At 55.0% G+C, this 57671-nt stretch carries 50 protein-coding genes and 1 pseudogene (1 of these 51 running past the window's edge); 36 read left to right on the top strand and 15 right to left on the bottom strand.

Going from position 1 to position 57671, the window contains the following annotated elements; genetic code table 11:
* Positions 1 to 216, top strand: partial view of a murein hydrolase activator EnvC family protein gene (locus KM934_RS03550; RefSeq protein ID WP_215759244.1) — the end only. 1626 nt of this gene lie to the left of the window's left edge; 216 of the gene's 1842 nt are visible here — the last part of the coding sequence; its start codon lies off the left edge, out of view; it ends in the stop codon at positions 214 to 216.
* A 353-nt stretch (positions 217 to 569) separates the two neighbouring features.
* Here the strand turns inward: KM934_RS03550 and KM934_RS03545 are convergent, their stop codons facing one another.
* Positions 570 to 1652 (bottom strand): M20 family metallo-hydrolase, encoded by a 1083-nt coding sequence (locus KM934_RS03545; RefSeq protein WP_215759243.1) that lies wholly within the window; start codon positions 1650 to 1652, stop codon positions 570 to 572.
* Positions 1653 to 1810: 158 nt separating this feature from the next.
* Here KM934_RS03545 and KM934_RS03540 point away from each other — a divergent pair, with 158 nt between their 5' ends.
* Genes KM934_RS03540 through KM934_RS03525 form a run of 4 tightly spaced genes read left to right on the top strand, consistent with a single transcriptional unit; the run spans position 1811 to position 5546 of the window.
* Positions 1811 to 3619: an AMP-dependent synthetase/ligase gene (locus KM934_RS03540; RefSeq protein WP_215759242.1), complete on the top strand. Its 1809-nt coding sequence runs from the start codon at positions 1811 to 1813 to the stop codon at positions 3617 to 3619.
* Positions 3620 to 3677: 58 nt separating this feature from the next.
* On the top strand, positions 3678 to 4802 hold the full coding sequence (gene prfB / locus KM934_RS03535) for a peptide chain release factor 2 (RefSeq protein ID WP_215759241.1): 1125 nt from the start codon (positions 3678 to 3680) through the stop codon (positions 4800 to 4802).
* Positions 4803 to 4845: 43 nt separating this feature from the next.
* The gene (locus tag KM934_RS03530; RefSeq protein WP_215759240.1) at positions 4846 to 5031 is read left to right on the top strand and encodes a hypothetical protein; all 186 of its coding nucleotides are present in this window, start codon (positions 4846 to 4848) and stop codon (positions 5029 to 5031) included.
* A 2-nt stretch (positions 5032 to 5033) separates the two neighbouring features.
* Positions 5034 to 5546, top strand: coding sequence for a CYTH domain-containing protein (locus tag KM934_RS03525; RefSeq protein ID WP_215759239.1), 513 nt, complete (start codon positions 5034 to 5036; stop codon positions 5544 to 5546).
* Here the strand turns inward: KM934_RS03525 and KM934_RS03520 are convergent.
* Entirely contained in the window at positions 5446 to 5802 is a 357-nt protein-coding gene (locus tag KM934_RS03520; RefSeq protein ID WP_252344874.1) for a VanZ family protein, read from the bottom strand. The genes KM934_RS03525 and KM934_RS03520 overlap by 101 nt on opposite strands.
* Positions 5803 to 5960: 158 nt before the next feature.
* Between KM934_RS03520 and KM934_RS03515 the strand changes: the two genes are divergently transcribed.
* From KM934_RS03515 to KM934_RS03445, 15 genes and pseudogenes are all read left to right on the top strand, one after another.
* Complete coding sequence (locus KM934_RS03515) at positions 5961 to 7319, top strand: sodium-dependent transporter (protein WP_215759237.1); 1359 nt, start codon at positions 5961 to 5963, stop codon at positions 7317 to 7319.
* 45 nt (positions 7320 to 7364) lie between these two features.
* Positions 7365 to 8708, top strand: a complete 1344-nt coding sequence (locus tag KM934_RS03510) for a sodium-dependent transporter (protein WP_215759236.1) — start codon at positions 7365 to 7367, stop codon at positions 8706 to 8708.
* Positions 8709 to 8746: 38 nt separating this feature from the next.
* Positions 8747 to 9661: a helix-hairpin-helix domain-containing protein gene (locus tag KM934_RS03505; RefSeq protein WP_215759235.1), complete on the top strand. Its 915-nt coding sequence runs from the start codon at positions 8747 to 8749 to the stop codon at positions 9659 to 9661.
* A gap of 921 nt (positions 9662 to 10582) precedes the next feature.
* Entirely contained in the window at positions 10583 to 11053 is a 471-nt protein-coding gene (gene argR / locus KM934_RS03500) for an arginine repressor (RefSeq protein ID WP_215759234.1), read from the top strand.
* A gap of 8 nt (positions 11054 to 11061) precedes the next feature.
* On the top strand, positions 11062 to 11697 hold the full coding sequence (locus KM934_RS03495; protein WP_215759233.1) for a GNAT family N-acetyltransferase: 636 nt from the start codon (positions 11062 to 11064) through the stop codon (positions 11695 to 11697).
* Positions 11698 to 11861: 164 nt separating this feature from the next.
* A complete protein-coding gene (locus tag KM934_RS03490) occupies positions 11862 to 13061 on the top strand; it encodes an argininosuccinate synthase (protein ID WP_215759232.1) in 1200 nt (399 codons plus the stop codon).
* A 21-nt stretch (positions 13062 to 13082) separates the two neighbouring features.
* Positions 13083 to 13277 carry a PspC domain-containing protein gene (locus KM934_RS03485; RefSeq protein ID WP_215759231.1) on the top strand — a complete coding sequence of 65 codons (195 nt, stop codon included), beginning with the start codon at positions 13083 to 13085 and terminating at the stop codon, positions 13275 to 13277.
* 15 nt (positions 13278 to 13292) lie between these two features.
* Positions 13293 to 14297 (top strand): N-acetyl-gamma-glutamyl-phosphate reductase, encoded by a 1005-nt coding sequence (argC, locus tag KM934_RS03480; RefSeq protein ID WP_215759230.1) that lies wholly within the window; start codon positions 13293 to 13295, stop codon positions 14295 to 14297.
* A 114-nt stretch (positions 14298 to 14411) separates the two neighbouring features.
* The gene (locus KM934_RS03475; protein ID WP_215759229.1) at positions 14412 to 15554 is read left to right on the top strand and encodes an aspartate aminotransferase family protein; all 1143 of its coding nucleotides are present in this window, start codon (positions 14412 to 14414) and stop codon (positions 15552 to 15554) included.
* Positions 15551 to 16327, top strand: a complete 777-nt coding sequence (locus tag KM934_RS03470) for a pyrroline-5-carboxylate reductase family protein (RefSeq protein ID WP_215759228.1) — start codon at positions 15551 to 15553, stop codon at positions 16325 to 16327. Before KM934_RS03475 ends, KM934_RS03470 begins: the two co-directional genes overlap by 4 nt.
* A gap of 53 nt (positions 16328 to 16380) precedes the next feature.
* Positions 16381 to 16938, top strand: coding sequence for a helix-turn-helix domain-containing protein (locus KM934_RS03465; RefSeq protein WP_215759227.1), 558 nt, complete (start codon positions 16381 to 16383; stop codon positions 16936 to 16938).
* A gap of 20 nt (positions 16939 to 16958) precedes the next feature.
* Positions 16959 to 18632, top strand: coding sequence for an AMP-binding protein (locus KM934_RS03460; RefSeq protein ID WP_215759226.1), 1674 nt, complete (start codon positions 16959 to 16961; stop codon positions 18630 to 18632).
* A 26-nt stretch (positions 18633 to 18658) separates the two neighbouring features.
* A pseudogene (proB, locus tag KM934_RS03455) lies at positions 18659 to 19432 on the top strand (glutamate 5-kinase); the annotation flags it as partial.
* Positions 19432 to 20679 carry a glutamate-5-semialdehyde dehydrogenase gene (locus tag KM934_RS03450; RefSeq protein ID WP_215759224.1) on the top strand — a complete coding sequence of 416 codons (1248 nt, stop codon included), beginning with the start codon at positions 19432 to 19434 and terminating at the stop codon, positions 20677 to 20679. The pseudogene proB and the gene KM934_RS03450, both read left to right, overlap by 1 nt.
* A gap of 345 nt (positions 20680 to 21024) precedes the next feature.
* Positions 21025 to 21987, top strand: a complete 963-nt coding sequence (locus KM934_RS03445) for a Rossmann-fold NAD(P)-binding domain-containing protein (RefSeq protein ID WP_215759223.1) — start codon at positions 21025 to 21027, stop codon at positions 21985 to 21987.
* 274 nt (positions 21988 to 22261) lie between these two features.
* Here KM934_RS03445 and KM934_RS03440 read toward each other — a convergent pair whose 3' ends face one another.
* Entirely contained in the window at positions 22262 to 23218 is a 957-nt protein-coding gene (locus KM934_RS03440; protein WP_215759222.1) for an NAD-dependent epimerase/dehydratase family protein, read from the bottom strand.
* Between the two features lie 182 nt (positions 23219 to 23400).
* On the opposite strand from KM934_RS03440, the gene kbl reads away from it, so the two are divergent.
* Positions 23401 to 24588, top strand: a complete 1188-nt coding sequence (kbl, locus tag KM934_RS03435; RefSeq protein WP_215759221.1) for a glycine C-acetyltransferase — start codon at positions 23401 to 23403, stop codon at positions 24586 to 24588.
* 101 nt (positions 24589 to 24689) lie between these two features.
* Here kbl and KM934_RS03430 read toward each other — a convergent pair whose 3' ends face one another.
* From KM934_RS03430 to KM934_RS03405, 6 genes are all read right to left on the bottom strand, one after another.
* On the bottom strand, positions 24690 to 25361 hold the full coding sequence (locus tag KM934_RS03430; RefSeq protein ID WP_252344873.1) for a NigD1/NigD2 family lipoprotein: 672 nt from the start codon (positions 25359 to 25361) through the stop codon (positions 24690 to 24692).
* Positions 25358 to 26509, bottom strand: coding sequence for a 1-acyl-sn-glycerol-3-phosphate acyltransferase (locus KM934_RS03425; protein WP_215759220.1), 1152 nt, complete (start codon positions 26507 to 26509; stop codon positions 25358 to 25360). The genes KM934_RS03430 and KM934_RS03425 overlap by 4 nt, the downstream gene beginning before the upstream one ends.
* Positions 26510 to 26545: 36 nt before the next feature.
* Positions 26546 to 27544, bottom strand: a complete 999-nt coding sequence (locus KM934_RS03420) for a D-alanine--D-alanine ligase (RefSeq protein WP_215759219.1) — start codon at positions 27542 to 27544, stop codon at positions 26546 to 26548.
* 49 nt (positions 27545 to 27593) lie between these two features.
* Positions 27594 to 28679 carry an RluA family pseudouridine synthase gene (locus KM934_RS03415; protein WP_215759218.1) on the bottom strand — a complete coding sequence of 362 codons (1086 nt, stop codon included), beginning with the start codon at positions 28677 to 28679 and terminating at the stop codon, positions 27594 to 27596.
* A 69-nt stretch (positions 28680 to 28748) separates the two neighbouring features.
* Positions 28749 to 29468: a PASTA domain-containing protein gene (locus tag KM934_RS03410; protein ID WP_215759217.1), complete on the bottom strand. Its 720-nt coding sequence runs from the start codon at positions 29466 to 29468 to the stop codon at positions 28749 to 28751.
* Between the two features lie 744 nt (positions 29469 to 30212).
* The gene (locus tag KM934_RS03405; protein ID WP_252344878.1) at positions 30213 to 32417 is read right to left on the bottom strand and encodes a metallophosphoesterase family protein; all 2205 of its coding nucleotides are present in this window, start codon (positions 32415 to 32417) and stop codon (positions 30213 to 30215) included.
* A 561-nt stretch (positions 32418 to 32978) separates the two neighbouring features.
* On the opposite strand from KM934_RS03405, the gene purL reads away from it, so the two are divergent.
* The 7 genes from purL (at position 32979) to KM934_RS03370 (ending at position 42894) form a co-directional block, all read left to right on the top strand.
* The gene (purL, locus tag KM934_RS03400) at positions 32979 to 36833 is read left to right on the top strand and encodes a phosphoribosylformylglycinamidine synthase (protein ID WP_215759215.1); all 3855 of its coding nucleotides are present in this window, start codon (positions 32979 to 32981) and stop codon (positions 36831 to 36833) included.
* A 161-nt stretch (positions 36834 to 36994) separates the two neighbouring features.
* Positions 36995 to 37594, top strand: a complete 600-nt coding sequence (locus KM934_RS03395; RefSeq protein ID WP_215759214.1) for a chromate transporter — start codon at positions 36995 to 36997, stop codon at positions 37592 to 37594.
* Positions 37595 to 37599: 5 nt separating this feature from the next.
* Entirely contained in the window at positions 37600 to 38172 is a 573-nt protein-coding gene (locus KM934_RS03390; protein WP_215759213.1) for a chromate transporter, read from the top strand.
* A gap of 79 nt (positions 38173 to 38251) precedes the next feature.
* Positions 38252 to 39145: a DMT family transporter gene (locus tag KM934_RS03385; RefSeq protein ID WP_215759212.1), complete on the top strand. Its 894-nt coding sequence runs from the start codon at positions 38252 to 38254 to the stop codon at positions 39143 to 39145.
* Positions 39135 to 40154 (top strand): family 43 glycosylhydrolase, encoded by a 1020-nt coding sequence (locus tag KM934_RS03380; protein WP_215759211.1) that lies wholly within the window; start codon positions 39135 to 39137, stop codon positions 40152 to 40154. Before KM934_RS03385 ends, KM934_RS03380 begins: the two co-directional genes overlap by 11 nt.
* 95 nt (positions 40155 to 40249) lie before the next feature.
* Positions 40250 to 41839: an alpha-galactosidase D gene (locus KM934_RS03375; RefSeq protein WP_215759210.1), complete on the top strand. Its 1590-nt coding sequence runs from the start codon at positions 40250 to 40252 to the stop codon at positions 41837 to 41839.
* Between the two features lie 206 nt (positions 41840 to 42045).
* Positions 42046 to 42894 carry an OmpA family protein gene (locus KM934_RS03370; RefSeq protein ID WP_215759209.1) on the top strand — a complete coding sequence of 283 codons (849 nt, stop codon included), beginning with the start codon at positions 42046 to 42048 and terminating at the stop codon, positions 42892 to 42894.
* 118 nt (positions 42895 to 43012) lie between these two features.
* Here KM934_RS03370 and KM934_RS03365 read toward each other — a convergent pair whose 3' ends face one another.
* The 4 genes from KM934_RS03365 to efp all read right to left on the bottom strand — a co-directional run bounded on the left by KM934_RS03365 (position 43013) and on the right by efp (position 46103).
* Positions 43013 to 43525 carry a phosphatase PAP2 family protein gene (locus KM934_RS03365; protein WP_252344872.1) on the bottom strand — a complete coding sequence of 171 codons (513 nt, stop codon included), beginning with the start codon at positions 43523 to 43525 and terminating at the stop codon, positions 43013 to 43015.
* A 79-nt stretch (positions 43526 to 43604) separates the two neighbouring features.
* Positions 43605 to 44306 (bottom strand): RadC family protein, encoded by a 702-nt coding sequence (radC, locus tag KM934_RS03360; protein WP_215759207.1) that lies wholly within the window; start codon positions 44304 to 44306, stop codon positions 43605 to 43607.
* A 19-nt stretch (positions 44307 to 44325) separates the two neighbouring features.
* Positions 44326 to 45384, bottom strand: coding sequence for a glycosyltransferase (locus tag KM934_RS03355; protein ID WP_215759206.1), 1059 nt, complete (start codon positions 45382 to 45384; stop codon positions 44326 to 44328).
* Between the two features lie 146 nt (positions 45385 to 45530).
* Entirely contained in the window at positions 45531 to 46103 is a 573-nt protein-coding gene (gene efp, locus KM934_RS03350; RefSeq protein WP_215759205.1) for an elongation factor P, read from the bottom strand.
* A gap of 205 nt (positions 46104 to 46308) precedes the next feature.
* Between efp and rpmH the strand changes: the two genes are divergently transcribed.
* Positions 46309 to 46464, top strand: coding sequence for a 50S ribosomal protein L34 (gene rpmH, locus KM934_RS03345; protein ID WP_004378018.1), 156 nt, complete (start codon positions 46309 to 46311; stop codon positions 46462 to 46464).
* A 120-nt stretch (positions 46465 to 46584) separates the two neighbouring features.
* Here the strand turns inward: rpmH and KM934_RS03340 are convergent, their stop codons facing one another.
* Positions 46585 to 47490, bottom strand: a complete 906-nt coding sequence (locus tag KM934_RS03340) for a glycoside hydrolase family 16 protein (protein WP_215759204.1) — start codon at positions 47488 to 47490, stop codon at positions 46585 to 46587.
* A gap of 194 nt (positions 47491 to 47684) precedes the next feature.
* Here KM934_RS03340 and KM934_RS03335 point away from each other — a divergent pair, with 194 nt between their 5' ends.
* The 7 genes from KM934_RS03335 (at position 47685) to KM934_RS03305 (ending at position 55085) form a co-directional block, all read left to right on the top strand.
* Positions 47685 to 48620, top strand: a complete 936-nt coding sequence (locus tag KM934_RS03335) for a thioredoxin-like domain-containing protein (RefSeq protein ID WP_215759203.1) — start codon at positions 47685 to 47687, stop codon at positions 48618 to 48620.
* Positions 48621 to 48635: 15 nt separating this feature from the next.
* Positions 48636 to 49355 carry an ABC transporter ATP-binding protein gene (locus KM934_RS03330; RefSeq protein ID WP_215759202.1) on the top strand — a complete coding sequence of 240 codons (720 nt, stop codon included), beginning with the start codon at positions 48636 to 48638 and terminating at the stop codon, positions 49353 to 49355.
* A gap of 42 nt (positions 49356 to 49397) precedes the next feature.
* Positions 49398 to 50657, top strand: a complete 1260-nt coding sequence (locus KM934_RS03325; RefSeq protein ID WP_215759201.1) for an ABC transporter permease — start codon at positions 49398 to 49400, stop codon at positions 50655 to 50657.
* A gap of 53 nt (positions 50658 to 50710) precedes the next feature.
* Positions 50711 to 51955, top strand: coding sequence for an ABC transporter permease (locus KM934_RS03320; RefSeq protein ID WP_215759200.1), 1245 nt, complete (start codon positions 50711 to 50713; stop codon positions 51953 to 51955).
* A 96-nt stretch (positions 51956 to 52051) separates the two neighbouring features.
* Positions 52052 to 53167 carry an efflux RND transporter periplasmic adaptor subunit gene (locus KM934_RS03315; protein WP_215759199.1) on the top strand — a complete coding sequence of 372 codons (1116 nt, stop codon included), beginning with the start codon at positions 52052 to 52054 and terminating at the stop codon, positions 53165 to 53167.
* A 13-nt stretch (positions 53168 to 53180) separates the two neighbouring features.
* Positions 53181 to 53957 carry a Cof-type HAD-IIB family hydrolase gene (locus KM934_RS03310; RefSeq protein ID WP_215759198.1) on the top strand — a complete coding sequence of 259 codons (777 nt, stop codon included), beginning with the start codon at positions 53181 to 53183 and terminating at the stop codon, positions 53955 to 53957.
* Positions 53958 to 54152: 195 nt separating this feature from the next.
* Positions 54153 to 55085: a YitT family protein gene (locus tag KM934_RS03305; RefSeq protein ID WP_215759197.1), complete on the top strand. Its 933-nt coding sequence runs from the start codon at positions 54153 to 54155 to the stop codon at positions 55083 to 55085.
* Between the two features lie 509 nt (positions 55086 to 55594).
* Here the strand turns inward: KM934_RS03305 and KM934_RS03300 are convergent.
* Positions 55595 to 57295, bottom strand: a complete 1701-nt coding sequence (locus KM934_RS03300) for a SulP family inorganic anion transporter (RefSeq protein ID WP_215759196.1) — start codon at positions 57293 to 57295, stop codon at positions 55595 to 55597.
* Positions 57296 to 57671 lie beyond the last annotated feature (376 nt).

Raw genomic sequence — 57671 nt, 5'->3', positions numbered from 1 at the left:
AGTGCGGTCATTGGCTATGGTGGCAACATGGTTGTCATGGTGCGTCATGGCGCATACATATCTGTCTATTGTAACTTGAAGTCGGTTAGCGTTAGCCGTGGCCAAAAGGTCAGTACCCGACAAATATTGGGTACTGTTGGTTCCGACCATATCCTCCAATTCCAGTTGCGTAAGGAACGCGCCAAGCTGAATCCTGAGTCTTGGCTTGGGCGCTAAAGGGCCAAACCGTATCAATAGGGAAAAGGCGCAAACCCTTCATTTTTGACGATTACATCGTTCTTTTCTGCGATAAAAGGATGTCCTTAAGGGGAATCGGAATCTAAAAACGCAAGGGGCGCTCATCGCATTTGTGATGAGCGCCCCTTGCGTTTCTTATGTTTCTTCCTTGCGTTTCTTATGTTTCCCACTTTCGCTTCTTGGGATTTGCCCTTGCGTGTCTTATATATCCTCCTCGCACTTCTTATGTTCCAAACAGACTTAGGTTGTTTGTGAGTCTTGCGCTGAGGATGGTGAATTATCGCTTTTGTGCCAAGTCGGCTGTGGAGAGGTTCTTGCTTTTGCGATGACGGCTATTCTTGGGAAGATGTGTGACGGATGTCGCGACCGTCGAGAAGGCTGGTATAGGTGTCGAAGGCATGCTCCATTTCGCTAATTTTCACGAATTCATCGGCGCTGTGACTGCGCGAAGACTCGCCCGGACCAAGCTTGAACGAAGGGAACGGCATGAGCGCTTGGTCGCTCAGAGTGGGCGAACCGTAGGGCGTCATGCCCATGTTGACACACGCTCTCACCAACGGATGGTCGGGGTCGATGTGCGAAGAGTGAAGGCGGAATGAGTGTGCTTGGACATCGCACTTCACGTTTTGCTGGATGATGTCGTACACTTCCTCGTTTGTGTAATACTCGTTGGTTCTCACATCCACCAACATTTGGCATGTGTCGGGTATGACATTGTGCTGCGTTCCCGCATGAACCACCGTCAGCGTCATCTTTGTTGGGCCGAGGAATGGGCTTACCTTGTCGAACTGATAGTCGCGAATCCATCGCATGTCGTCGAGCGATTCGTAGATGGCGTTGACACCTTCGTTGCGCGCAGCGTGCCCACTCTTGCCATGTCCGATGAGGTCGAGTACCATCAGCCCTTTCTCAGCGATGGCTGGTTGCATGCCTGTCGGCTCACCCACGATGGCCACATCCATGTGGGGCAATAATGGAAGTACGCGGCTGATGCCGTCTTTGCCTGATATTTCTTCCTCGGCCGATGCCAAGTAAATGAGGTTGTAGGGCTGCGGTCTAAGTGATAAGAATCGAAAAACCTGTAGGAGCGTGGTCAGTCCGCCCCCGCAATCGTTGCTTCCCAGGCCATAGATCCGGTCGTCCTCGACGCTTGCCCTGAATGGGTCGCGAGTCCATGAAATGGCCGGTTTCACCGTGTCGATATGAGCGTTGAGCAGTAAGGTCGGTTTCTGCTCGTCGTATCCATCGGCCATCAGCCACAGATTGTTGGCCTCGCGATGAGGTGCGAGACCGTAACTCTTCATCCGTTGCTCCATGAGGTCGGCCGCATCTTTCTCCTCTCGGCTAACGCTCGGTGTGTTAATCAAGGCGCACAGCAAATCGATGGCGTCTGTTACATAATCCTGATGTTTCATAACGCAGGCAAAATTAAGAAAAAACACCAAATTATTTCCTACTTTAAGGAATATTCTTTAACTTTGCATGAAATAAGAGTAGTGCGCTGATTGAAGACCGCGTGTCCTCGGCTCAGCGTCTGCTTGGACTTTGCGTAAAAATTAAAAGCCTATCCATCATGCAGAATTTAAGTCATCTCTCTGTGCTCATCCATGAGCAGGCTAAGAAGTATGGCTCGCGCCCCGTTCTGACTTTCCGTAGTTTTGGAAGTCTGAAATGGAAGACAGTTTCCTGGAATCAGTTTTCTTTGCGCGTGAAGCAAGTGAGCAATGCCTTGTTGAATCTTGGCATTAAGCCCCAGGAGAAGATAGCGGTGTTCTCGCAAAACTGCATCCAATATCTCTATACAGATTTTGGAGCGTACGGAATTAGGGTAGTGTCCATTCCTTTTTATGCAACCAGTTCCGAGAGCCAAATACAGTACATGATCAACGACGCCGAGGTAAAGTACCTGTTTGTTGGCGAGCAAGATCAGTACGATAAGGCTCATCGCATATTCCCTTTGTGCCCTTCGTTGGAGCGAATCATTATCTTTGATGAGAGCGTGCGCGTTAGTTCGCACGATCCCAACGCCATTTATTTCGAGGACTTCCTGAGGTTGGGCGAGGGCCTTCCGCGCCAGACGGAGGTCGAAAAGCGTTGGGCCGAGGCCAACGAGGACGACGTTTGCAACATCCTTTATACCAGTGGCACCACAGGAGCGAGCAAGGGCGTTATCCTGAACTATCGTCAATACAATGCCGCCATAATTGCCAACGGCAAGTGTGTGGGCGTCTCCGACAAGGACCGCGCTATCAATTTCTTGCCTTTCACACATGTGTTTGAGCGTGGATGGTCGTATTTGTGTCTTTCCGTGGGTGCCCAACTCATCATCAATACTTATCCAAAGGAAATCCAAGACTCCATGCGCGAGACCCATCCCACATGTATGTCGAGCGTGCCTCGCTTCTGGGAGAAGGTTTATCAGGCCGTGAAGGCCAAGATGGATGAGGCCAGTGGTGTGCAGCGCAAGCTCTTCAACCACGCCCTTAGTGTTGGTCGCCGCCACAACATCGAGTATCTTGCCAATGGCAAACGTCCGCCTTTGGCCTTGGCTCTCGAGTATAAGTTGGTTAACAACACGGTGCTCAGCATTGTCCGTAAGCAACTGGGCCTGGAGCATCCCAATATCTTCCCAACCGCTGGAGCTTACGTCTCGCCCGAAGTGGAGCAATTTGTCCATTCCATCGGCATAACGATGATCGTAGGCTATGGCCTCACAGAGAGTTTGGCCACCGTTTCGTGCGACCGCCCCAAGCAAAAATACACCATTGGTTCTGTGGGAAGACTCATTGATGGCATTGAGCTGAAGATTGGCGAGAACGATGAGATCCTGCTCAAGGGTCCCACCATCACTCCCGGCTATTACCACCGCGACGAAGCCAATGCGCAATCATTCGACAAGGATGGCTTCTTCCATACTGGCGACGCCGGCTACATGAAGGATGGTGAGCTCTTCCTTCGCGAGCGCATTAAGGACCTCTTCAAGACCAGCAACGGTAAGTATGTGGCACCTCAGATGGTCGAGTCGATGCTGTTGGTCGACAAGTATGTTGATCAGGTGGCCGTCATTGCCGACCAGCGTAAGTTTGTTTCGGCGCTCATTGTACCCGAGTTCCATCTTATCGAAGAGTGGGCACGCGAGCATGGCATCGCCTTTGAGAACAACGAAGAGCTATGCGCCAACCCGAAGGTTCACGACATGATGATGGAGCGCATTGCCACGTTGCAGCAGTCGTTGGCGGGCTATGAGCAGATCAAACGTTTCACCTTGTTGCCCCATCATTTCTCGATGGAATCGGGCGAATTGACCAATACGCTGAAGATGCGTCGCCCCATTATCTATAAGAACTACAAGGACGTAATCGATAAGATGTACGAGGAATAGGCCGATGGTGCCCAAGCCACACCCCGCCCATTGTCTCATTATGCAAGAATAACAAACGATGATAACAGCAGATCAATTGAAAGATGTGATGGACCGCGCTGAAAAGCTCCATCATTATCTTAATATCGACCAAAAGAAAGTGGAGTTTGAGGAGGAACAGTTGCGCACCCAGGCTCCCGATTTCTGGGACGACCCCAAGCGGGCACAGGTCCAGATGAAGAAAGTCAAGGACATTGAGAAATGGATTAAAGGCTACCAGAGCGTTCGTCAGAGCGCCGATGAGTTGCAGTTGGCTTTCGATTTCTATAAGGAGGAAATGGTTACCGAGGAAGAGGTCGACGCCGATTACGCCAAGGCCATCCATGCCATCGAGGAGCTTGAGCTGAAGAACATGCTCCGCCAGGAGGAAGATTCGATGGACGCCGTGATGAAAATCAACTCTGGCGCGGGTGGCACTGAGGCACAAGACTGGGCCCAGATGCTCATGCGCATGTATATGCGTTGGTGCGAGGCCAATGGCTACAAGGTTACCATCACTGACCTTCAGCCCGGTGAAGAGGTCGGCGTGAAGAGCATGACCATGACCATCGAGGGTGGCGAGTATGCCTACGGCTTCCTGAAGAGCGAGAATGGTGTGCACCGTTTGGTGCGCGTGTCGCCCTATAACGCCCAAGGCAAGCGCATGACCAGCTTCGCCAGCGTCTTCGTCACACCGCTTGTCGACGACACCATCGAGGTGTATGTCGATCCCGCCAAGGTCAGTTGGGACACCTTCCGCAGTTCCGGCGCCGGTGGACAGAACGTGAATAAGGTGGAGTCGGGTGTCCGATTGCGCTATCAATACGAAGACCCCGACACGGGTGAGAAGGAGGAAATCCTCATTGAGAACACCGAGACGCGCGACCAGCCCAAGAACCGCGCCAAGGCCATGCAGCTCTTGAAGAGCCAGTTGTACGACCGTGCGCTGAAGAAGAAGCAAGAGGCCCAGGCCAAGATCGAGGCAGGCAAGAAGAAGATCGAGTGGGGAAGCCAAATCCGCAGCTATGTCTTCGACGACCGTCGCGTGAAGGACCATCGCACCGGCTATCAGACCTCCGACGTCGATGGCGTGATGGACGGCAAGATCGATGGCTTCATCAAGGCCTACCTCATGGAGTTCCCCACCGAGGAGGAGGCTCAGTAGGCCCTATGGTTTGCATCACTAAAAACCTTAAAATATTGAAGATATGAGTAAAAAGAAAGTAGACAAGCATCCCGTAGTGCACGAGGTGAACCAGACGGCTCGTCCTCGCAAGCGTCAGAATCATGAGCAAAAGCAGAAGGATAAGGGTGAGGTCGTTGTCAAGTGGATATTTGGCGTCCTTTTCGCACTTTCCATCCTTTATATTATTTGGTCAATGTATATTGCATAAAAATGAGTGGACTTGAGATAGAACGCAAGTTTCTCGTTAAGAAAGGCGACGCTTACAAAGGCGCCGCCTTTTCTTGTAGCCACATCCAGCAAGGCTACATCCCCGCTGAAGGGGCCACGGTTCGCATCCGCATCCGCGACGAGAAAGGCTACCTGACCATAAAGAGTCATAGCACCAATGGCGGCCTGAGCCGTTATGAGTTTGAGAAAGAGATCAGCCTTGATGAGGCCACGCACCTGATGGCCTTATGCCGAGGAGGCGTGGTCGACAAGCATCGCTGGCTGGTGAAGAGCGGTTCCCACACGTTCGAGGTCGACGAGTTTCATGGCGCCAACGCCGGTTTGGTGGTGGCCGAGGTGGAACTTGGCAGTGAGGACGAATCCTTCGAGAAGCCCGATTTCATCGGTCCCGAGGTCACGGGCGACGTTCATTTCCGCAACTCGCACCTTCTTTCCGACCCTTTCTGCAACTGGCGACAGCTCGTGCCAGAAGCATACCAAGGCCCTGACCAATAAGCACGCCGATGCCGTCGGCCAACCAGTCGACGACATCGCCACTTCGTTGTCCTCCCGTGCAAGTGGCCTGCACCACCTCGATGAGTCCACCCATGAGCAGGGGGATGATGAAAGCCCAAGTGCGCAGAAACCGCTTGTTGATGGTGTGACGATTGAAGGCGTGCTCAGTCCACACCACCGCACACAGGCCGCCATACATCACGAAGTGGGTCCACTTGTCGATCATGCTGATGCCGTCGAGTGGCGTTTCGGGCATGGGTATGAGGCAAAGCACCCAAATAACGGTTACGCATATCCAAGAGAATGGGTAACATCTTAAAATATCATACGGATTTTTCATTTTTACTTTCACTTTAATGCAAAAGTAGATAATATTTTGTAATTTTGCAAGCGTTTAATGATGAAAAGGTTAGTATGTTAGAAGAAAGAGCAAGCTTTGGAAGTAAGTTGGGAATGATCCTTGCCACCGCTGGCGGGGCGGTTGGCCTGGGCAACGTTTGGCGTTTTCCTTACATGGCCGGACAGAACGGAGGTGCCGCCTTTATCCTTATATATATAGGTTGCGTGTTGCTGTTGGGCATTCCCTGCATGGTGTCTGAGTTTATCATAGGTCGTCATGGCGCTTCCAACACCTATCGCGCTTATTCGAAGATGTCGCACGGCAACGCCTGGAAGTTTGTGGGATTGCTGGGCGTTCTCACCGGTTACCTCATCACTGGCTATTACGCCGTGGTGTCGGGCTGGTGCCTCCAGTACATCTACGCGTCGGTTGCCGGACAGTTGCATGGCGACCCCTCGTTTGTGAAAAGCTATTTCCAATCGTTCTCCACCGACCCCATCCGTCCCATCATTTGGCTTGTAGCCATTTTGCTCATCACCCATTTCGTCATCATCCATGGCGTTCGCGGAGGCATTGAGAGGGCCTCCAAGTTGCTCATGCCCACCCTGTTCGTCCTGCTGTTGGTCATCGTTGTGGCCTCGTGCATGCTTCCCGGCGCCGACAAAGGCATCGATTTCCTGTTCAAGCCCGACTTTGGCAAGGTTGACCGCGGCTTGTTCCTTGGCGCCCTGGGCCAGTCGTTCTATTCGTTGAGCATCGCCATGGGTTGCATCTGCACCTACGCCTCTTATTATACCCGCCAAACCAACCTGCTGCAATCGGCCGTGCAGATCTCGGTCATCGACTCGTTGGTGGCCATCCTCGCCGGCCTGATGATTTTCCCCGCCGCCTTCTCGGTGGGCGTCAACCCCGACAGCGGTCCGTCGCTCATCTTCATCACCCTTCCCAACGTGTTCAACCAAGCCTTCGCCAGCATGCCCATCCTGGGATGGGTCATCTCGTTGTTGTTCTATGCGTTGCTATCGTTGGCCGCCCTCACCTCGCTCATGTCGCTCCACGAAGTGAGCACCGCGTTCTTCTATGAGGAGCTCCACATCACCCGCGATAAGGGCGCCGTCATCGTCACCGTTACCACCATCATCATTGGAGCGTTCTGCTCGCTCTCCTTAGGGCAGTTTGATGGTCTGCGCATAGGCGACAAGTCGCTCTTCGACGTGTTCGACTTTGTTACAGGCCAAATCTTCCTTCCTCTTGGCGGATTTCTCACCTGCCTGTTCCTGGGCTGGTTTGTTCCCAAGCGCTTGGTGAAAGACGAGTTTACCAACTGGGGCACCGTTAGCGGCCGCTTCTTTGGCGTCTTCCTTTTCTTGGTACGCTTCGTGTGCCCGTTGGCCATTCTCAGCATATTCCTCCATCAGTTCAACGTAATATAACCGGCGCCTTCCTCCCACGGCGCTACCATACCCCCACACATCAACATGACAGAACGTGGTAATTTTGGAACCAAGATAGGCGTGGTGCTCGCTACGGCAGGCTCCGCCGTTGGCTTAGGCAACATTTGGCGTTTTCCCTATATGACCGGCCAGGATGGTGGCGCCGCCTTCATCCTGGTTTATGCCGTGTGCATCCTTTTGTTGGGCATTCCCGGCATGGTGGCCGAGTTTGTTGTGGGTCGCCATGGCGCATCCAACGCCGTTCGCGCCTATTATAAGATGGGCGGACGATGGTGGTCGGCCATTGGATACATGGGCACCGTCACCTCCATGATTATCCTCGGCTTCTACGCCGTTATTGCCGGATGGTGCCTGCAATACCTTGTGGCCTCGTTTATGGGCAACCTTCATGGCGACGCCAACTATGTAGCCACCTATTTCAAGACCTTCTCGTCAGCCCCCTGGCAGCCCCTTCTGTGGACCATAGTGTTCATAGTCATCACCCACCTGGTGGTGATCCGTGGCGTTCGAAAAGGCATCGAGAAGTTCAGCAATGCCCTCATGCCCATCCTCTTCGTGCTGTTGCTGGTCATCGTGGTGGCCTCCTGCCTCCTGTCCAATGCCGGCAAGGGCGTTGAGTTCCTGTTCAAGCCCGATTTCTCACGCATGTCGCAAAGTGTGTTGCTCGACGCCCTTGGCCAAGCCTTCTTCTCCCTCTCGCTCGGCACGTCGTGCCTCTGCACCTACGCCTCCTACTTCAGTAGGCAAACCAACCTGCTGAAGACCGCCGGACAGATCGCTTGCGTCGACACCCTCATCGCCATCCTCGCCGGCCTGATGATCTTCCCCGCCGCCTTCTCCGTGGGCATCCGCCCCGACAGCGGCCCGTCGCTTATCTTCATCACCCTTCCCAACGTGTTCCAGCAAGCGTTCAGCCCCACCTTGGGCTATGTGGTGGCCATCCTCTTCTATGCGCTCCTGGCGCTGGCCGCCCTCACGTCCACCATCTCCATGCACGAGATAGGCACCTCCTTCTTCTATGAGGAGCTCCACATCTCGCGCAGGCGAGGCGCCATCATCGAGACGGTGGTTTGCTGCGCCATCGGTGTGCTCTGCTCCCTGTCGTGTGGCGCCGTCGACATCAGCTTGTTCGGCAAGTCGTTCCTCGACTGCTGCGACTTCCTCACCTCCAACATTCTCTTGCCCCTTGGTTCCTTCTTCACCTGCATCCTCGTGGGATGGGTGGTGCCCCGACGGGTGGTCAAGGACGAGGTGTCCAACTGGGGCACGCTGCGCGTGTCGGTCTATGCCGTGTGGCTCTTCATCATCCGCTTCATCTCGCCCGCGTGCATCTTGCTGGTGTTCCTCCATCAGATGGGCTTCGTCTAATACGCCATCCATCCTACTAACCTAACCTATCCATCGACGTGAAACTCAAAGATTTTCTCTATTTCAACCGTTCCGACCGCAATATCGTCATCTTTTTCCTGACGTTGCTGGTGGTTGCCGGCACCCTCGTTTCTTACTTGGGGTGCGAAACCGATACACCCTTGGCCCTGGCTCCAGATAGTCTCCCCACGGCCGACAGCGCACGCCCGTCGAACCGTCGCGCCGCCACCTATTATTCCGACCAAGGTGGTTATTACCGCCAAGACGACGTAAGGCGGCCCGAACGTTTCGCGTTCGATCCCAACACCGCCGACAGCAGCCAGTTGCTTCGCTTAGGATTGCGCCCGTGGCAGGTGCGTAGCATCTATCGTTACCGTGCCAAGGGCGGCATCTATCGTCAGCCGTCCGACTTCGCCCGGCTCTATGGGCTTACACAAAAGGAGTATCGCGAGCTGGAGCCCTATATCCGCATCGGTGCCGATTACCAACCCGCCGCCGACCGCTATGCCACCCACCATGAGGCTCGCCGCGACAGTTTGAAGCCCACTTACCCCGCGAAGCTCCAACTCTCACAAACCATCGATCTCAACACCGCCGACACCGCATTGCTGAAGCGTGTGCCCGGCATAGGCTCTTACTTTGCGCGCGAGATAGCCCATTACCGCCAACGGCTGGGCGGTTTTTACAGTGCCGACCAACTGCTCGAGATCGACGATTTTCCCGAGAAGGCCCTCTCGTATTTTGTGATCCACGACAAGCCCGCCAAGATTGCCGTGAACCGTCTGACGCTCAACCAGCTCAAGCGCCATCCCTACATCAACTATTACCAAGCCAAGGCCATCACCGATTACCGCCGCTTGCGTGGACCGCTGAAGAGCCTCGCCGATTTGCGCTTGCTCAAAGACTTCACCCCCGAGGACATGGAACGCCTGAGCCACTACGTGGAGTTCTGATTCGAGGTTGCCAGTGGTCCCACCCATGGGTCGACCACAGGCCGCGCCTCGTGCCACCCGTCCTGATTTTTTGCTAAAAAGTTGTGCGCCGATTTGGGTTGAAATAGCGCACGAAAAAGTTGTTTTTGCGTGTTTGGAACGCAAAATCGGCGCTTCGCTTTTGCCTTTAGGCATCTTTCGAGTTGCGAAACATGCCCGATCGAGACGCCGCTTGGCATGTTTCCCACTGCGAAAGGCCATGTATTGAGCCTCGGTTAGGCATGTTTTGTGGTGTGGAATGTGAAATGTTGAGTGTGGAATGAAGTCTTTGGATGGTAAGTGGCTGAGTGTTAGGATGATGCGTAAAAACGCTGAGAATCGCGTATTTCGGCCAAATATTTCCGTCGTGGAAAACAAACGTGTAGTTTTCTGTATAGATTGTTATAATAATTCGTTGTGCTTGCCACAACTGCTGTTGCACCTCTTGCGCTGCCGCGAGGCGCCCAAGGAGCGAACCTACCCACCCGCCAGTAGGCGCAATGCCGATGTGTGAACCGGCCACGCCGCATCGCCCCGTTTACCCGCGCTTGGCGCAGCCATTTGCAAAATGTATGCTTATACCCTTTTTCTGCATATAGGCGCACGGTCCTTCCTCAGTCGGGAAATTGCCTAACACGACTTATGAAGTGTGGATATACACCTTATTTTCTTCCCTATTATATAATGTATCCCTCTGTTCCGATATCTATTTGCCTCACGTTCCTAAGGAGAGCCGTTTGCTTACATTATGTATTTTATTCACCTTGAGCGCATATTTATAACGGTTGATTATGCTTTAAATGTAAGAAATATGTTTGAAATATAAGAAAAATGCAGATTTGTTTGCATGTTTGCATGATAAATAGTAACTTTGCGAACGGATAAGGAATAAAAATACATAGCATGAAGACAAAAGACCGCCGGCTTGAAGCCATCAAGATGATTATTTCAGGTAAAGAAGTAGGTAGTCAGGAAGAAGTGCTCAACGAGTTGCGCAAGGAAGGGTTCACGCTCACCCAAGCTACGCTGAGCCGCGACCTGAAGCAGCTGAAGGTTGCCAAAGCGGCCTCGATGAATGGCAAGTATGTTTATGTTTTGCCCAACGAGACCATGTATCGACGATCGCACAAGCCCCTATCGGCCGGTGAGATGTTGAGCAATCCCGGTTTCCTATCCATCAATTTCTCGGGCAACCTCGGAGTTATCAAGACTCGCCCAGGTTACGCCAGTTCCATTGCTTACAACATCGACAACAGTAACGTGCCCGAAATATTGGGTACCATCGCCGGCGACGACACCATTATTATCGTGCTTCGCGAGGGTGTCGACCATAACGCTCTTATAGACGGCATTAACGACATAGTAGATTTTTAACAACATCCATGAAAGACATTCAGGTAATGGTGGCCGATGAGAGCCATGTGAAATACGTCGACACCATTCTTCAGACCATTGCAGACGCCGCCAAGGTGCGCGGCACCGGCATCGCCAAGCGCTCACCCGAGTATGTGGCAACCAAGATGCGTGAGGCCAAGGCCGTCATAGCGCTTGAGGGCGAGCGCTTCGCAGGATTCAGTTATATTGAGACATGGGGTAACAAGCATTATGTAACCACCTCCGGACTGATCGTCCATCCCGACTACCGTGGCCTCGGACTCGCCAAGCGTATTAAGAACCTCACCTTCACGTTAGCCCGCGTGCGTTGGCCCCACGCCAAGATCTTCTCGCTCACGTCGGGATCGGCCGTGATGACGATGAACACCCAGCTGGGCTACCATCCCGTGACCTTCAACGACCTCACCGACGACGAGGCCTTTTGGCGAGGCTGCCAGGGATGCATCAACCACGACGTGCTGGAGCGTACCGGACGAAAGTTCTGCATCTGCACCGCCATGCTCTTCGACCCCGACGAGCACCTGCCCGCCAAGATTTCCCCAGAGGTCATGGAGCGCATACGCCGCATCGACGGGCTGAAAAGCACGGCCACGATGACCTCCGACGACTTTGGGGAGTCGTAGCCCGGTAGCTCGGAGCGGAGCAAATCGCAAGGAACAGAAACACCTATTATAATATAACAACAACAAAAACACCAAAATACATCCGTTCTTGTCCATGCGTCGGCCGTGAGCCGCAAGGCCATTGGGGCCAGCATGGGCCGGACGGGAAAAACAGGAGCATCATTATGAAAAAGAAAGTAGTGGTAGCCTTCAGTGGAGGCCTTGATACATCATACACCGTTATGAAACTCGCCCAGGAGGGCTGGGATGTCTATGCAGCATGCGCCAATACCGGTGGATTCAGCGCCGAGCAGTTGAAGACCAACGAAGAGAATGCCATCAAGTTGGGCGCCGTGAAGTATGTAACCCTCGATGTGACGCAGGAGTACTACGCCAAGTCGCTGAAATACATGATCTTCGGCAACGTGCTGCGCAACAACTGCTATCCCATCTCCGTGTCGTCGGAGCGCATTTTCCAGGCCATCGCCATTGCCCGCTACGCCAAGGAGATTGGCGCCGACGCCATTGCCCACGGATCGACGGGTGCCGGCAACGACCAGATACGCTTCGACATGACGTTCCTCGTCATGGCCCCTGGAGTGGAGATCATCACCCTGACGCGCGACAAGGAGCTCTCGCGCAAGGAGGAGGTCGACTACCTGAACGAGCACGGCTTCTTCGCCGACTTCACCAAGTTGAAGTATAGCTACAACGTAGGCATTTGGGGCACCAGCATCTGCGGTGGCGAACTGCTCGACCCCACCCAGGGACTGCCCGAGGAGGCCTACCTGAAGCACGTCACCGCCGAGGAGCCCGAGGCCGAGCTGCGCATCACTTTCGAGAAAGGCGAGATAGCCGCCGTCAACGGCGAGCCGTTCGACGATAAGGTCAAGGCCATCCAGAAGATCGAGGAGATAGGCGCCAGCTACGCCATCGGTCGCGACTGCAATGTGGGCGACACCATCATTGGCATCAAGGGCCGTGTGGGATTTGAGGCCGCAGCGCCCATGCTCATCATCGAGGCCCACCGCCTGCTGGAGAAGTCGACCCTCTCCAAGTGGCAGCAATATTGGAAAGACCAGGTGGCCAACTGGTACGGCATGTTCCTCCACGAGAGCCAATACCTGGAGCCCGTCATGCCCGACATGGAGGCGTTCCTCAGCAGTTCGCAGCGCCACGTCAATGGTACCGCCATCCTGAAGTTGCGCCCCTATGGTTTCCAGACCGTTGGCGTCGACTCGCCCGACGACCTCACGAAGTCGAAGCTCGGCGAGTATGGCGAGATGAACCACGGTTGGACCGCCGACGACGCCAAGGGCTTCATCAAGATCAGCTCTACGCCGCTGCGTGTGTTCTACGGCATGCACCCCGACGAGCAGCGTTAATAACCCCTAAACCCTCATGTCATGACTACAAACAAACGCCTTCTCCGCTCCTCATCCGACCGTTGGGTAGCAGGAGTGTGCGGCGGCATCGCCGAGTATTTTGGTTGGGATCCCGCCATCGTGCGCCTGGCCTACGTGCTGCTCTCCGTGTTCAGCGCCGCCTTCCCCGGCCTCTTGGTCTATATCATCCTTTGGCTCATCATGCCACAATACTAATCATCGACACCCATTATGATACGAATAGGAATACTGGGCGGCGCCGGATATACCGCCGGCGAACTCATCCGCCTGCTGCTCCATCACCCTGAGGCACAGCTGGTGTTTGTCAATAGCGAGAGCAACGCCGGCAACCTGCTGACCGATGTCCACGAGGGACTCTATGGCGACACCGATATGCGCTTCACCTCAGAGATGCCCTTCGACGCGGTCGACGTGGTGTTCTTCTGCTTCGGCCACGGAAAGAGTGAGGCGTTCTTGCGCGAGCATCATATCCCCGCGACGGTGAAGATCATCGACCTGGCCCAAGATTTCCGCTTGGCCGCCAGTAAGCCTTACGACTCCACGCAGCCCTATACGCCCGACAACCACGACTTCGTGTATGGTCTGCCCGAGATCAATAGGCAGCGCATAGCCGCCGCCCGCCACGTGGCCAACCCCGGTTGTTTCGCCACCTGCATACAGTTGGGATTGCTGCCCGCAGCCCACATGCAACTCATCGACAACGATGTCATGGTGAACGCCATCACGGGATCCACCGGAGCTGGCGTGAAGCCCGGTGCCACCACCCACTTCTCGTGGCGCACCGACAACCTCAGCGTGTACAAGGCCTTCCGCCACCAGCACGTGCCCGAGATACGGCAGAGCCTCAAGCAGGAGCAGGCCTCGTTCTCCGCGGCCATCGATTTCATACCTTACCGTGGCAATTTTGCGCGTGGCATCTTCGCCACCGAGGTGCTCCGCACCCAGGCCCAGGCCGATGCCATCGTGGAAGGCTACAAGGCGTTCTACGCCCATGAGCCGTTTACCCATTACGTCGACAAGCCGCTCGACATGAAGCAGGTGGTCAACACCAACAAGGCGCTGGTCCATTGCGACGTCATCGACGGCAAGTTGCTCGTCACGGCGTGTATCGACAACCTGCTCAAAGGTGCCGTAGGACAGGCCGTGCAGAACATGAACCTCATGTTTGGCATCAGCGAAACGACAGGCTTGGGCCTCAAGCCATCGGCCTTCTAACAAAGGGTGTGGGTGCCAAGGCGTCCACATCCACCCAACGTCCCTCCATCCGATGGAGGGCTTATGTGTAACAACCGGCCCGCATGCGCAGGGCCCCGAGACGACTAATGTAAGATGAAATTATTCGATGTATATTCCCTCTTCGCCATCAACATCGTGAAGGGAAAAGGAACGAGAGTTTGGGACGACAACGATCAGGAGTACCTCGACCTTTATGGTGGCCATGCCGTCATCAGCATAGGCCATTGCCACCCCCATTATGTGAAGGTGCTGGAGCGCCAGCTCTGCAACCTGGGCTTCTATTCCAACAGTGTCATCAATGGCCTGCAGGAGAAGGTCGCCGACCGGTTGGGCCGCGTGTCGGGCTACGACGACTACCAGCTCTTCCTCGTCAACAGTGGCGCTGAGGCCAACGAGAACGCCCTCAAGTTGGCCAGTTTCCACACAGGACGCACCCGTGTGCTGGCCGCTGGCCATGCGTTCCACGGCCGTACGTCGCTGGCGGTGGAAGCCACCGACAACCCGAAGATTGTGGCGCCCATCAACAACAATGGCCACACCACCTTCCTGCCGCTCAACGACCTGCCGGCCTGGGAGCGCGAACTGGCCAAGGGCGATGTGTGCGCCGTCATCATCGAGGCCATCCAGGGCGTGGGAGGCATCCGTCTGGCCACACCCGAGTTTGCGCAAGGACTGGCTGAGGCTTGCCGGAAGCATGGAACGGTGCTCATCTGCGACGAGATACAATGTGGCTATGGCCGTAGCGGTAAGTTCTTTGCCCACCAGTGGCTCGGCATCAAGCCCGACCTCATCACGGTGGCCAAGGGCATCGGCAACGGATTCCCCATGGGAGGCGTGCTCATCTCACCCCGCTTCGTTCCTGTCAAGGGACAGCTCGGAACTACCTTCGGCGGCAACCATTTGGCTTGCGCCGCAGCCCTCGCCGTGCTCGATGTGTTCAACAAGGAGCACCTCGTCGACAATGCCCATGAGGTGGGCGAGTATCTCATTGGCAAACTCAAGGAACTGCAGGAGACCGAGCCCCATATCCTTGAGGTGCGTGGTCGCGGCCTGATGATAGGTGTCGACCTCGACGTTCCCCACAAGGACGTGCGTGTGCCGCTCATCCATCAGGAGCATTGTTTCACCGGATGCGCCGGAACCAACGTGCTGCGCCTGCTGCCACCGCTCTGCCTCACCAAGGCCGACGCCGACCTTTTCGTCAGCAAATTCAAACACATACTCGATACATTATGAAGATAGCCATGATTGGAGTGGGCGCCATGGGAGGTGCCACCGTGCAGGGGCTGCTTCAGGTGCCGTCTGTCTGCCCAAGCGATATTATCGTGTCGAACCCCACGACGGCGAAGACCGACAGGTTCAAGGCCGTGGGGGCGCATGCCACAACCGATAACAAGGAGGCGGCAGCCAAAGCCGATGTGGTGTGCATCTGTGTCAAGCCGTGGCTCGTGGAGACGGTCTTCGACGAGATACGCGATGTGTTGCGACCCAAGGAGCAACTGCTCGTCATCATGGCGGCAGGTATCAGTCCTGACCAGGTGAAGCTGTGGTTGCCCGACACACCGCCCTTCTTCTTGGTTATCCCCAATATCGCCATTGCCCAGAAACAGTCGATGACGTTCGTCGTTCCCGTGGACGCCACGCCTGAGCAGACGGCGCTGGTGAAGGGCCTTTTCGATGAGATGGGTACGGCGTTGCTGACCGATTATCAACACCTCGCAGCCGGAACCACGCTGGCTTCGTGTGGTATCGCCTACGCCATGCGCTACATCCGTGCGGCGTCGGAGGGCGGTGTGGAGCTTGGTTTCAAGGCCGATGTGTCGAAGGAAATCGTGATGCAGACGCTGGAGGGAGCCGTCCAACTGCTCAGGGCCACGGGTATGCATCCGGAGCAAGCCATCGACCAGGTGACCACTCCGGGCGGACTGACCATCAAGGGGCTCAACGAGATGGAGCACGCGGGCTTTACGTCGGCCGTCATTCGTGGCCTGAAAGCCAGCACGAAATAGGCTTTGGGCCGTGCTTTTCACATTACACAAATATTTCTTAATAAGCAACCAATATGGATGAACAACTAAAACAAATTGGAGAACGACTCAAGGGGTTGCGCGATGCGCTCGATCTGACGGCCCAGGAGGTGGCCGACGCTTGCGGTCTTAATGTCGAAAAATACGAGAAGGTAGAGCAGGGTGAGGAAGATATCACCATCTCCAAGCTGATGAAGATTGCCCATAAGTATGGCGTGTCGGCAGAGGAGCTGATGTTTGCCGAGGCACCTCGCATGAAGTCTTATTTCGTGGTGCGCAAAGGTCAGGGCATGAGCGTGGAGCGTACCAAGGCGTATAAGTACCAAAGCCTGGTGAGCGGCTATGTCAATCACAAGGCCGACGTGTTCATTGTGACCGTTGAGCCCAAGCCCGAGGCCCACACCGTTTATAAGAATAACCACGCCGGACAAGAGTTTAACCTCGTGCTCGAGGGCGCCATGGATATTTATCTCGACGGAAAGACCATCCGCCTGAACGAGGGCGACAGCATCTATTTCGATTCCAGCAAGCCCCATGGCATGCTGGCCGTAGGCGATAAGGCGGTGAGGTTCTTAGCCGCAGCAATTGGATAATCATCAGGATACAAAACACAATGATAGAGAGATTTTTAAAGCAGACCCACTTCGAGTCGGTAGAGGACTATAATAAACATCTGGAATTTATCGTTCCGGAGAATTTCAATTTCGCCTACGACGTCATGGACGTGTGGGCTGAAGAGGCGCCCAACAAGCTTGCCATCCTTTGGACCAACGACCAAGGCGACGAGATCAGAACCACCTATGCAGAGCTCAAGGAGCAGTCGGACCAGGCGGCTTCGTACCTGCTCTCGTTGGGAATTGGCAAGAACGATCCCGTCATGCTCATCCTCAAGCGTAGGTATGAGTGGTGGGTCGTCATGTTGGCGCTCCATAAGATCGGTGCCATCGTGATTCCCGCCACACACATGCTCACCAAGCACGACATTGTGTACCGCAACACGCGAGCCAGCGTGAAGGCCATCATCTGTGTCGACGACGCCTATGTGACCGAGCAAGTCAAGCAGGCCATGCCCGAGAGTCCTTCGGTGAAGACCCTCATTGCCGTGACCGACCATGGCAAACCCATCCCCGAGGGCTTCCGCGATTGGCAGGCCGAGTGGCGCAAGGCTCCTAAGTTTGTTAAGCCGAAGTTTGTAAACACCAACGAGGACACCATGCTGATGTACTTCACCAGTGGTACCAGCGGTGAGCCGAAGATGGTGGCACACGATTACCTTTATGCCTTGGGCCACCTTACGACGGGTGTGTTCTGGCATAATTTGCACGAGAACTCGCTCCACCTCACAGTGGCCGACACGGGTTGGGGAAAAGCTGTTTGGGGCAAGTTCTACGGCCAGTGGTTTGCCGGAGCTACCGTTTTCGTGTTCGACCACGAGAAGTTCAACGCCGACACCCTGCTCAGGCAGATAGAGAAATACCACGTCACATCGTTCTGTGCGCCTCCTACCATCTACCGATTCATGATTCGCGAGGATCTGTCGAAGTACGACCTCTCATCGCTGGAGTATTGCACCACGGCCGGTGAGGCCCTAAACCCCGCTGTGTTCGATAAGTTCAAGGAACTGACGGGCATACAGATGATGGAGGGATTCGGCCAGACCGAGACCACCATGACGCTCGGAACCATGCCTTGGATGAAGCCCAAGCCGGGATCGATGGGTATGCCCAACGCCCAGTACGACATAGACCTGGTGAAGCCCGACGGCACTCCTTGTGAGGACGGTGAGAAGGGCGAGATAGTGGTTCGCGTAGGCGACCGCAAGCCCATCGGCCTGTTCAAGGAGTATTATCGCGACCCGGAGCTGACCAAGGAGGCTTGGCACGATGGTCTGTACCACACGGGCGACATGGCCTGGCGCGACGAGGACGGCTACTATTGGTTTGAGGGACGCATCGACGACGTCATCAAGTCGAGTGGCTACCGTATCGGCCCGTTCGAGGTGGAGTCGGCTTTGATGACCCATCCGGCTGTTGTGGAGTGTGCCATCACGGGTGTTCCCGACGACATCCGTGGCATGGTGGTCAAGGCTACGGTGGTGCTCGGCAAGGAGTGGAAAGACAAAGCGGGCGATGCGCTGGTTAAGGAGCTGCAGCAACATGTGAAGAAAGAGACTGCGCCTTACAAGTATCCGCGCATCGTGGAGTTTGTCGACGAGTTGCCAAAGACCATCAGCGGCAAGATCCGTCGTGTGGAAATCCGTAAGAAGGACAGCGAGAAACAAGACTGATAGGCACCATTCTAACTCACGATACCATGGATGAGAAGAAGAAAAGAATGGTGGTGAAGGTGGGCAGTAATGTGCTGACCCGCCGCGATGGCAAGCTCGACGTGACGCGGGTGTCGACCCTCGTCGACCAGATAGCGTGGCTCAGGCAGCACGGGCACGAGGTCATCCTCGTGTCGTCGGGCGCCATGGCCAGCGGAAGGGGTGAGCTACGCGTGGACCACCGATTGGATTCGGTGGAGCAGCGACAGCTCTTCTCCGCCGTCGGACAAGTGAAACTGGTGGGGCTCTACTACGATTTGTTCCGCGAGTTTGGCATTCCCATAGGTCAGGTGCTTACCATGAAGGAGAACTTTGAGCCCGGTGAGCAGTACCTAAACCAACGGGCCTGCATGGAGGTGATGCTTGAGAATGGCGTCTTGCCTATCGTCAACGAGAACGATACGGTGTGTGTCACCGAGCTGATGTTCACCGATAACGATGAGTTGTCGGGCCTTATCGCCAAGATGATGCGTGCGGAGACATTGGTGTTGCTGTCGAACATCGATGGCATTTATACCTCTCATCCCGACGATCCCAATGCGGAGCTCATCCGGGAGGTGGCACCCGACCGCGACCTCAGCGAGTATATCCTTCCCGAGAAGAGCGCTTTCGGACGCGGTGGCATGCACTCCAAGTACACCACGGCTAAGAAAGTGTCGCAGGCTGGCATACGTGTCATCATCGCTAACGGTGAGCGCGACAATGTGTTGGTGGATTTAGAGACCCGCAAAAACCATGTTCCACATACTGAATTCATACCATGCAACTGACCCATCTGTTCCAACAGGCCAAGCAAGCCAGCCGTTCGGTGGCTTCCATGACCGATGAGGCGCGCAACGCCGTGCTCTTGGCGGTGGCCGAGGAGATACGAACGCAGAGCGCGTCGCTCCTTCAGGCCAACCGGAAAGACCTGGCGGCCATGCACAAGAGCAACCCGTTGTACGACCGGTTGATGCTGACCGATGAGCGCCTTTGTGCCATATCGCACGACATGGAGAACGTAACCCGGTTGCCATCGCCCTTGGGCCGCGTCAGCCATGAGCGCACACTCGACAATGGTTTGCGCCTTCATCGGGTGAGTGTGCCCTTCGGTGTCATCGGCGTTGTTTATGAGGCGCGCCCCAATGTGACCTTCGACGTGTTTGCGCTCTGTTTCAAGAGTGGCAACGTTTGTGTGCTCAAGGGCGGTCGCGACGCTGAGGCTTCCAATCAGGCGGCGGTTGATCTCATTCACGGTGTGCTCCGGCGCATGGGCGTTGACGAGCAGGCGGTGGTGCTGTTGCCGGCCACTCATGAGGCCACGGCTGAGATGCTGAATGCCGTGGGCTACATAGACCTTTGTATTCCGAGGGGCGGACGAAAGCTTATCGACTTAGTGAGAGACACGGCCCGCATACCTGTCATAGAGACGGGAGCGGGCGTTGTCAACACCTATTTTGACGAAACGGGCGATCTGGAGAAAGGAAAGGCCATCGTGCTCAACGCCAAGACGCGTAGGGTTTCGGTGTGCAACGCCTTGGATTGCTTGTTGGTGCATGTGGCACGGCTGGCCGATCTGCCTGCGTTGTTGGAGCCTTTGGCGGGCAAGAACGTGGTGCTTTATGCCGATTCTGCCGCTTATGGCCAACTGGAAGGGCATTATCCGTCCAACCTACTGTGTGAGGCCGACGCCGAATCGTTTGGCCGCGAATACATGGATTACAAGATGTCGGTGCGCGTGGTGCGCGATATCGATGAGGCCGTCGACCACATCGCCCGTTACGGATCGGGCCATAGTGAGGCCATCATCACCGAGGACGAGCAGGCTGCCCGCCGCTTTCAGGCACAGGTTGATGCCGCTTGCGTTTATTGGAACGCCCCAACGTCGTTCACCGATGGCGCCCAGTTTGGCCTGGGAGCAGAGATTGGCATCAGCACTCAGAAGCTTGGGCCGCGTGGTCCTATGGGGTTAGACGAGATCTGTACCTACAAATGGATTGTGGAAGGCAACGGTCAGACACGCCCATAAAGCGTTTCCAATGCTCTCGTAAACTACATACGGAGCCTTCTTAGGGCGTTCCTAATGCTCTCGTAAACTACATGCGGAGTCTTCTTCGGACGTTCCTAATGCTTTCGTAAACCGCTTAAGGTGTATTCTTTGAGCGCCGCTAATGCTATCTTGGAATGCTTATGGGGTTTCGATAAGTCGCTTATGGGGTTGGCTCGTCTCAGAGCAGGCAATGCCTTTAGGTGCTTATGGTTTAGGCTCGTCTCAGAGCAGGCTGTGCCTTTAGGTGCTTATGGTGTTGGCTATGCTTATCCCTGACAAGACAACGATTATTTAATCATACAACGATCAACAAAAAGAGTAACGATGAAGAGTTTTTTTAATGTGCAAGATATCGGCCCGCTCGACAAGGCGTTGGCCGAGGCTTTGGAGGTGAAACGCGACCGTTTCCAATATCAGCAGTTAGGAAAGAACAAAACCCTGCTGATGATTTTCTTCAATAATTCGCTGCGTACGCGCCTCTCCACCCAAAAGGCGGCAATGAACTTGGGCATGAATGTCATAGTGCTCGACGTGAATGCTGGCGCTTGGAAGTTGGAAACCGAACGCGGAGTCATCATGGATGGCGACAAGAGTGAGCACCTCTTGGAGGCCATTCCCGTCATGGGTTCCTATTGCGACGTTATTGCCGTGCGCTCGTTTGCAGGTCTTTCCGACCGCGAGTTCGACTATGCCGAGACCATCGTTAACCAGTTTGTGAAATACTCTGGGCGCCCTGTGGTGGCCATGGAGACCGCTACGGTGCATCCGTTGCAGGCTTTTGCCGACCTCATCACCATTGAGGAGCACAAAAAGACGGCACGTCCGAAGGTGGTTCTGACTTGGGCTCCCCATTGCCGTGCGTTGCCACAGGCCGTCCCCAACTCGTTTGCCGAGTGGATGACAGCGGCCGATGTCGACTTCGTCATTACCCACCCCGAGGGCTATGAGCTCGATCCGAGGTTCACGAAGGGCGCCACAGTTGAGTATGATCAGCGCAAGGCGTTGGCCGGAGCCGACTTTGTGTATGCCAAGAACTGGAGCTGTCCGGGTGTGACACGCCCCGAGGACTATGGTAAAATCCTATCCAGCGATTCCTCATGGACCATCGATAGCGAGCACATGCGTTGGACAAACGATGGCTATTTCATGCATTGCCTGCCTGTTCGACGCGGCTTGATTGTCACCGACGACGTCATTGAGAGTGACCATAGCCTCGTTATTCCCGAGGCTGCAAACCGTGAGATAAGCGCCGAAGTGGTGCTCAAGCGCGTGTTGGAGAGCCTGTAAGTCGTGCCAGACATGCCCGATGGAACTGCCCAAGGGCCCAAACCACAGAGGCGTCGAATAGTAAACCTGCCATTCGACGCCTCTGTCGGTTTTGTGAATTCATATAAAGCCACCTTTGAATTCATATAAAGCCGCCTTTGAATGATTGGGAATCTTCCTTTGGATGATTGATAATTTTCTTTTGGATGATTGGATAACTTCTTTTGAACCCATAAAAAAAGGAGGACGATAAGGTCCTCCTCTTCATGCGATGGTATGTTAGAAATGTTGTGTCTTATCCGTTGAGCTTCTTCGAGAGCTTATCGAGCATATCCACAGTCATGCTTGAAAGGTCGTACTGAGGCTTCCAATCCCACTCCTGGCGGGCGCAGCTGTCATCGAGCTTGTCGGGCCAACTTTCTGCGATAGCCTTCTTCAGGGGGTCTACTTCGTAAACCATCTCGAAGTTGGGCTTGTGCTTCTTGATCTCGGCATAGATGGTTTCGGGAGCGAAGCTCATAGCTGTCACATTGAAACCGTTGTGGTGTACGAGGCGGGCGGGGTCGGCTTCCATCAGGCTGATGGCGGCGTGCAATGCGTCGGGCATGTACATCATGTCCATCAATGTGCCTTCGGGGATGGGGCAAACAAACTTCTCACCGCGTACGGCAGAGTAGAAGATGTCGACAGCATAGTCGGTTGTGCCACCTCCAGGAAGCGCTACGTAAGAGATCAGTCCGGGGAAGCGAACCGAGCGTGTGTCGGTGCCGTACTTCTGGTTGAACCAATCGCTGAGCAGCTCCGTTGTCACCTTGCTCACGCCATAGATAGTCTTTGGGCGCTGGATGGTGTCCTGCGGAGTCATCCAATGGGGTGTCGACTCACCGAATGAGCCGATAGAGCTGGGTGTGAACACTTGGCAATGGTGCTCGCGAGCCACCTCCAGGATGTTCCAGAGACCGTCGATTCCAATCTTCCAAGCCAAGTTAGGTTTGTTCTCAGCCACCACAGACAGCAGCGCTGCCAGGTTATAGATGGCGTCGATGTGGTACTTCTTTACCACGGTAGCGATCATTTCAGCCTTAGTGACGTCAGCCTCCTCAGCGGGGCCAGCCTCCAACAACTCGCCAGTGGGCTCTGCACCTTTGATGTATCCAGCAACTACATGGTCGTTGCCGTAGCGCTTACGGAGCTCGCGCGTTAATTCAGAGCCAATTTGTCCAGTTGAGCCAATTACAAGTATGTTCTTCATTTTTAGGTATGATAGAATTATTGAAAATATGTCGCAAAGTAAATGCTTTTTTGTTGAACTACGGAAATGGCTTTGTTAAATTAGATTAAAACTTTCAATTCTATACCTTTTTCGCTGCGATAGGCCCCATTTTCTCAAGAAAAAGCAGTTACTTTGTACCACTGACTTTAATTAAAACTACTATGTACGGAAAAGTGAAACAACATCTTCAAGAGACTCTCGCAGGCTTGAAGACTGCAGGCCTTTACAAAGAAGAGCGTATCATTGAGAGCCCCCAGGGTGCATCCATCCAGGTAAAGGGCAAGGAAGTACTCAATTTTTGTGCTAACAACTACCTCGGCTTGGCCAACGACCCTCGCCTGATTCAGGCTGCCAAGGACGTGATGGACCGTCGCGGTTATGGTATGGCATCCGTTCGCTTCATCTGTGGTACCATGGATATTCACAAGCAACTGGAGGCTGCCATCAGCGATTACTTCAAGACAGAGGACACTATCCTTTATGCCGCTTGCTTCGATGCCAACGGAGGCTTGTTTGGTTCGTTCCTTACCGACCAGGACGCCATCATCTCTGATGCCCTGAACCATGCCAGCATCATCGACGGCGTGCGCCTTTGCAAGGCCCAGCGCTATCGTTATAAGAATGCCGACATGGAGGATTTGGAGCGTTGCCTGAAGGAGGCCCAAGCCCAGCGTTTCCGCATTATCTGCACCGACGGCGTGTTCTCGATGGACGGTAATGTGGCTCCGATGGATAAGATTTGCGACTTGGCAGAGAAGTACGACGCACTCGTCATGGTGGACGAGAGCCACTCAGCCGGCGTTGTTGGTCCCACTGGCCACGGCGTTAGCGAGCTCAACGACACCTATGGCCGCGTTGACATTTACACCGGAACCCTCGGAAAGGCCTTTGGTGGCGCCCTCGGCGGCTTCACAACAGGTCGTAAGGAGATCATCGACATGCTGCGCCAGAGCAGCCGTCCCTATCTCTTCTCCAACTCTTTGGCCCCTGGCATCATTGGCGCCAGCCTGAAGTTGTTTGAGATTCTGAAGACAGACAACTCTCTCCACGACAAGTTGGTTGAGAACGTTAATTACTTCCGCGACAAGATGATTGCCGCAGGCTTCGACATTAAGCCCACGCAGAGCGCCATCTGCGCTGTGATGCTTTACGACGCTCCGTTGGCCGTTCGCTTTGCCAACTGCATGCTTGAGGAAGGCATCTACGTCACAGGCTTCTGCTATCCCGTTGTTCCGAAGGGCGAGGCACGCATCCGCGTTCAGCTGAGCGCTGCCCACACCACCGAGCAGTTGGATCGTTGCATCGCCGCGTTCATCAAGGTTGGTAAGGAACTGGGTGTGTTGAAATAATACCATTCCATAATAAATAGGTAAAGGCCGTTTCCCAAACCATGTGGTTGAGGAAACGGCCTTTATTGTGTTGGGACGTTTGTTTGGCAATGCGGTTGTGGCTATTCGGCCATCAGCCGTTGTTCACCGCGGTAGGTGTTGGCCACGATCGTCATTTTTGCGCTGCGCCATGCGGCGGGAAGAGGCATGCTGAGGTAGCTCCTTACCGTGTAATATTGCGGCACATTGTTCTGCGCGTGCAACAAGCGAAGGGTCACGGCGCGTGTGGCCTCGCCCTCGGTCTCGATGGAGTCGACCATGATTCCTATGGCCTGTGAGGCGTCCACTTGGTCGGAGGAGCCCGTTTTCACGGCAAACCCGATGTTGAGGAACCCTCCGCCCATCCACGCGCTTTCGAGCGTCAGCGGATCGGTGGCCACGCTGTCGAGACTCATCTTGACCAACGGGCGCGCCACCAGCACCTGCGATAGGCTAAACAATTTCCTTGCCGCCTTGTCGTAGTAGGCCAGCGCACGCCACAACGTGTCTTTCGCCGGGGCCCAGCCCACCGTGGCCGGCGTAGCCAAGTGCACCGAGTCGCCTCCGTCGGTCAGGATGTAATCGACCGTCTTGGCGGTCGTTACATGCGCCTTACAGAAGTCGGCCTGTAGGTAACTGTAGCGCCCGTCGCCCGTTTCGTAGCCGTCGCTTGAGCAGCTGGCCACGCCCGTTATGAGCAGCAGGGCCGCGAAGGCACCCATGAGTCGAAACTTAGTCCTGTGGGTTCGTGTCATTTGGTGGCATTCATGTAGTTGATTGCCGGGTTGGCATACATCGTCAGGATGCTCTTGCGTAGGAACGCCTCGTCCTTGTTGGGCATGTTGATCTTCGCCATCTGTCCGGCCAGGTAACGGTCGAAGAACGCCTTGTCGTCGGCCGAGTAGTGGTCTTTGTAATCCTCCGTACCCTGCAGTTCATCGAGCGCCACATAGTTGGATGGGTACAACATGTAATGGCTATGGATCTCATGGTCGATGTGCTCGGCAATGATGCGGTGAATTTCACCCTTGGGCGTATCGGCCGGCAGGTTGTCGAGATACTCGTCGATGCACGGTGCGCAGTGGTAGTGCACATGCCCCTTGAATCCCATGATGCCTGTCTGCATGGAGATGATGTCGTCGTTGGGACCTTTTTTCCATTCGGGGTTGTCGCGTTTCTGCTGCAGCTCCACCGCCTTCAAGTAGTCGCATGGGTCGTATTCGTAAGAGATGGTCAGCGGCACGATGTGCAACTCCTTCAGTCTCTCGGGCACCGTACCCGTTCCACCCATGGTCATCATCTTCAAGACGCCCTCGGATGTGCGGTCGTTCGAGTCTTTGGCTCGTCCCGAGCGCTGAGCCACCCACACGTTCTCGTGCTTCTCCTGAATGGCGAAATGCATGTATTCGGAGAGCGTCTTGCCCGCCATCAGCATTTCGCGCATGGGCAATCCGCGCTTCACTATGAAGCTCTTGTTCAACCTCACGAGGTCTTTCACCCATGGCAGCGCCAGCAGGTTGTCGCCGATGGCTATCTCGCATGTGGTGGTGAAGCCCGCGTCGATGAGCAGCATATCGAGTATGGCCGAGTCGAGCACAATGTCGCGGTGGTTGCTCACGAACGTGTAGTGCTTGGTGTTGTTGATCGCCTTGCAGTTCATCTCATAGCCTCGGCTCGCCTTTTTCATCAGGTTGTCGATAAACTTGTAGCAGAACTGCATTTGGAAGTCGAGCGACGTCTTGCACGTCTTCATCTTCGCGGCGAGCATGTCGAACGGCACATCAGGGTAGAGATACCTCACGACGGCTTGAAACTGCGGGTTGGCCAGCAACCTATCGTAGACCTCAGGGAGCTCCTCGGGCTCGAAAGGCCTTATATCATTGAATTTCTCGGGTATAATCATAAGGCGAAATGATGATTGCGTAGGATGGGAAACGTGTTAGAACTGGTTCTCCACGATATCGGTCAGCACCTGCTTGATGTCGAGCCCGGCCGCCCTTACCTGCTGCGGTATGAAGCTTGTGGCCGTCATTCCCGGTGTGGTGTTGATCTCGAGCATGTTGATCTGATCGTTGCCCTCAGCATCTTTCGAGATGATATAGTCTATTCGGATGATGCCGTTGCAATGCAGGATGTTGTAGATCTTGGCTGTTTCGTCGGCCACGCGCTTGGCTGTTTCGTCGGCGATGCGTGCCGGTGTGATTTCCTGCACCTGGCCGTTGTACTTGGCGTCGTAGTCGAAAAACTCGTTGCTGGTCACCACCTCGGTAGCTGGGAACACCACCATCTTATCGCGTGTCTTGTAGCATCCGATTGAGATCTCTGTGCCCTTCATGTAGCCTTCGATCATCACTTCGTCGCTCTCCATGAAGGCCACGCGCAGGGCGGGAGCCAACTGGTCGGCGTTTTTCACCTTCGACACGCCGAAGCTGCTTCCGTCGGCTGCCGGCTTCACGAAGACAGGCATGCCCAAGCGCTTCTCAATCTCCTTCTCATCATACTCGTCGCCCAGACGCAGCAAGATGCTGTCGGCCACGCGTACGCCAAAGGCGCGCAGGTAGTTGTTGAGCACATACTTGTTGAATGTCATGGCTTCCACCAACACACCGCTGGTGGAGTAGGGCAGATGGATGAGGTCGAAGTAGCCCTGCATCAGTCCGTTCTCGCCCGGGGTGCCGTGAATGGTGATGTAAGCATAGTCGAAGACCACAGCCTTGCCATCCTTGCCGATGAACGAGAAGTCGTTCTTGTCGATGGTGGCCACGTCGCCGTCTTCGTATTCCACGTGCCAGTTGATGCCTTTCACGTCGACGATGTAAATGTTGTAACGTTCTTTGTCGAAGAATGAATAAAGTCCCTGTGCCGAGCGCATAGACACGTCGTGCTCAGAGGAGTCACCGCCGCAGACGATGGCAATGTTTCTCTTTAAATCTTTCATCTTGTTGATATTATAGATGTTCTTGTATGTTCTTATTTGTAAGGAAGTGTTAGTCGTCGCGCCTCGTTCCGTTGATAAACTTACGCCAGTGGTCGATGAGCGCCGTGAGATCGGTGGGCCACTCCGAGTCGAAGTCCATCTGCTGTCCTGTGCGTGGGTGTACGAATCCGAGCGTCTTGGCGTGCAGCGCCTGTCGTGGGCAGAGGTCGAAGCAGTTGCGTATGAAGGCGCGGTAGCTTGAGCTGCGCTGTCCGCGCAGGATCTCGGTTCCTCCGTAGCGCTCGTCGGCAAACAGCGGGTGTCCGATGTGCTTCATGTGGGCCCTGATCTGGTGGGTTCGTCCCGTCTCCAGCTTACATTCCACGAGCGTGGTGTAGCCGAATCGCTCGAGCACTCTCCAGTGGGTGACGGCCGGTTTTCCGATGCCCGATTCGGGATCGAACACCTTCATGCGCAAGCGGTCTTTGGGGTCGCGTCCAATGTTGCCCTCGATGCGCCCCTCGTCCTCGACGAAGTTGCCCCACACCAATGCGTTATAGCTGCGGTGTGTGGTTTTGTTGAAAAACTGCTTTCCCAGCGCCGTCTTCGCCTCGGGTGTCTTGGCCACCACGATGAGGCCGCTGGTGTCCTTGTCGATGCGGTGAACCAGTCCCACCTCGGGATCGTTGGCGTCGAACGAGGGCACGTCGCGCATGTGCCATGCCACGGCGTTGATGAGCGTTCCGCTGAAGTTGCCGGCACCTGGGTGCACCACCATGCCCACGGGCTTGTTGACCACCATCAGGTCGCTGTCCTCGTAGACGATGTCCAAGGGAATCTCCTCGGGCCGTATGGTGGTGTCGTGCTTGGGTCGGTCGAGCCTCAGGGTGATGATGTCGCCCGGCCGCACCTTGTAGTTGCTCTTCACAGGTCGGTCGCCCACAAAGATGCAACCCTGCTCGGCCGCCGTCTGTATGCGGTTGCGGCTCGAGTGCTGCATGTGCTCAGCCAGAAACTTATCGATGCGCACGGTGGCCTGTCCGGGGTCTACCTCCATCTTCCAATGCTCATAGAGCTGTGCGTCGTCGGTCGAAGGCTCAACGGCAGTCAGCTCGTCGTCCTCCATGAGTTCTATATCGTCGGTATAATCTGTCATTCGTTGTTGGTCTTGTTTTCTTAAATGGGAACGCAGCCCGTGATGGTTCTCACCCCTTTCTCCTCCTGCTCATTCCGTGCGCTGCGCGGGATCCCTCTTGGCGGGTTCGGGCGTGGGCGCAGGCTCCGCGGGTTGCTCCTTCACCTCCTCGAACGGGTCTTCCTCGGTGGGCTCCTCCGTTTCGAAGTTGTCGGCCGGCTCCGTGTCCACATAGTTCACCGCGTCGTTATCGTCGAGCTGTCCGTTGCCCGCCTGTATGGTGACGGCGGCGTCTACGGGAATCTTGTCGCCGTAGACCACGTGCTGCCCCTTCACCACCACGCCGTAGACCCAGTCTTTCTCACCCGGCACAAACTGGGGCGGGGTCAACTTAAAGCCCATGGCCGACAGTTTGGCCATGGCCTCTCGCAGCGAGCTGTTGTCGATGATGTCGGGCAGCGTCAGCGTGGGCGTGTGGCTGGCGTTGATGGTGACATAGATGACATGCCCCGACTTCACATGCTCTCCCGGCTCCGGGTTTTGTTCGAGAATGCATCCAGGGGGCAGCGTCTTCACGTAGCCCGTGTCGCTCACCTCGATGCGCAAGCCCAGTTGGTCGAGCACGTGTGTGGCGTTGTCGAATTTCTTATGCACTATGTTGGGAATGGCAATCGATTCGCCGTGATGGGTGTAAATGCCTAAGCCGAACTTGGCACCCACAATCAGCGCTCCTACGACGAGCGCCATGGCCGCCAGGTTGCCCCATAGGTATTTGCTTTTAAACTTTCCAATGAATTCTGTTCCCGTCATCGGTTATGGTATTTTTCCACAAAGATAATGTAATTCGCCCGAATGCCCAAGAAGCCACCTGCTTTTTTCGCATATTTTTTCGCATTTTGTGCCATCTGGGCGTTGGGCGGGAGCGTGAAAAAGGGCGCTGTGAGCGTGGAAAAGACCTGCCAACTTGGGAGACAAACAGACCGTTGGGCCGTCGGACAATGGGGTGGGGTGGAATGAAATGTAATGATAGTTCTGAAAAATCCGCATCACCGGGAGCGCCCCAAATAGCGAGCGAGATGGCCGTTTTTGAGCGGTCGAGGAGAGATGTTTGAGCCCTCGACGCCCCTGCTCTCAGCCGAGCCGTTGCCGTTAGGCATCTTTCGGGTTGCGATACATGCCTTGTCGCAACTCGAAAGACCATGTATTGTGCTGTGTTTAGGCATGTTCCGCACCACGAAACATGCCTAACCGCAAGGCGGATTGTTGAATATGGAGTGCAGGATGTTGCGTTGAAAACGTAAGCCTCTGACTGTTAGGTGATTAGAAAAATGCGTTGAGAATCGCGTATTTGCGACCCATCCTGCCTTCGCTGGGAAACAAACGTTAAAAACGGGGTATGACTGTCGCCTTTTTTCCATCCTTATCCATGCCCCACCGTTGGTGGGCAAATCGTGGCGGGGTTGACGGATGTGAGAAAAAACAAGGTGCCCGGCAAACCGATTAGGAACCGCTCCTACCGTTTTGCCGAGCACCTATGAGTTGGTTTTTAGGGGTTTAGAGCACCACCTTGCGGCCGTTCATGACGTAAACGCCGTGTGTGGGGCGCGTTACCTGACGGCCCGTCAGGTCGTACACACGACCGTCGGCCTTGCCCATCTTGTTCTCGGTGGTGACGCCCTTGATGGCGGTCAACGCGCCGTTGGCGTTGCGCACCTCACGATAAACGGTGTAGGCGGCGAGGTCCTTGTTGATGGTGATGTTGCCGAAGGTGCCGCTCTCGCCATAGTTCTTCATCTTCAGCGTGATGCGGTCGGGGTAGATGTAAACCATCAGGGCTTGCACAATCTTGGAGTTGCTGACGCTTACGTCGCCCTCGATGGAGTTGTTGTAGTATCTCATCGAACCCATGAAACTTGAGAAGAACGACGGATCGCCCGGCTCTCTCTCCTTGAGTGTCCAGATAAGGTTGTCGTCGGTAAAGCTGACGGTGTTGCCGTTGACGGTAACCTCCTGGCCCTCCAGGCGCTGGTCGTCGCCCTCGCCGGCTTTGTACACCTTGTTGGTGAGCAGGTAAGTCTTGCCCGACTTCTCGGCCGCGATGGCGTAGGGCACACCCGTCTTGGGGTATTTCACCAATGTTCCCACATACGAACCATGCTCCACGGTTGGGGCTACCACCTCAAAGAACTTCAGGGCGGTGGCGTCGCCGCGAGAGAATCGTCCGCCCGAGCCGATGTGCAGATGGCGGTTGTTGTTGGGCATCTTTACGTAAACCTTGCCGTTCTCCTCATAGATGTTGCAGGTGAGCGCCTCGTCTACGGTGTTGAGGTTGCTCGAATCCTCACCGATATATTTGCCCGTGGCTGTGTTCTGGATGCACGCGTCGATGGGCAATCCCGTCTCCTCCACCTCACGCTGATTCAGTTGCCAAACGATGTTGTCGCCCTCAACGCTGATCTCGTCGCCCGGATCGCTGGCTGCCACCAGTTGGGCCTTCATGCGGTTGTCGGAGCTGAGGCTCGTCTTGGTGTTCTCGGGGAGCAGGGCGTAGTATTTCTTGTCTTTCGAAGCCTTGTAGACCAGCACCACCTTGGCGCCGTCGGCGAGTTCGTTGGTAGCGGTGACGCGCGTGGCCTTGTTGTCGTCGACCTTGTAGATGAACGCCTTGGAATAGTCGGTCAGCTTGGCGTTTCCGCTGAATGTGGCCGTCGATCCGCAGTAAACGTAGTTGCCGCCAAGTTTCACGGAGAAATGGTTGTCGGAGTTGGCCACCTTGTCGATGGTGGCGTTCATGGCATCATCCTGCACGGCAAGGTTGGTCGACGAGCCGTAGGTGAGGTATTTGCCCGTAGCCACCGACTTGATGCTCATCGTTACCGAGGTGGGCTCTTCAGGAGTGTCGGGAGGCAATACGGGGTCGTCCACATGCGTGTCGTCGAACGAAGAGATGACCATGCCGCCTACGTCGTAACGCGTAACACGCTGTGAGGTGCGTTTGCGGATGAAGGCCGAGTCGGTTCCGTGGTCGTGACCGTAGATCATGACGAGGTTGGGATATTTGGCAAGCGTGGCCTTCAGCAGGCGTGTCGACTCGCCACTCTTCATGCCCTTGTTGGCGGCCGAGATGCTATTGGAGTCGGAGAACGGAACATGGAGAAGGAAGAAAACCGTCTTGTTGGGGTCGGAGGCGTAGAGCTCAGCCAGTTTGTCGGCCACCCATTGCACAGAGCCCAACGAGTAGGTGTAGTCCCATGCGTTCTTGAAGAAATAGAGACCGCAGTTGAGCATCACAAAGTCGAAACCCTTAATCTGGTAATGATAGGCCCCCAGCAACTTCTGCTTGCCCAGCGAACCGTTGTCGGCCTCCTCATAGTAGGCGTTGTGGGCTGTTAGAGGACCAATGTCCTCCTCCATGATGTCTTGGTAATAGCCGGCGTTGAAGCCCTTGGGAATCTTGTCGAAGTTGGCCACCTCATAGTCGTGGTTGCCCGTGACGTAAATCACCGGGCGTTGGGTCCGCCCGTCGCGGAAGGCCGAGCGGCTCGTTTCGCGCATCAGTTGCTTCACGCGCTCCCAGTTTTCCTTGCTAACGGTAACGTCGCTCGTGTAGTCGCCACCCAGGCAGATGAGGTCCACGTCCTCTTCCTCATGCATGCGCTTGATGGTGTTGCCAAACGTGCCGCGCAGTTTTACGGTCGACAGTTCGCCACTGATGAGCCCCAGCTCGTTGTGTAAATCACTTAGGCAACCGATCGTCATCACCGGTTTGTCCTCGTTGTTTTCTGTGGTCTACGCATAACTGGCTATGGCACAGACACATAATAACAGAAGAAGGGTAAACACTTTCTTCATTAAAAAAAGGGTGCAACACTATTAGGTTGATAGATAGTTAGATAGAACATCCAGGAGTACCAAGAATGCCCGGATAGTGTCATGCCAAAGAATTCGCTAACCATAGTGTTGCGTTATTGATAGAGAGCAAACCCCAGCATGCGGTGGCGAATTTACGAATAAATTCCGAATGATTCCTCATTTTTGTGGCGTTTTTTCAACGAAGGTGCATATTTTTTCAACCTAAGGGTAGATGAGGGTGTATGGAGCCTGCCGTTCGGCCGCTGAGGAGCTGTCGTTTTGGGGTGAATTCCAGTCCCATTCCATCCGTCGGATTCCATTTCTTGTGTGAGACACATTCATCCGTGAACCTTTTTTCGCTCTATTGTTCCATTTCGATTAAAAAAGATAGGTTGCGCTTGCCCGTATTCAGGAAAAAACCGTTAATTTTGCAGGCGTATAATCACGCACCATTAATTTATACAGATCATGATACTATTCTTCAAGACTCCTAAGGAGAACATCATTGCCACTGAGATGGACCACCAGCCCAGCGAGCAAGAGAAACAAGCCCTCTGCTGGCTTTATGGCAACGCCACACTTGTGGACGCCACCACCCTTACAGGCTTCTTTGTCGGCCCACGCCGAGAGATGATAACCCCATGGAGCACCAATGCCGTTGAGATCACGCAAAACATGAGTCTCACCGGCATTTCGCGTATAGAGGAATTCTTCCCCGTGGACAGTGAGAACGCCAGTCACGACCGCATGCTGCAGCGCATGTACAACGGTCTCGACCAGCAGGTGTTCACCGTCAACCATCAGCCTGAGCCCATCAAGCGAGTGGACAACATCGAGCAGTATAATGAGGAAGAAGGACTGGCCCTGAGTCCTGAAGAGATAGAGTATCTCCATAAGATTGAGAAGGAGAATGGTCGTCCGCTCACCGACTCGGAGATCTTCGGTTTCGCCCAGATCAACTCGGAGCACTGCCGACACAAGATCTTCGGCGGCTCATTCATCATCGACGGTGAGGAGCGCCCCTCGTCGCTCTTCGCGCTCATCAAGAAAACCACAAAGGAGCATCCGGGCAAGATTCTCTCTGCCTATAAGGACAATGTGGCGTTCGCACAGGGTCCCACCATCGAGCAGTTCGCACCGGTCGACCAGACCACAGCCGACTTCTTTGAGGTGAAGCCCATCGAGAGCGTGGTGTCGCTGAAGGCCGAGACCCACAACTTCCCCACCACTGTGGAGCCGTTCAACGGAGCCGCCACGGGAACCGGTGGTGAGATTCGCGACCGTATGGGTGGCGGCGTCGGTTCATGGCCCATCGCCGGAACCGCCGTGTATATGACCTCTTACCCGCGCTTGGACGCCCAGCAGCAGGACGGCTCGGCCGAGGGACGCGCATGGGAGGCAGGCATCGCCGCCCGTAAGTGGCTCTACCAAACGCCGCGCCAAATCCTCACCAAGGCATCGAATGGCGCTTCCGACTTCGGTAACAAGTTTGGCCAGCCCCTCATCGCAGGTTCGGTGCTCACCTTCGAGTATCAGACCTCGTCGGCCGACACCGCCACACTGCCCGACGGCTCAGCCGCACAGCAGAACGTGGGCAACGCCGAGTCGGCAACAGGCAACGCCGTGTATGCTTACGACAAGGTGATCATGCTGGCCGGTGGCGTGGGCTACGGCAAGAAGCGCGACTGCCTGAAGAAGGAGCCCAAGGTGGGCGAGGATATCGTAGTGGTGGGTGGCGACAACTACCGCATTGGACTGGGCGGTGGCTCGGTGTCGTCGGTCGACACAGGCCGCTATGGAACAGCCGTGGAGCTCAACGCCGTGCAGCGTGCCAACCCCGAGATGCAGAAACGCGCCTACAACCTGGTGCGCGCCCTGGTGGAGGACGACACCAACCCCGTAACATCCATTCACGACCACGGATCGGCCGGACACCTCAACTGTCTCTCAGAGCTCGTTGAGGAGTGTGGTGGCGAGATCGACATGACCAAGTTGCCCATCGGCGACAAGACCCTCTCGGCCAAGGAAATCATTGCCAACGAGAGCCAGGAGCGCATGGGACTGCTCATCGAGGACGACCAGCTCGACAAGGTGGAGAAGATCGCCGCACGCGAGCGCGCACCGTTCTATGTGGTGGGACGCACCACAGGCGACGCCCACTTCTCGTTCAAGCAGGGCGATGGCGTGAAGCCTTTCGACCTTGATGTGGCCCAGATGTTCGGACATTCGCCCAAGACCGTGATGCGCGACGAGACCGTCGTTCACCATTATGAGGACGCAACCTACACCGTCGACAACATCGACGAGTACCTCAATAACGTGCTGCAGCTTGAGGCTGTGGCTTGTAAGGACTGGCTCACTAACAAGGTCGACCGTTCGGTGACGGGTAAGATTGCCCGCCAGCAGACACAGGGACAGGTGCAACTGCCTCTGAGCGACTGTGGTGTGGTGGCCCTCGACTTCCGCGGACACGCCGGTATAGCCACCGCCCTCGGCCATGCGCCTCAGGCTGGTATGGCCAATCCCGCTGCGGGTAGTGTGCTCAGCGTGGCTGAGAGCCTCACCAACATCGTGTGGGCACCCATCGCCACCGACCGCGAGCACCCGTCGGCCGTGCAGAACCTCAACCTCTCAGCCAACTGGATGTGGCCGTGCCGCTCACAGCAGGGTGAGGACGCACGCCTCTACGACGCCGTGCAGGCCCTCTCCGACTTCTGTTGCAGCCTTGGCCTGAACGTTCCCACGGGCAAGGATTCGCTCTCGCTCTCACAGCAATACCCCGATGGCTCGAAGGTCATCGCCCCGGGTACCGTCATCGTCAGCGCTGGCGCTGAGGTGAGCGACGTGCGCAAGACCGTGTCGCCCGTGATGGTGAACGACAAGAATTCATCATTGTATTACATCGACTTCTCGTTCGACGCACAGCGCCTCGGTGGCTCGGCCTTCGCCCAGACCCTGGGTAAGATTGGCTCGGATGTGCCGACCGTGAAGAACCCCGAATATTTCGCCGACTGCTTCAACGCCGTGCAGCACCTCATTAAGAAGGGCTGGATCATGGCTGGCCACGACGTGTCGGCCGGTGGTATCATCACCACCTTGCTGGAGATGATGTTTGCCAACCAGGAGGGCGGCATGCATGTCAACCTCCACGACGTAGCCCCCGAGTCGGTCGACGTGGTGAAGATTCTCTTCGCCGAGAACCCGGGTGTGGTCATCCAGGTAAGCGACACCCACAAGCGCGAGCTGAAGGAGTATTTGGAGGATGAGGGAATCGGCTACGCCAAGATTGCCTACCCCACACCGGGCAACAGACAGCTGGTGGTGGTGAAGGACGAGTGGAAGCACGAGTTCGACATCGACGCCCTGCGCGACACATGGTATCGCACATCGGCCCTGCTCGATGAGCATCAGAGCATGAACGGCATGGCCGCCAAGCGCTATGCCAACTATAAGAACCAACCGCTGCAAATCAAGTTGCACGACACATTCAAGGGCTCGTTCGAGTCGCTTGGCATCAACCCCGACCGTTGGAAGGACGCCAAGAAGAACGGCAAGCAGGCCGGTAAGGCACCCGTGGCAGCCATCATCCGTGAGAAGGGAACCAATGGCGATCGTGAGATGGCCTACTCGCTGTGGTTGGCAGGCTTCGAGGTGAAGGACGTGATGATGACCGACCTCATCAGCGGTCGCGAGACACTCGACGAGGTGAACATGATCGTCTTCTGCGGTGGATTCTCAAACAGCGACGTGCTCGGCTCGGCCAAGGGATGGGCTGGAGCGTTCCTCTACAACCCCAAGGCCAAGGAGGCGCTCGACCGTTTCTATGCCCGCGAGGATACGCTGTCGCTCGGTATCTGCAATGGTTGCCAGCTCATGGTGGAGCTCAACCTCATCAATCCAGAGCACGAGCACCGTGCCCATCTGTTGCACAACGTGTCGCATAAGTTTGAGAGCTCATTCCTCGGACTCGCCATTCCTCAGAACAACAGCGTGATGCTGGGATCGCTCAGCGGCGACAAGCTCGGCATCTGGGTGGCTCACGGAGAGGGCCGTTTCGAGCTTCCCGAGAGCGAGGACCACTACAACGTTGTGGCGAAGTACAACTACGAGGAGTATCCGGGCAACCCCAACGGCTCAGATTACAACGTGGCCGGTATCTGCTCGGCCGACGGTCGCCACCTCGCCATGATGCCCCACCCGGAGCGTGCCATCTTCCCCTGGCAGAACGCTTGGTACCCAGCCGACCGCAAGGCCGACGACGTTACGCCGTGGATGGAAGCCTTCGTCAATGCGAGGAAGTGGATTGAGAAGAAGATCAACTAAGATTTTCAATAGACCTCTTATATAAATCCCCTCTCCTCGGAGAGGGGTATTTTAATATTTCACAAGGCCATCTCACCGATATAATAAAGGTAAGATGGCCTCTGTGGGAATAAAACGACACGTGAGACGAACCCACCTCACGTAGCATCGCCCACCAAACAATGGATAATAACACAACAAACACCCCCCTCGACGAGCGTCGGCCTGCCATCGCAAAGACGGTAGGACTCAAGGAAGCGTTGCCGCTCTTCACCACCTTCTTCAAGATTGGGGCCTTCACCTTGGGCGGAGGCTACGCCATGATACCCATCATCCAGTCGGAAGTGGTGGAGAAACGCCAGTGGATCAAGCAGGAGGAGTTTATCGACCTCATTGCCATCGCGCAGAGTTGCCCAGGCGTTTTCGCAGCCAACATCGCCACCTTCATCGGCTACAAGATAGCAGGGGTGAAAGGGGCGGCCTGCACCACGCTTGGCGCCTGCCTGCCCTCGTTCCTCATCATCTTAGCCATCGCCATGATCTTTCGCCAGTTTATGGACGTGAAATGGATTGCGGCCATGTTCAATGGCATACGACCGGCCGTTGTGGCGCTCATCGCCGTTCCCACGTTCAACCTGGCCAAGAGCGCCAAGGTCAACCTGTCGAACGGGTGGATACCTGTGGTGTCGGCCTTGTTGATATGGGCACTCGGCGTCAACCCCATCTGGATTATCATTGCCGCCGGAGCCGGCGGTTATCTCTACGGTAAATATCTGAAATAAAAGCTATGATATTCTTACAGCTGTTTTGGACATTCTTTAAGATCGGCCTCTTTGGCTTTGGAGGCGGATACGGCATGCTCTCCCTCATTCAGATGGAGACCGTGCGCAACCATGCTTGGCTGAGCTCGGCCGAGTTTACCAACATCGTGGCCATCTCGCAGATGACCCCGGGCCCCATTGGCATCAATTCGGCCACTTATTGCGGCTACACGGCGGTGCACAACGCAGGCTTCGACGGCTTCCTGGCCATATTAGGGTCGCTCACGGCCACCACGGCCCTGGTGCTCCCTTCGTTCATCTTGATGATTCTCATCAGTAAGATGTTTATGAAATACATGAAGACCCGCGCCGTGCAAGACGTCTTCACAGGCCTCCGCCCGGCTGTTGTGGGCTTGTTGGCCGCCGCCACCCTGCTGCTTTGCAATGGCGAAAACTTCTCCACGCCCGACAATCCCTGGCGCTTCTCCATCAGCATAGCGCTCTTCGTCGCTACGTTTGTGGGCACCAAATGGGTGAAGATCAATCCCATCCGAATGATATGCTACGCTGCCCTGGCGGGCCTGCTGTTGCTCTATTGATACCCTATAGGCATCCTTCCCTGAAAAAGGCAACAATCGGTTCAATACACACACAATCTTTTTAATCCTACAATCTACTATGCAAGTATCCAATACCGTAAAAGGATTTGCCAACCGTTGGGTGTCGGCCACTTCGTTCGGACTGATCCCGCTCTTCTCCATCCCTGTGATGGCCACCGGCATGCATCTGTCGTCCATGATGGTCTACCGCTTCGCCTTCGGCTGTTTGGGCATTCTGGCCGTGCTGCTCTGGAAGCGCGTCGACATGAAGCTGTCGCTCATCGAGTTTGGCGAGATCTGCCTGTTGGCGTTGTTCTACGACACCGAGGCGCTGCTCATGATCCTGGGTTACAACTATATTCCCAGTGGCGTGGCCACAACCCTTGTGTTCTCCTATCCCATTTGGACGGAGTTGCTCATGCTTATATTCTTCCATGAGCGATTCTCGTTGGGTACCCTGGGAGCCATGACGCTCGCCATTATGGGTGTGGCGTGCATGTCGAACATGGGTGGCGACGGAAGCATCCATCCCCTGGGCGTCGTCATTGAGATGGCGGCCGGCTTCTCCTACGCCCTCTACATGGTGTCGATGCCCCACATGCGGGTGCGTCACATGGGGAGTTTGAAACTGACGTTCTACGTGTTCCTCATCGGCGCGCTGTTCTTCGTCATTCTCTCTTTCTTCTTCTTCGACGGCGTACGCGCTGTGGATAGCACCGACGTGTTTGTCAACCTCGCTCTCCTGGGCATCGTGTCGACGGCGCTGAGCAATGTGATGCTCATTCCCGCCATTAAGCAGATTGGCGCCACCCTGACCGCCATCCTGGGAGCGTTTGAGCCCCTGACGGCCATGATCATCTCCATATTGGTGTTTGGCGACACCCTGACGCCCGGCATTTGCATTGGCTTTGTGTTTATCATCAGCGCCGTGCTCCTCCTCATTTTCCTAAAGATGAAACGCCATGAGGCATAATTGTCTGTTGGGGTTGCTCATTTGCGCCCTTCTACCACTGTTTGCATTTGCGCAACAACGGAAGCCTCGCCCCATCACTTTCGACACCGACACTCCGTTTGTCCACGATCCGGTGATGGCTTATGAGAAGGGTGTTTACTATGCGTTCTACACTGGTTGGAACATCGGGTGCATGACCTCGACCGACCGGCGCACGTGGAGCGTGAAGCGCGACGGCCTGCTCAAGAGCATTCCCGCATGGACACACGATAGTGTTCCGGGATTTGAGCGCCATGTGTGGGCGCCCGACGTCATTCGGTGGCGCAACCGTTGGTGGATGGCCTATAGCTGTTCCACCTTCGGAAAGAACACGTCGGCCATTGGATTGCTCTCGGCCTCGACATTGGCCTCGGCCGATTGGCAAGACGAGGGATGCCTTGTGGCCAGTAAGGGGCGGCGCGACAACTGGAACGCCATCGACCCGGCCTTCGTCGTAGACCGCAACGACAGTCTGTGGATGGCGTGGGGATCGTTCTGGGACGGCATTCAGATGGCCCCGTTAGGCATGTGCGACGGAAGACTGCAACTGGCCGGATACCCGCGTACCATTGCCCGGCGCTATTATCGAAACGCACCCGAGGGACAGGAGAATCCTACGTCGAGGCATGCTGGGGTGAACGCCATCGAGGCGCCTTTCATCCTCCACCATGATGGCTATTACTATCTTTTCGTTAGTTGGGACTATTGTTGCCGGGGAGAAAAGAGCACCTACCGCGTTGTGGTGGGACGGAGCAAGGAGGTCTACGGACCTTATGTCGACCGTGAAGGACGCCCGATGTATGCGGGGGGAGGCACGCCCGTCATTGCCGGCGATGGCACGAATTTCGAGGCGGCTGGCCATTGTGCAGCCTATCATTTTCCCGACGGCGACACCTTTGTCTGCCACGGTTACAGCATCCCACTGCATGGACAGAGCATCCTTGTGCAACGCCGTATGGTGTGGGAGGACGGATGGCCCAAGCTCAGGTAGCCGAAACCCCATCTGATCATCGGCCTAAGAACGGCAAAAACAAACCTATTGCACTTGCGATGACGCATTTTTTATACTAACAATCTACAAAAACAATGAACAGAAAACAATTGCTGACAGTGGCGATGGCGTTGGCAACAATGAGCGTCAACGCGCAAACCAACAACGCACCGACCATGGGGTGGAGCTCGTGGAACACCTATCGTGTGAACATCAGCGACAGTCTCATCCGTCATCAGGCCGACTGCATGGTGAAGACGGGTCTGAAGGACGCTGGCTACAAGTATATCAACATCGACGATGGCTTCCAAGGAGGTCGTGGGGCCGATGGCAAATTGAAAATCAACCCACACCGATTCCCCTATGGGCTCAAGCCTGTGGCCGACTATATCCACTCCTTGGGACTGAAGGCGGGCATCTACTCAGACGCCGGTCGCAACACTTGCGGCAACTATTACGACAAGGATACGCTCGCCGTGAGGGTCGGCATGTACGAACACGACGACGTCGACGCACGCTTCTATTTCAAGGATATGGGATTCGATTTTATCAAAATAGACTACTGTGGAGGCGACGCCAAGCAAAACACCGACCGTCTTCAGCTCGACGAGGAAACCCGATACACCGCCATCAGAAAGGCCATTGACGCAACTGGGCGCACCGATGTGCGCATGAACGTGTGCCGATGGAACTACCCTGGCACATGGGTGAGTGGCGTGGCCGACTCATGGCGTACCACGGTTGATATATACGATGGGTGGAAATCGGTGGCGGGCATCCTGCGCGAGAACCTTTATCTCTCGGCCTACAGCAGCGACGGCCATTACAACGACATGGATATGCTGGAGGTGGGACGCTCGATGACCCAAGAGGAGGATAAGACCCATTTCGGCATGTGGTGTTTCATGGAGAGTCCGTTGCTCATAGGTTGCGACCTGGGATCCATCAAGCCGCAGACGCTCGCCTTGCTGAAGAATCCTGAACTGCTGGCGCTCTCGCAAGACGCGCCCCACCAGCAAGCCTATCCCGTGGCCCTGTCGAATGGCGTTTACATCCTGGTGAAAGACGTCAACACATTGCACGGCTTGCAGCGTGCCGTGGCTTTCTACAATCCTTCTGCCCAAGCGGCAGAGGCAACCTTGTCGTTCCGCGATGTCGATTTGGCGGGAACCATTGCCGTGCGCGATGTGTTTGAGCGCAAGGATGAGGCTGCACGCACCGATGGTCAGATGCAGGTGAGCGTGCCTGGACATGGCTGCCGCATCTATCTTCTTACCGCCACGAAGCGCTTGGAGCGCCAACGCTATGAGGCGGAGACGGCTTACATCTCCGACTATCAGGAGCTTTGGAACAACCAAGCGAAGAAAACCGGTATCTATGAGTACGACGATCGTTGCTCGGCTGGCATGAAGGCCACATGGCTGGGCTGCTCGACCCAAAACGATTTGCAGTGGAAACATGTCTACGTGAATAAGGCTGGAAAGCGTACGCTCTCTTTCAAGTGCCTCTCGCCCGACAAGCGCCAGTTTACGGTTAGTGTCAACGGAACCGATGTGAAGACGCTTACCGTCGACGGAAACGCCACTGTCAGCCTAAAGGTGAAGCTCCAAAAGGGCGACAACATCGTGCGTCTTTACAACGAACAGACCTGGATGCCCGACGTCGACTGCATGACCGTGAAGTAGCGTTTTTACCCGCAAAAGATGGGAATTGTTATAAAAATACGGTGAAAGCGGTTAAAAATAGCTAAACATTTGAAACATTTGGTGGACAACAACCGTCTAACTTGTAACTTTGCATCATGCAAGGCGTTAACTAACAAGCTGCAAGAGAGTCTGTAAGAAGGCACTCACCAACAACTCGTTATAGTAAACATCCTAAAAAAAACGATATGAAAAAGAACATGATTGTACTGGCTGCGCTCGCCGCAACGATGCTCGTTACGAGTTGCGCCAGCAAGAAAGACCTTGAAAATTGTCAGAATCAGAACAAGGAACTGACCACCAACTATCAGGATACCAAGGAGCGTCTGGCCGCCTCACAGGCCCGCGTGAGCTCTCTTGAGGATCAGTTGGCTCAGCAGAAGAAGGACTATGCCGCTCTGCAGAAGAGTCTCGACAAGAGTCTCTCCAACACAAGCGACAACAACGTAAACATCTCTAAGCTCGTCGATCAGATCAATGAGTCGAACCTATACATCCGTCACCTCGTGGAGGTGAAGAGTAAGAGCGACTCGCTCAACATGGTGTTGACCAACAATCTCACTCGTTCGCTCTCGAAAGAGGAGATGAAGGAGGTCGACGTGCAGGTGCTCAAGGGTGTGGTTTACATCTCGTTGGCCGACAATATGCTCTATAAGAGTGGTAGCTATGAGATTAACGACCGCGCTCAGGAGACGCTCTCGAAGATCGCTAAGATCATCATGGACTACAAGGACTACGACGTGCTGATTGAGGGTAACACCGATAATGTGCCTATCAACACCGAGGCCGCTACGATGAAGAACATCCGCAACAACTGGGATCTCTCAGCTCTTCGCGCTTCATCAGTGGTGCAGTATCTCATCAACCACTTCGGTGTGGAGCCCAAGCGCCTGACCGCTGGTGGCCGTGGTGAGTTCAATCCCGTTGCCTCGAACGACACAGAGGTGGGCAAGCAGCGCAACCGCCGCACACAGATCATCATCACGCCGAAGCTCGACCAGTTCATGGATCTGATCGATAAGGCTCCTGAGGAGTAATCATTACTCATAAAAAATACGACGGGCATGAAGGCCAGCAATTGGCTTTCATGCCCGTCGTGCGTTTGTGGTTAACCCGATGGGCGCACATCCATTGCGCCAACTGGCTCGGGGCCTACTATAACTTTACCGCCAATGATACGCAGTTGCCGTCGAATCCCACTTGGTAGCGACTGCTCTTGCCCGTAATCTTGTCGCCGAGCCAATAGCCAAGCCATGTGCCACCCACACCGATGGCAGCGCCCGCCACCACGTCGTGCCACTCGTGGCGGTTGCGCACGAGGCGGTCGACGGCCACTCCCGTGGCTACGGCATAGCCTCCCACGCTGATCCAAGGCGACACGTGGCGAAACTCCTTGTCGAGAATGGCGGCTCCCGCAAACGCTACGGTGGCGTGGCCCGATGGGAATGCGCGGTTGTCGGTGCCATCAGGACGTCGCTCGTGGATGGCGTGTTTCAACGCCCACGTGGTGCCGCACGACAGCACATAGCTCGTTGCCGTGTTTATGGCCAACCGTTTCCAGGAGCTCGCACTCTCCACACCGCAGGCCTTCAGGGCGTAAGCCGAGGCGACGGGCACAAAGCGCAACCAGTCGTCGGGGCCGTCGCCATGATAGGGTTTCTGGGCCATGGCGGCCGGAGTGGTTAGCAACAGGAGTAGGAAAATTAGAAAATGACGCATAAAGCCAATAAAAAAGGAGGGAAGCGCTCTACAGCTTCCCTTGTTCACGATATGAATAATAACTGCCGTCGGTTACGATCACGTGGTCGAGAAAGTAAATGCGCATGATGTCGCACGCCTTTCGGATGCGCTCGGTGAGCTGGTCGTCTTGACGCGACGGATGGGTGTTGCCGCTGGGATGGTTGTGGCAGGCGGCCAACACGGTGGCGTTGTTGAGGATGGCTTCGCGCATAATGACGCGAATGTCGACGGCCGTCTCCGTGATGCCCCCGTGGCTGATGCGCACCTCGCGGATGAGTTTGAAGTGCTGGTTCATCAGTAAGATGTGGAACTCCTCAACGTCGAGGTCCTGCATCTTGGGATGCATGAGGTTGTAGATGGCCGTTGCCGATCCCAGGTCGGTGCGCTCCTCGGCTTTCTCACGGGCTCGCCGCTTGCCCAGTTCGCAGGCGGCGAGTATGGTGATGGCTTTGGCCGGCCCGATGCCCTTGAAGGCTTCCAGGTCGCGGATGGTCATCTTTCCCAGCGTGTTGAGATTGTTGTGGCAGGAGGCCAGCACGTTCTTCATCAGGTCGACGGCACTCACCTGTGGCGTGCCCGACCCGATGAGGATGGCCAGCAACTCTGCGTTGGAGAGCGCCTCGGCGCCCAAGCGCTCCAACCGTTCGCGTGGACGGTCTTCCTCGGCCCAGTCGGTGATGGTTAGTTTGGTCGTGTCTTCGTATGGCATAAGATCCAGTCGCTTACGCTTATTTGTAGAAATTGCGCTTGTAAGCCTCAAACTCGTCCTTGCCCAGGACGCAGCGGCGCCACCAAGCCTTGATGAATCCGCAGCCGTATCCCATGAGTTGGGTGAAGGCGGCGCGAACCGAGAGAGCGGCTACCCATAGGTTGCCCGTCTGGCAGTTGGCGTCGAGGAAGATGACGGCAGCGTAGAAAGCAAGCATGTCCAACGATAATGCGCTGATTGCCAACGGCAGGGCTTGCTCCATGCCATAGCCCATCTGGAACATCACAAATGCCCCAACGAGGCCTCCGAGGAACATCAACGTAAGCAGGATGACGCCTACGGTGAACACGGCGGGTAACAGATGGACCAGTTTCAGCGAGTCGGGGTATTTCTTATAGAGGTTGATGCGTGCGATGCCGCTGTTGAACACTTGACGCCAGAACTTACGGAAGTCGGTGCGGCGCTTGTGGTAAACCCATGCATCGGGGAATAGGCGTGTCTTGAATCCCGACTTGATGATGCGAATGGAGAAGTCGATGTCTTCACCGAAACGCATCTTCGAGAAGCCGTTGAGCTTGTTGTAGACCTCTCGACGGATGCCCATGTTGAACGAGCGGGGATAGAACTTGTCGAGCTTTTTCTTTCCGCCGCGAATGCCGCCTGTGGTGAAGAACGACGTCATGGAATAGGAAATGGCCTTCTGCACGGGAGTGAACGTGTCGGCCGCGCGGTCGGGGCCGCCAAAGGCGTCGCAGGGCTCGCGTCGCAACTCATCGTCGACGGCCTGCAAGTAACCTTCGGGAAGCACCACGTCGGAGTCGAGAATAAGCACATAGTCGCCTGTAGCGCGCTCCACACCATAGTTGCGGCTCTGTCCGGGACCGCTGTTCTCTTTCATGAAATAGCGCAGCGGCAACTGGCTGGCGTAGCGGTAACACACGTCGCGGCAGGGCGTTTGCGATCCGTCTTCCACAATGATGACCTCAAAGTCCTTCAGCTTTTGGTGTAAAAGACTGTCGAGCAGTTCGTCGACTTCGTCGGGACGGTTGAAAACGGGGATGATCAGACTGTATTTCATAGGTGGGGGATTGAATGTGAAAAGGTCAATGTCGAGATAACCACAAATAGTTATTTGGAATAAAAAAAGGCAAGAAGGTTATGGCCACGGCTAAGCCCCGGCACATGCAACCTTCTTACCTTTCGCTGTTATCTCAGTGAGTGTGATTACTTCTTCTCAGTAACACGGCCGACATAGCTGCCGTCCTCAGTGTTGATGGTGATAACGTCGCCCTCGTCGATGAACAGGGGCACGCGCACCTCAGCACCTGTCTCCAGTGTGGCAGGCTTGGTGGCGTTGGTAGCGGTGTTGCCCTTTACGCCCGGCTCAGAGTGGGTCACCATGAGGTTGGTCTTAAGAGGCATCTCGGCTGAGAGGATAGAGCCGTCGTCGGCAGAGATCTGCACGTCAACGATATCGCCTTCCTTCATATACTCGCCACCGGTGATGAGGTCGCGGCTGATGGGGAATTGCTCGAAAGTCTCCTGGTTCATGAAGATGCAACCTGTGGGATCCTCGTAAAGATACTGGTATGAACGGTGCTCCACGCGCACGTCGTCGAGCTTGAAACCAACCTGGAATGTACGGTCGAGCACGCGGCCATCAGCCACGTTCTTCAGCTTGGTGTTCATAACGGTGTTACCCTTACCCGGCTTGCGGTGCTCAAACCAGATGCACTTCCAGATACCGCCATCCATGCGGATGCAGGTTCCCTTTTTAATTTCCTGTGAGTTAATCATGTTCGTCTATCTATGATATTGTTATTGTTATCGAATTGACGGGTGCAAAGTTACTACATTTTTATAGAAATCGCATAGAAAGACGGCGAAAAAACGCTTATTTCTTTGTCATTTAAAAAATAATGAGTAATTTTGCAGCCCAAAAGGAATGCTTTGCCCGTTCCTTGTCATCTCATGTATCATAAACAATTAAAATAACAACAAAATGAAAAGAACATTCCAGCCCCACAATCGTCGTCGTGTGAACAAGCATGGCTTCCGTGAGAGAATGGCCACCAAGAATGGTCGTCGTGTGCTGGCTTCTCGCCGCGCTCATGGCCGCAAGAAGCTGACCGTTTCCGACGAGAACCACGGCAAGTAATCGCTGGATCACATCCCGCGAGACGATAAAAAGCAGCATGAAACATTGTGTTTCATGCTGCTTTTTGCGTTGGGGCGGGTGGGGAGAATGGGCGTGGTCTTCGCACCGTAAGCCACAATATTACATTGTTTTTTGGTAAACGCGCACGTAATCCACATAATACCGTAGGGGGAACTGGCTGTCGTCGGGCACGCCTCCGTTCTCGCCAATGGCCAGGTTGAGTAGGATGTAGTCGCCAAATGCTTCGATGTTGTTGCTGAATGGGTTCTCGTGGTTGCCGTCCACGCCGCCGTTGCGCGTTTTCGAAAGGTCGGTGACGTTGAGCAACTCGTCGTCGAGATAGAGGCGGATAAACTGCTCGTCCCAGTCCATACGCCACACATGGAATTTCTCAGTCCACTGGGCGTCGCGGTGGGTGAAATGCTCAAATGGCGTCACCACGGAGTTCCACACAGGGGTGAACGCCCTGTTGGATCCCCAACAGGTGTTGGCGAGTATCGACGGCTTGCCGTCCTTGATGTAGTATTCCATCATGTCGATCTCGCCATTCTCCGGCCAGCTCCATTGGTTGCCCAGCAACCAGATGGCTGGCCACGAGCCTGAGGCCGTGGGAATCTTGGCTCTCACCTCGAAGCGCCCATAGCGAAACACGTGGCTCTTGCGTGTGGTGAGGCTCGATGAGGTGTAGTGCGCCTCGCGCCTTGAGCGTGTCCAGTGGCAGTCGCCCTCACGATAGTGGGGATTGGCCACCGTTTCCTTGCGCCCCTCGATGACGAGCAGACCGTCTTTCACCGTGGCGTTGTCCTCTTGATACCACTGCAATTCGTTGTTCCTTACAAAGCCCTGTTCGAAGCTCCAGTCGTCGGAGGGCTTTCCGTCGCGGTCGAACTCATCGTGCCAAACCAGTTGGTAGCCGTTGTATTGCTTCACTTCCGTTTGTGGATGATAGTCGATGGAATCGTTCGCCTGTAGGGACGAAGTTGCCAAGACGGCACATGCCGCCAAGACAAATGTTTGTATCTTCATAATTTGTGCTGATGTGTTATATTTGCAAAAGTACAAAAAATAACGTCGTTGCCACTTCCTACGCACCGCGTTAGGATAGTTAATTCATGCTAAATTTATGTTTCGCTTGGATGAAAAGCTAATGATTATTTGGGAAATTGGCCGATAAGCCGTATTTTTGTGAACAAAACATCATTTACGAAAACCTTATAGTTGTGAAAAAGCTTCTACTGTTCCTTTGGGCGGTCATACCCTTCCTCAGCCTTCATGCGGAGGATGCCGACTCGCTCTACGCCAAAGACATGTTGCCCATTGGCACCATGGCGCCCGAGATGGTCATCGACTCGGTCAATAATGTCACCCTTGAGTCGCTTCGCGGTCGATATGTGGTGTTGCATTTCTGGGCCACATGGTGCCCCGATTGCCGCCGCGATATGCCCGAACTGAATGATCTCTCGTATGTTTACAATTCCGACAGCATCGTGTTCATCCACGTGTCTTACGACACCAACAAGGAGGCTTGGCAGAAATACATCGGTGAGAACAAGATGTTTGGCATGCAGCTCACTGAGTTGAAAAAGATGCGCGAGGCCCGTAGTTCCAGCATGTTCAAGATCAATTGGATTCCCGCCTATTACGTCATCAATACTGAAGGCCGCATCATTGAGCGCACGGTCGACGTGGAAAAACTGGCCAGGCGCTTGACCTTGCTCGACAAGTCGCGTGTGCGCATTCCCCGCAGCAAGATGTCGAAGAACCCTGAGTATAAGGGCGGTGAGACCATGTTGCGCTATTATCTCGCCAAGAGCATCAAGTATCCGCGCGTGGCAAGCAACTACGGTTTGGAGGGACAGACGCTCGTGAAGTTTATGGTGGAAGCCGACGGAACCATCTCCAACGCTCGCGTCACGGAGAACAAGATTACCGTAGACGACAAGTTGCCCTACCAAAAGCTCCGTGGCGACGCTCGCCAGCGTGTTCGCCAAGAGGCGCTCGACGCCTTTGCCGAGGAGGCTTTGCGCGTCATCAACGCCATGCCCCAGTGGAATCCGGGCAAGCGCTATGGCATGCCCATCAAAGTGGAATATGAGCTTCCCATCAATTTCCGACTGCAATACAACAGCGACGATGTGTGGTCGGGCCATTCATAAGGAGGCAACATGTCAATGATTCATCTGAAAGACATCAACAAAACCTATTTCGGCGCTCAGCCCCTGCATGTGCTCAAGGGGGTGAGCCTCGATATAGAGGAGGGTGAGTTGGTGTCTATCATGGGTGCGTCGGGGTCGGGCAAGTCGACCCTGCTCAACATTCTCGGCATCCTCGACAACTATGACAGCGGCGAGTATCTGCTCGATGGAACGCTCATCAAGGATCTTAGCGAGACCCGCGCCGCCGAGTATCGCAACCACATGATAGGCTTCATCTTCCAGAGTTTTAATCTCATCGGATTCAAGACGGCAGTGGAGAACGTGGAATTGCCCCTGCTTTACCAAGGGGTTAGCCGCCGCAAGCGCCACCGCATGGCCATGGATTACCTCGACCGACTGGGTCTTGGCCCTTGGGCCTCACACTATCCCAATGAGATGTCGGGTGGACAGAAGCAGCGTGTGGCCATCGCACGCGCCCTCATTACCGACCCCAAGATCATCCTTGCCGACGAGCCTACGGGCGCCCTCGACTCGAAGACCAGTCTGGAGGTGATGGAATTGTTGAAGAAGCTCAACCGCGACGAGCATAAGACCATTGTTGTGGTGACCCACGAGAGTGGTGTGGCCAACGAAACCGACAAGATTATCCACATTAAGGATGGCCTTATCGGAAGCATCGAGGACAACCACTTGCACAAAGCGAGCGTTTTTGGAGGCGGCACCATCATGAAATAAGATGGCGGCGCCCATGCGCTATATGATATAAGGAGAAAAGCCATGTTCGATCTCATTCAGGAAATCTACGCCACGATACGCCGCAACAAGCTGCGCACTGCGCTCACGGGATTTGCCGTGGCGTGGGGCATCTATATGATTATCGTGCTGCTGGGAGCGGGCAATGGACTTATCAACGGCGTGACGAACAATATGGGCGACTTCCTCGCCAACTCGATGTCGGTGTTTGGAGGAACCACCTCGAAACCTTACAATGGCTTGAAGGAAGGACGCGACATTACCCTCGACGACGGCGACATCGGCACCACACGCCAGCGTTTCAGCGAGAATGTGGAAACGGTGGGTGCGGAAATACAGCAGGCGGGGGCCACCATCACCATGGGCGACAACTACGTCAGTTCCTCTCTTTGTGGCGTTTATCCCAATGAGGCAACCATCAACAAGTTGCACATGTTGGCCGGGCGATTCATCAACGATATCGACCTTGAGCAGCAGCGCAAGGTGCTGGTGATAAGCGATGAGCAGGCCAAAGAGCTCATTGCGGGCGATGGAACGGCGCTTGTGGGCAAGGTGGTCAAGGTCGACGACTTCGCTTTCCGCGTGGTGGGCGTCATGAAGCGCGACGGGAGCACCATGGGAACCGACGCGTACACGTCGTTTACCACCCTGAGAACCATGTACGGCCGAGGCAACAAGGCCGACCGCATCCTGTTCTCGTTTCGTGGACTGACAAGCGAGCAGGCCAACACGGAGTTTGAAACACAATACAAGGCAGCCATCAACCGCAACCATGGTGCGTCGCCCGATGATGAGGAGGCCGTCTGGGTGTGGAACCGCTTCACGCAAAACCTGCAAATGAACATGGGCATGTCGATGATCAGGCTGGCCCTTTGGATCATTGGCATCTTCACATTGCTCTCGGGCGTTGTTGGCGTAAGCAACATCATGCTCATCTCTGTCAAAGAACGCACACGCGAGTTTGGCATTCGCAAGGCCATCGGCGCCAAGCCGGCAAGCATCCTGCGGCTCATTGTCGTGGAGAGCGTTATCATCACCACCTTCTTCGGTTATGTGGGCATGTTGCTCGGCATAGCCACCACCCAATACATGGACGCCACGTTAGGCCACGAGGTCACCGACCTGGGCTTTGCTAAAATCACCACTTTCCTCAATCCAACCGTTGGAATCGACGTGTGTGTCGAGGCCACATTGCTCATGGTGGTGGCAGGCACGATAGCTGGTTTGTTCCCTGCCATTCGTGCGGCGCGCACCCGACCCATTGAGGCTTTGCGGGCTGAATGACGCCCCTTAGCCACACTCCGCATTACTGTCAACCCTATAAAATAAGGTATACCGTGACATTCGACATAGACCGATACCGCGAGATTCTCGACACCATCACTCGCAACAAGGCACGTTCGCTGCTTACCGGCTTCGGCGTGTTTTGGGGAATCTTCATGCTTGTTACGCTCATCGGAGGCGGACAAGGCCTGAAGGAGAATCTGTCGGCCAACTTCGAAGGATTCGCCACCAACACGGTCGTCATCTATCCGCAAGCCACCACCAAGCCTTACCACGGCTTTCGCAAGGGGCGTACGTGGGGAATGACCTTCCGCGATACGGAGCGGCTGAGGTCGCAGATTCCCCAGCTCGACGTTATCAGTCCCATGCTTTCCCATTGGGGAGGCTCGGCCACTTATAAAGACAAGAAAGCCAGTTGCTCGTTCAAGGGTGTAATGCCCAATTATGCGCAGGTGGAGATGCCCAAGCTAAGCTATGGACGGTTCATCAATGAGATGGACATTGCCGAGGGACGGCGTGTGTGCATCATCGGAAAGCGCGTCTATAAGAGTCTCTTTCCGGGTGGAGGCGACCCTTGTGGACAACGCATACAGGTAGATTCGGCGTTCTACCAGGTCGTGGGAGTCGATTATTCGTCGGGTTCCATGACTATCAACGGCAGTGCGGAACAGGCCATTGTGGTTCCGCTGACGCTCATGCAGCAAGCTTATAACCGCGGCGACAGCATCGATTTGCTGTGTATGACGCTCAAGCCCGGCTATCGGGTGACCGATATGCAAGACCGCATCAGGATGGTGTTGGCCAAGGCTCACGATGTGGATCCTACGGATGAGAAATCCATTTTCCTCATCAACACCGAGGTGATGTACTCCATGCTCGACAGCCTCTTTAGCGGCGTGAACCTCCTGATATGGTTGGTGGGCATTGGCACGCTGTTCGCAGGTGCCATCGGTGTGAGCAATATCATGATGGTGACGGTGCGTGAGCGAACGACCGAGATTGGCATCCGCCGTGCCATTGGTGCCACCCCGCGCATGATTCTCTCGCAAATCATCTCGGAGAGCATCGCCCTGACCGTTGCCGCTGGCATGGCGGGCATTCTCTTTGGCATTGTGGTGCTCGAGATGATAGAGCTTGCCAACACCACCGGAGGCGTCGTCACCGCCCATTTCCAAGTGCGCTTCTGGACAGCGGTCGGCGCCTTGGCGCTGCTCACGGTCCTTGGCGTGATAGCCGGGTTGGCACCAGCCCTTCGCGCCATGAGCGTCAAACCCGTCGACGCCATGCGCGACGAATAGCCCCATCGATTCTTAGAAAACATAAAAAACAACGCATCATAAGCAAACGGCCACCCTCCCCCGAAGTGGGAGGAGCCATAGCCTGAACAAACCATTATGAAGAAGTATTTCCAAATCGGCTTTGCCGTCGTCATCTTGTTGGTGTTCGTCGGCACGTTTGTTTTCCTTTGGCAGAAAAGCCAACCACAACCCGTGGAGTACGAGGAGTACACGGTCAAGACGACCGACATCTCCAAGACCACCATCATCACCGGTCGCATAGAACCGCGCAACGAGGTCAACGTGAAACCGCAGATATCGGGCATCATCTCCGCAATCTATAAGGAGGCGGGTGAGACCGTAACGGCCGGCGAGGTCATTGCCAAGGTGAAGGTCATCCCCGACGAGGGGCAGCTCAGTGCGGCCCAAGCCCGCATCCGCCTGGCCGGCATCAACGAGCGCCAGGCGCGGGTCGACTATGAGCGCGAGAAGGCGCTCTACGACAAGGGCTTGGTCAGTGGCGACGAGTATGACCAGAAGCGCAAGGCATGGCGGCAAGCTACCGAGGAGATGCGGGCTGCCAAGGACAACCTGGAGGTTGTGCGCGATGGCGTATCGAAGGAGAACGCCGGCAACTCGTCGACGCTCATCCGCTCCACCATCAGTGGTCTCATCCTTGATGTGCCTGTGAAGGTGGGCAACACCGTCATCCTCTCTAATACGTTCAACGATGGTACGACCATCGCCACCGTGGCCAACATGGCCGACCTTGTTTTCCGAGGCAATGTCGACGAGACCGAGGTGGGACGCTTGGTGACGGGCATGCCCATGAAGATAACGATCGGCGCCATGCAGGATGAGCGTCTGCAGGCTTCGCTGGAGTATATTTCGCCCAAGGCCACCCAGAACAACGGCGCCAACCAGTTTGAAATCAAGGCGGCCGTGCATGTGGGCACAGCCAATAAGATTCGTTCGGGCTACAGCGCCAATGCAGAGATCGTGTTGGCTGAGGCCAAACAGGCGTTGACCGTTCCCGAGAGTGCCATCACCTTCGAGGGCACAAGCACCTTTGTCAATGTGGTCAAGGAGAAGGACGGGCAGAAAACCTATGAGAAGCGCCGCGTGACCACTGGCTTGAGCGACGGCATTAACATTCAGGTGACGAGTGGCCTGAAGAAGGGTGAACGCGTGAGGGGGCCGAAGAAGGTGAACGACGACAACAATGATGAGTAATTCCAGAGTAGCTATGGTCAAAGCTTTGTTTTTCGATATTGATGGCACACTTGTCAGTTTCAACACCCATCGCATACCCGACAGTACGGTGGAAGCCCTGCGCCAGGCCAAGGCCAATGGTGTGAAGGTATACATCTCCACAGGGCGCCCGAAGCCGTTCATCAACAACCTCGGTCAAATAGCCGACCTTATCGACGGCTACATCACAACCACCGGAGCACTTTGCATCGTGGGTGATGAGGCGTTTGGCCGCTTTAGCATCGACCCTAACGACGCCAAGCGCGTGATGGATGCCTGCTATGAGTTGGGCAAGTCGTGTGTGGTGGTGGGCACGAAGCACATATCCCTCATCAACGACTCGGCTGAACTGACGCGCCTGTTTCGCGAGGGCCTGAACCTCGACTATGAGTTTGCGCCACTCGACGTTACGCTGAAAGAACCCCTGCTGCAACTGAGCCCGTTCTTCACCCATGAGGAGGAGGTGGCGCTGATGGGCCAACTGGTGTCGTGCGTCAGCTCACGCTGGCATCCCGCCTTCACCGACATCACCCACCGCGATGCCGACAAGGGCAAGGCTATGGTAGCCATGTGTCAGCACGAGGGCTTCGATGTGGCCGACACCATGGCCTTTGGCGATGGCGGAAACGACATTCCCATCATTCAGAAAGCGGGCATTGGAGTGGCCATGGGCAACGCCGTCGACATGGTGAAGGCCGTCGCCGACCACGTCACCTCGTCGGTCGACGATGAGGGTGTGAGCAACGCCCTGCGCTTCTTCCATGTCATCTGAGGCGCCTCACGAGAGAAAAAACTATTTTTCTTCATTTCTTTACCAAAGAAAAGTGTTGAGTCTCAATTATTAGATGTACCTTTGCGCAGAAATTGGAGCCCGACAAATAATCTGCCCGTCAACCTACCATGCAGAGCGTCGTGGCCAACCTAATGGAAAGATCATTTGATAATCAAAAAGATAAGATTAAGGATTATGACACTTACAAAGTTAAAATTCTGGGCAGACATCCGCGACTACATTGGAATAGGTGTCGGTATGATATCCTATAGCATTGGATGGAATGTCTTCCTGTTGCCTAACAGCATTACCACAGGTGGTGTTCCGGGTATCTCTTCTGTCTTGTTCTGGGGTACAGGTTTCCCAGTGCAGTGGTCCTATTTTATTGTCAACGCCGCCTTGTTGCTCGCGGCGCTGAAAATCCTTGGCTTTAAGTTCTGCGTCAAGACCATTTACGGTGTGTTTGTGCTGACGTTTATCACTTCGCTGTTCCAAAAGTATGCCACGGGTACGGCTATGCTTCACGACCAGCCTTTCATGGCCGCCATCATAGGAGCCATCTTTACGGGTTCGGGAATCGGTTTGGGATTCGCCTCAAATGGATCGACGGGCGGAACCGATATTGTGGCCGCCATTGTCAATAAGTACCGCGACATCTCGCTTGGTCGAGTGGTGATGCTCTGCGATATTATCATCATCACATCATCGTATCTGGTGTTCAGAGACTGGGAGAAGGTTATCTATGGTTATGTGGTGCTCTGGGTGTCGAGCTTCTGTATCGACCAGGTGGTGGGCTCCATGCGCCGCAGCGTGCAGTTCTTCATCATCTCCGATAAGTATCAGGAGATAGCCAGCCGCATTGCTGTCTATCCCCACCGTGGCGCCACGGTTATCCAGGCTCGTGGCTTCTACACCAACCACGATGTGAAGATGCTGTTTATCATGGCCAAGCGCCGCGAGAGCAAAATCATCTTCAGCATCATCAACGAGATCGATCCGCACGCGTTTGTCACCCAGACCAATGTCATCGGTGTCTACGGTGAGGGCTTCGATAAGTTTAAGGTGAGCGGCAGCCACCCTAAGGCCCAGCGCCTCACACCTACCGAGCAGGCGGCTCTCAACAAGTAGTCGCTGTCACCCTTTCATTACTTTTTGTAAAATGTCAGAGTGGCTCGGCATCTGTTGGGCCACTCCTTAGATACCAAGAAGGGCTTGGTGCTACCATCCTACAGGTTGCGCCAAGCCCTTCGTCTTTGGGGACAATCCCTGCTTGCCCCCTGTTTGTCATAGAGTGGGTTGGTGGCAGGGGCGTTGTGCAGGGGCATTGAGCTCGTTTGTCATCATGTGAATAGGGCGTTATGGCAACAAAAAAGCGCGACTCAGGCGAGTCGCGCTTTTTATGCAATTATCCCAAATGGGTCATTATCCCAAATGGGTTATTATCCCAAATGGGTCATTAGATTTCAATTCTTGTTAGTGTTTGTTTCGAGCAGGTTGCGACAGTCGCTTTGAAGCCATAGCGGGCTATGGCGAAACGCGAATGGAAGCAAGATGCCGAAAGAAACGCTGACAAGAGTTGGAAAGAAACCATAACATCCTACTATTTTCCTTATTTCGGTCTAATGACCGATTGGGGATTATGCTGGGTTGGCTTCAACCTCTTGCTCTTTCAGAATCTCATTGGCTCTGTCAAGGGCGAAGTTGATGTGGCTGCAGATGTTCTTCTCGCCCACGGAGTTGTAGAAGCCTGCCTTCTCAAGGGCGGCATGAACGCGTGGCACAACACCCGACAACACCACTTGGATGCCTTCGCTCTTGCTCATCTCGCAGAGGTTCGTGAGGTTGTGGATACCTGTCGAATCGACGAACGGTACCTTTCGCATGCGGATGATGCGCACCTTCGGACGGTCGCCAAACGTGGCCATGATTTCCTCAAAGCGGTTTCCTGCGCCGAAGAAGTAGGGGCCGTTAATCTCGTACACCTCAACGCCTTGCGGAATGGTGAGGTGCTCAATGTTGCCCGTGGTGATGTCGCTCTCCTCGCTGATCTCGTCCATGATAACCTTCACCTCGGTGGTCTCCGACATACGTTTCATAAACAGCAAACATGCGATGATGAGGCCCACCTCGATGGCGATGGTGAGATCGAAGATGATGGTGAGGAAGAATGTGATGAGCAGCACCGACACGTCGCTCTTGGGGTTCTTCATCAGTGCGAGGAACGAGCGCCATCCACACATGCCATACGATACGATGACGAGCACGCCGGCGAGGCATGCCATGGGGATATACTTGGCCAAGGGCATGAAGAAAAGGAAGATGAGTGTGAGTGTTGCGGCGTGGATGATTCCTGCCACAGGTGTGCGGCCACCATTGTTGATGTTGGTCATGGTGCGGGCGATGGCGCCTGTGGCGGGTATGCCGCCGAAGATGGGCGAGGCGAGGTTGGCCACTCCCTGGGCGATCAGCTCGGTGTTGGAGTCGTGATGGTCGCCTATCACACCATCGGCAACGGTGGCCGAGAGCAGCGACTCAATGGCGCCGAGCACAGCGATGGTGAGCGCGGGCGACACCAGGCTCTTGATGGTGTCCCATGTGAGGTTGGGCATGTGAGCGTCGGGAATGGCATTGCTCACTGAGAAGCGGTCGCCAATGGTCTCAATGGTGGTAACCCCGGCAAACTGCTTGAGCATCAGCGCGGCCACGGTCATCACCACGATGGCTACGAGTGAGCCTGGTATCTTCTTGCTAAACCGTGGGGTGATGGCTATGATAACAACGCTCAGTACGCCAACGGCGGCGCACCAGAAGTCGAGGGTGTCGAAGTTGCAGAGGTAGCAATACCATTTCTCGAGGAAATCGCTGGGCACCTTGTCGATCGAGAGGCCGAAGAGGTCTTTGATCTGTGTGGTGAAAATGGTGACGGCGATACCGCTCGTGAAGCCCACCACGATGGGGTAGGGGATAAACTTGATGATGGTGCCAAGGTGGAGCACACCAAAGAGAATCAGGAAGGCGCCTGCCATGAGCGTGGCAATGGTGAGGCCCTCAAAGCCATATTGCTGAATGATGCCGTAGATAATTACGATGAAGGCGCCTGTAGGACCGCCAATCTGAACCTTGCTGCCACCCAGCAGCGAAATCATGAATCCTGCTACGATGGCGGTGATGATGCCTTTCTCTGGGGTCACACCCGATGCGATACCAAAGGCGATGGCGAGCGGCAAGGCTACAATGCCAACGATGAGGCCCGACATGAGGTCGGCCATGAATGTCTTCTTGTTGTAATGCTTCAGTGTGGCAAAGAGCCTGGGTTGGAAATCTAACTTACTGTTCATCTTGTTTTGTTATACCGAATAAATGTGCTTTTTAACGTTGATGCCTATGTTTTTGTTTATTAATGTTAAAACGTTACTCTTTCACTTTTATTGTGTGTCTCACATTATTATAATAAGAAAAGCCCTTTTTACACGGTTTTTCCGTCTTGTGTCCTCATGTTGGGGGCGGATATCCGTGTTACTCTACTTTTATCAACGATTCTCGTGGTCCCTTTCTTGTGGTAATGGCTCATAGCGCTTCTTTTGGTGTTCAGCGCATAAAGAGGTCGTCTTTCATCCGGTTGTTTCTGACTTACGGTTGCCAGTGGATGTTGGGATGGAAGTCCACGCATCATGCTTTGTTATGCTTTTTGGTTAAAAAGTTGTGTCGTGTTTT

Origin of the sequence: Hallella faecis (assembly GCF_018789675.1) — a bacterium.
GTDB lineage: Bacteria > Bacteroidota > Bacteroidia > Bacteroidales > Bacteroidaceae > Prevotella > Prevotella faecis.
This window is presented reverse-complemented; position numbering and strand designations above follow the sequence as displayed.

Bases quoted from the DNA above. Each gene is read 5' to 3' on its own strand.
- KM934_RS03470 (WP_215759228.1), top strand. From the start codon at position 15,551: ATGAAGATAGCCATGATTGGAGTGGGCGCCATGGGAGGTGCCACCGTG.
- KM934_RS03365 (WP_252344872.1), bottom strand. From the start codon at position 43,525: ATGGCCCAGAAACCCTATCATGGCGACGGCCCCGACGACTGGTTGCGC.
- KM934_RS03330 (WP_215759202.1), top strand. From the start codon at position 48,636: ATGATTCATCTGAAAGACATCAACAAAACCTATTTCGGCGCTCAGCCC.
- KM934_RS03510 (WP_215759236.1), top strand. From the start codon at position 7,365: ATGACAGAACGTGGTAATTTTGGAACCAAGATAGGCGTGGTGCTCGCT.
- KM934_RS03340 (WP_215759204.1), bottom strand. From the start codon at position 47,490: ATGAAGATACAAACATTTGTCTTGGCGGCATGTGCCGTCTTGGCAACT.
- KM934_RS03405 (WP_252344878.1), bottom strand. From the start codon at position 32,417: ATGACGATCGGTTGCCTAAGTGATTTACACAACGAGCTGGGGCTCATC.
- KM934_RS03305 (WP_215759197.1), top strand. From the start codon at position 54,153: ATGACACTTACAAAGTTAAAATTCTGGGCAGACATCCGCGACTACATT.
- KM934_RS03355 (WP_215759206.1), bottom strand. From the start codon at position 45,384: ATGAAATACAGTCTGATCATCCCCGTTTTCAACCGTCCCGACGAAGTC.
- KM934_RS03395 (WP_215759214.1), top strand. From the start codon at position 36,995: ATGGATAATAACACAACAAACACCCCCCTCGACGAGCGTCGGCCTGCC.
- KM934_RS03415 (WP_215759218.1), bottom strand. From the start codon at position 28,679: ATGACAGATTATACCGACGATATAGAACTCATGGAGGACGACGAGCTG.
- KM934_RS03540 (WP_215759242.1), top strand. From the start codon at position 1,811: ATGCAGAATTTAAGTCATCTCTCTGTGCTCATCCATGAGCAGGCTAAG.
- KM934_RS03385 (WP_215759212.1), top strand. From the start codon at position 38,252: ATGCAAGTATCCAATACCGTAAAAGGATTTGCCAACCGTTGGGTGTCG.
- KM934_RS03410 (WP_215759217.1), bottom strand. From the start codon at position 29,468: ATGACGGGAACAGAATTCATTGGAAAGTTTAAAAGCAAATACCTATGG.
- rpmH (WP_004378018.1), top strand. From the start codon at position 46,309: ATGAAAAGAACATTCCAGCCCCACAATCGTCGTCGTGTGAACAAGCAT.
- prfB (WP_215759241.1), top strand. From the start codon at position 3,678: ATGATAACAGCAGATCAATTGAAAGATGTGATGGACCGCGCTGAAAAG.
- efp (WP_215759205.1), bottom strand. From the start codon at position 46,103: ATGATTAACTCACAGGAAATTAAAAAGGGAACCTGCATCCGCATGGAT.
- KM934_RS03375 (WP_215759210.1), top strand. From the start codon at position 40,250: ATGAACAGAAAACAATTGCTGACAGTGGCGATGGCGTTGGCAACAATG.
- argC (WP_215759230.1), top strand. From the start codon at position 13,293: ATGATACGAATAGGAATACTGGGCGGCGCCGGATATACCGCCGGCGAA.
- KM934_RS03490 (WP_215759232.1), top strand. From the start codon at position 11,862: ATGAAAAAGAAAGTAGTGGTAGCCTTCAGTGGAGGCCTTGATACATCA.
- KM934_RS03445 (WP_215759223.1), top strand. From the start codon at position 21,025: ATGAAGAGTTTTTTTAATGTGCAAGATATCGGCCCGCTCGACAAGGCG.
- KM934_RS03475 (WP_215759229.1), top strand. From the start codon at position 14,412: ATGAAATTATTCGATGTATATTCCCTCTTCGCCATCAACATCGTGAAG.
- KM934_RS03310 (WP_215759198.1), top strand. From the start codon at position 53,181: ATGGTCAAAGCTTTGTTTTTCGATATTGATGGCACACTTGTCAGTTTC.
- KM934_RS03515 (WP_215759237.1), top strand. From the start codon at position 5,961: ATGTTAGAAGAAAGAGCAAGCTTTGGAAGTAAGTTGGGAATGATCCTT.
- KM934_RS03325 (WP_215759201.1), top strand. From the start codon at position 49,398: ATGTTCGATCTCATTCAGGAAATCTACGCCACGATACGCCGCAACAAG.
- KM934_RS03370 (WP_215759209.1), top strand. From the start codon at position 42,046: ATGAAAAAGAACATGATTGTACTGGCTGCGCTCGCCGCAACGATGCTC.
- argR (WP_215759234.1), top strand. From the start codon at position 10,583: ATGAAGACAAAAGACCGCCGGCTTGAAGCCATCAAGATGATTATTTCA.
- KM934_RS03440 (WP_215759222.1), bottom strand. From the start codon at position 23,218: ATGAAGAACATACTTGTAATTGGCTCAACTGGACAAATTGGCTCTGAA.
- KM934_RS03430 (WP_252344873.1), bottom strand. From the start codon at position 25,361: ATGACACGAACCCACAGGACTAAGTTTCGACTCATGGGTGCCTTCGCG.
- KM934_RS03495 (WP_215759233.1), top strand. From the start codon at position 11,062: ATGAAAGACATTCAGGTAATGGTGGCCGATGAGAGCCATGTGAAATAC.
- KM934_RS03530 (WP_215759240.1), top strand. From the start codon at position 4,846: ATGAGTAAAAAGAAAGTAGACAAGCATCCCGTAGTGCACGAGGTGAAC.
- KM934_RS03450 (WP_215759224.1), top strand. From the start codon at position 19,432: ATGCAACTGACCCATCTGTTCCAACAGGCCAAGCAAGCCAGCCGTTCG.
- KM934_RS03520 (WP_252344874.1), bottom strand. From the start codon at position 5,802: ATGCCCGAAACGCCACTCGACGGCATCAGCATGATCGACAAGTGGACC.
- KM934_RS03380 (WP_215759211.1), top strand. From the start codon at position 39,135: ATGAGGCATAATTGTCTGTTGGGGTTGCTCATTTGCGCCCTTCTACCA.
- kbl (WP_215759221.1), top strand. From the start codon at position 23,401: ATGTACGGAAAAGTGAAACAACATCTTCAAGAGACTCTCGCAGGCTTG.
- KM934_RS03425 (WP_215759220.1), bottom strand. From the start codon at position 26,509: ATGATTATACCCGAGAAATTCAATGATATAAGGCCTTTCGAGCCCGAG.
- KM934_RS03300 (WP_215759196.1), bottom strand. From the start codon at position 57,295: ATGAACAGTAAGTTAGATTTCCAACCCAGGCTCTTTGCCACACTGAAG.
- radC (WP_215759207.1), bottom strand. From the start codon at position 44,306: ATGCCATACGAAGACACGACCAAACTAACCATCACCGACTGGGCCGAG.
- KM934_RS03315 (WP_215759199.1), top strand. From the start codon at position 52,052: ATGAAGAAGTATTTCCAAATCGGCTTTGCCGTCGTCATCTTGTTGGTG.
- KM934_RS03485 (WP_215759231.1), top strand. From the start codon at position 13,083: ATGACTACAAACAAACGCCTTCTCCGCTCCTCATCCGACCGTTGGGTA.
- KM934_RS03465 (WP_215759227.1), top strand. From the start codon at position 16,381: ATGGATGAACAACTAAAACAAATTGGAGAACGACTCAAGGGGTTGCGC.
- KM934_RS03525 (WP_215759239.1), top strand. From the start codon at position 5,034: ATGAGTGGACTTGAGATAGAACGCAAGTTTCTCGTTAAGAAAGGCGAC.
- purL (WP_215759215.1), top strand. From the start codon at position 32,979: ATGATACTATTCTTCAAGACTCCTAAGGAGAACATCATTGCCACTGAG.
- KM934_RS03545 (WP_215759243.1), bottom strand. From the start codon at position 1,652: ATGAAACATCAGGATTATGTAACAGACGCCATCGATTTGCTGTGCGCC.
- KM934_RS03390 (WP_215759213.1), top strand. From the start codon at position 37,600: ATGATATTCTTACAGCTGTTTTGGACATTCTTTAAGATCGGCCTCTTT.
- KM934_RS03420 (WP_215759219.1), bottom strand. From the start codon at position 27,544: ATGAAAGATTTAAAGAGAAACATTGCCATCGTCTGCGGCGGTGACTCC.
- KM934_RS03460 (WP_215759226.1), top strand. From the start codon at position 16,959: ATGATAGAGAGATTTTTAAAGCAGACCCACTTCGAGTCGGTAGAGGAC.